The sequence below is a fragment of the Shewanella sp. WE21 genome (assembly GCF_002966515.1).
In the GTDB taxonomy this organism is placed as follows: domain Bacteria; phylum Pseudomonadota; class Gammaproteobacteria; order Enterobacterales; family Shewanellaceae; genus Shewanella; species Shewanella oncorhynchi.
In genome coordinates this window covers 2,018,499-2,076,169 of record NZ_CP023019.1, presented here as the reverse complement: position 1 = coordinate 2,076,169, position 57,671 = coordinate 2,018,499, and the positions used below count along the sequence as shown (strand labels likewise).

Sequence of the window (57,671 nt, the reverse complement as noted above, 5' to 3'; positions counted from 1 at the left end):
ATCACTCGTAACACTATCGATAGAATTTTCCGTTTTAGCAATAGTAATCCCCGCTAGAGTTGTACCTGATTCTGCCAGCTCATAAAAAATGACCATTTCCCTATCGAAAGGAGCAGGCGTGACAGAAAATCTTGCGGCAATGGAAGCATTCGCCACTACACCAGCCTCAGCGGAAAGATTTATAACGGTTCGTCGTTTGGGAGCGGGCTTCACTTTAATAGTTGTATATTGATCTTTTTTCGTTGTGCCAATATGGCGGTATGGGTGGGGGATAATATCAATATAAGATTGACTATACTCATCAACGTCACCTCTTTCAAATAGCAGACCAACCTCATCAGTATGGTCTTTGAAAAGTAAACACTCACTCCATGTTGAATCAGCGGGAATAGAGAACTTCTTATATTGCAGATTTTGAAATTGAGGTGAAATATCAAGACATCCTTTTGTTCGATCGTGCTCCACAGGAGGTTGAATTGGTCTGCCACCACGGATATAAGCATTTATCGCGGCCTGCTTTACGCTATCACTGGCATCAGCTGACACTTCACCGCGCTTGATCAACCAATATAGAATTTGTTCTTTATTCGCCACAGAGGTGTGATTCGGAGTTGCAGGGGTATGATTCGGTGCCGCAATACTCGCACCGCTGATCAATGCCAACATCAGTCCAAAAGCTATGACGCCATTTGTTCTTCGCATTTTTAGTTTCCTTCCGTAACAGCTAACGCCGTTTACGCTATTCTATTTATTGAGACTAGTGTCTCTTTGCATTAAGACAAATTACCTTTAATTAGTAATCTACTCAGGGTTTATCCGTCTTCAAGTGATAGAGACAGAGTTTTCGACATTAGCAGCACTGCACCTCAGTAACAACTTGATACACCTGTTCGCAGGTAAGATTTGCACTTTTGTCAGCAAATATTCAGCAAACCTCTGTGCTGACTCAATTCCAAGCCAAATCTCAGCCATAAAAAAACCGCATTAACAACGTTAATACGGTTTCGTTTTGATCAAACTAGATAAAGTTAGCCAGCGGTTTTCAGATAGTTTGAAATACCGTCGAGGAACATTTGCACTGAGATCATGACCAGCACCATACCCATCAAACGCTCGACCGCTGTGAGCCCCTTTTCCCCCAGCACACGGGTGAAAAGTTTATAAAACATTAAGATCACCGCACTCGCCCCCCAAGCTGACACTAACGCTATGGTCCAATCGCCCATACGTGAGCTATCGGTATGCGCCAGTAAAATCAAGGCTGCAAGAATCGATGGGCCAGCCATCAAGGGAATAGCCATAGGCACGATAAAAGGCTCTTCTCCCGCGGCTAATCCAACGACACCACCGGGTTGGGGGAAGATCATCTTAATCGCGATCAAAAACAGAATAATACCGCCTGCAATACTCACAGATTCGGAACGAAGATTTAAGAAACTTAAGATAGCCTCACCCGCATAAAGGAAAGACAGCATGATTACTAAGGCGAAAAGTAACTCTCGGATCAGTACCTTACGACGTTTCTTGGGATCGATATGCCGCAGAATCGACGCGAAAATCGGCAAATTCCCCAAAGGGTCCATGATCAGAAACAACATTACCGCAGCAGAAAATATATCCATTTAACGTATCAACACCCAAGCCAAATAAGCCCATATTATATACCCAAACAACCTGAAGATGCAGGATTCAGCAGGAATGTAACGCACTTTAGGCAAGGCCCTTTATTGCTCCTGCATAAATGGCATTCACGCCATCCATGGCGATTGCGGTTATTTGCGGACCTAGTGGGCTAAGTTAAAAATAACCAACACGGCATAAAGTACGTTACAACCCGCCGGAACGGAGCGCCTAGGGAGCTCCACTTCCGTGTTGCAACAATTCAAAAGGTGGCCGACATTCTGTCATTGATGCGCCTTGAATTGAAGCACCCTAGGCGCTCTGAAACTCGTATCTTCAGGTAGCTTGGGTATAGTACCTTTTCTCGAGTTAGATCTGAAAATTTCCCCGCAAAATGGCCAAAGTGAATAAAATTCTCACCTTCAAAACACAGTATAAAATGTCAGTTGAGTAAATTGCCTGCAAGTCACTGCTCACTTTGCTTTACAGCTGGTATACTATGGCGTTTTTTCAGCAAATTTTCCGTGGAATCCATGCTCTATCTTCTTGCTAGCTGTATCGCACTCTTAATTGGCCCTCTGTTTTATCGCTACTTCTCATCGAGTAGTGGCTTACAAAAGGGGCTCGATGGTTTTATATTCGTCTCATTAGGCGGATTAGTGCTGATCCACATCTTGCCAGAATTACTCGAGCATGGTGGCATGCTTGCGATCATCTTTGTACTCCTCGGCATCTGGGGGCCTACCGCCAGCGAACGCCTATTTCACCGTTATTCAGAAGTCACCCATAATTTTACGCTTTTCTTGGGTATTGGTGGCTTATTACTGCATACCATCACCGATGGCACCGCTATGGTTTTGGCGCAGCAAGACGATAACTCCATTCTGCTAGCTCTTGGTGTCATACTCCACCAATTACCCGTCGGTTTTGCAGTATGGTGGATACTTAAACCCCATCTCGGAACACGTTGGACACTCATGATCTTTGCAGCCCAGATGCTATTTACAGGCATAGGCTATTTCGCCGGTGAGCAACTACTTCCTTATTTAAATATCGATGACACTGTCTACTTACAAGCCTTTATTACAGGCACAATTCTGCATGTGGTACTACATCAACCCCATGGTCAGCATGAAAGTGATACGCAAGGCAAATATGAATACCAAGCTGGCATAGGTAGTTTGCTCGGCATCGGTTTACTCGTGATGCTGCTATTAATGGATTCAGGCGGCCACGAACATGCCCACCATGATCACAGCACAGAGCAATTAATAACTTGGCTATTAAAGCTCGCACCCGTGTTGCTGCTGAGCTATGGTGCGGCTGCGTTGCGCTTTAAATTAGGTTTGACGCCGCAGGATAGCAGTTTAGCCCGTCGCTGGTTCCAACGCTTAGCTGGGCCTGAAGCCTTAGTGATCACAGCTCTACTTCTTGGTCCTTGGTTAGCATTATTCCAATTGCTTGTAGTGTTTATTCTGAGTGCGTATTTAAGCCATGCTAACGTCACCATTACCGATCCACACACTAAATTACCCAGCAATTCACTGCGTTTCGGCTTTGCTCATTTAGTCGATCGCAGCGCACCTTGGATTTTACTCAGCCTAGTATTAGTGAATTTAATTGGCCACCCTTCAATGCCCTTAAGCAATCCATTGCTACAGGTTGTTGTGCTATTGCTTGTATTTTTACCAATGCGTTTCTGCAACTTAGGCGCCGCCGTACTCGCTCTTGCACTGGCTTATAGTGGCTGGAATCCTATCGCGATTATGATGCCGCTGATTGCAGCACCTGTGCTCAACATAGCTCAGCTTAAGTTAATGACATGGACGCAAAGGGCGATATTACTGAGTATTATTGCGCTGAGCTTAGCCGCAGCATTACGCTTGCCACTATGGTTCTCCTTATTTACCTTGCCTGAAGTCGTGAACTTAATTGCTCTACTGATCCTCTCCGGGGTGTTTGCCGCCAGCTTACTGCGCTTAGGTCCACGTAAATTTTTACGCCGCTTAATGCTTAGCAAACCGGCAGCTCATGCGCATAGCCATTCCCACGAGAATACACATACTCACGAATCTAGCGCTTCGCACACTGACGAGCAGAAACCTGTTGTGACGCCTAGTGCCGATAAACATGCACATGAACACGCAAAAACGGATAAGCACTCGCACCACTAACGCTGTTCATTTGTGAGCAGACAGGCTAAGTTAATCTACCTTTGGATTAATTTAGCCTGCTATGTGCATACTCTTTGTCGCCATTAATGCCCATCCTAAGTATCCCTTAATCATCTGTGCCAACCGCGATGAGTTTCATCATAGACCAACTGCGCCAGCGCATTTTTGGCCGCCGGAAGAAAACATACTCGCGGGTAAAGATCTGCAGGCCGGTGGCACTTGGTTTGGTATCAATAAACAAGGACAAATCGCTGGCGTAACCAATCTGCGCGTTCCGCAAAAGAACCCTGAAGCCATGCGTAGTCGTGGCGAGCTAATTACTATGACGCTCAACTCAGGGTCGCTCGTGTGCCCTAATTGGCTCATTGAACATAGCGACAATTATCAGCCGTTCAATCTCATCTTCGGCCAAGGTACTGACTTATATTGTTTTAACAGTATCAATAAAGACACAGTAAAACTTGCCGATGGATTTCATGCCATTAGCAATGGTGCACTCGATGATATTTGGCCGAAAATGGCGAAGGGACAGCAGGCGTTAGAAGCGGCAATCAGCCAGTCCAGCAGTATAGAAGTGCAAGTACTGTTACAACTAATGAAAGACGATTCCCAGCCGCAAGATAATGAGCTGCCTAATACGGGAGTCGGGATCGAGTGGGAACGGCGTTTAGCTGCGATTTATATTCGTCACCCCGACTATGGCACCCGCTCCACCAGCATTCTGCTTGAAGATGCTGAGGGCGGTATGCATTTCACCGAAGTGAGATACGATGGCAAAGGTAGACAGCTTGGACAGCAAGATTTCCATTTAACCCTGCCAGCCGAGCCGCCAGCCAAACCAGACTGTTTATTATCGCAAATCTAATTTGAACTGCAGTGCAGCACTGAGTGTAAAGGACACAGTTTAGTCTGAACTGTGGTCCATAGTGATCACCCAACGATCGTCGATTTTTTCAATCAACAGAGTAAACACGCCCGTTGGGGCATCTTTTATCCGCCGTAAATCCCAGCGCCCAACAACCATAGCGGCGTAATTACTGAGCATTTTGATTTCTTTGATAGTGAACTTCAGTTCACCAAGCGCTTCTTTATTTGGATAATTTTTCTTATAGGCAGCGAGAGTTTCTTCCCAGCCAAAACGAAACTTACCATTAGAGACAAAACGCAGTTGATCACTCTTCCAATAGCCTTGCATATAAGCATCGAGATCGCCGCGATTCCAGGCGTCTTCTTGGCCTTTGAGCATCTGCGTAATTTCATCCGTCGGCACCGCATTAACATGACAAGTCAGCAAGAGTAACAGTGCCGCAAAAACACGCTGCCAGATAACCTTGTTTAATAGTCCATTTTTCAACATAGTATCGTTCCCCCACAATCAATCAGGTTAAACTGTACTATACCGAATTCAGTACAGACTATCTTGTTTAAGCCAGTTTAAAATCTAAAAAAGCTGATGATATTATTAATTTTTCGACTCTGGGCACCGAACTATGTTTACACCACTTTGCCGTTGGCTACTTAACACTTCAGGCTGGCAGATAGAAGGCCAACTGCCCGACTGTGCTAAATACATCATCATAGTTGCACCGCACACTAGTAACTGGGACTTCATTGTCGGCATTTTAGCCCGTGGCGCCCTAGGTATCCGCATTCACTTTCTCGGCAAACACCAACTCTTTATCCCGCCTTGGGGCTGGTTTTTCCGCGCCATTGGCGGCAGTCCGGTGGATCGGCGCAAGAACAACAACTTAGTCGATGCCGCCGTGCAGCTGTTTGAGTCAAAATCCGATTACAAGTTAGCGCTAGCGCCAGAAGGCACCCGCGGCCCAGTGACGCGCTGGAAGTGCGGCTTTTATCATATAGCCAGCAAGGCCCAAGTACCCATTACACCCGTTGGCTTAGATTTTAGCCGCCGCGCTGTCGTTATCCGCACACCACTGCAACCCAGTGACGATATCGTGACCGACATGCAAGAGATTTTGAGCTTCTATCGCACCATTAAAGGCCGTCATCCCAAGGTGATCCCTGATTTTATAGCGAGTGCCAAATATTAACATTTATTCCATTTAGAGCAGCAAATATGCAACCCGAAACCTGGTTACTCTATTTATTTGCCATTGTATTGATTGGGATTTCACCCGGTCCTATCGCTATGTTGTCTATGTCCCATGGGATCCACTTCGGCAAGATGCGCAGCATAGCCACAGGCCTTGGCAGTGTTAGCGCCGCTTTAATCTTAATGATGGCGTCAGCGGCAGGACTGGGGGCGATTATTAGCGCCTCAGAATACGGTTTTACCCTGCTCAAATGGTGCGGCGCGGCCTATTTAGTATTTTTAGGTATTAAGCTGTTATTGACGAAAAACCAAGCTCAAGCCCTTGAAGTTAGCCCGTCAGAGGGCAAAGGTACGCCTGCGCAGCTTTATAAGCAGGCGTTTCTAGTGGGGATCAGTAATCCGAAGGATTTACTGTTTTTTGCCGCGTTATTTCCGCAATTTATCAATCTTGCCGCGCCGCAATTACCGCAACTGACCATTCTTGCAGTCACTTGGGCCGTGGTGGATTTTAGCTTTGTGATGATTTATGCCTGCATGGCCAATGTACTTGCGCCCAGCCTAAAGGCGAGCAACAAGCTGCATTGGTTTGACAGAACCAGCGGCGGTGTATTTATCACCTTAGCCGCGATTCTTGTCTCTCGAAACTAAATCGATAATCATCGACAGTCATCAAACTAGTCGACCTTAACCGACTTTAAACTGCGAATATCATTGCCGGTAGGCGCTTGGAACGCCTGCAGACCAAACTCAGGCAATATTGCAAAAACATGGTCGAAGATATCCGCTTGTATCGCTTCATAAAATGCCCAGCGAGTGTCGTTAGTGAAGATATAAATCTCGATCGGTAGACCCTCTGTGGTCGGCGCTAATTGGCGAACCATTAAGGTCATATCCTTGTGGACTTTATCGTGACGCTGTAGGTATTCCTGCAGATAAGCGCGGAAAGTGCCGACGTTAGTCAAATGGCGGCCGTTCACTTTCATATCGAGATCCGACACTCTGGCATTCGACTCACGAATTTCGTTTATTTTTGCGGGGAAATATTCTTTTAAGCAATTGATCTTACTGAGACGTTCGCGCTCTTCCTCGGTCAAAAACTTTATGCTGTTGATATCGATATTGATCGCGCGTTTGATCCTGCGACCGCCCGACTCAGACATACCCCGCCAGTTGCGAAACGCATCCGACACTAAGGCATAAGCAGGGATCATAGTGATGGTTTTGTCCCAGTTGCGCACTTTCACCGTGGTCAGCGAGACTTCTTCTACCGCACCGTCGGCGCCGTATTTATCCATCTGGATCCAGTCGCCTTTACTCACCATACGGTTAGCCGCTAACTGAATGCCCGCCACAAAACCTAAGATAGTGTCGCGGAACACTAACATCACAAAACCCGTTGCCACACCTAAGCCGCTGAGGAAGTACACAGGTGATTGATCGGCCAAGATTGAGATAGAAACGATAATCCCAACAAAGAATAAAAATAGCTTAGTTAACTGTACGAAACTCTTAACAGGCAAGCGCCGACTCACCAGATTCACATCTGAAATTTCATCAACCGCATCCATACCTGCATACATAGCGCGGATAATCAGCACCACTAACCAAATACTCAGTAATCGGTCGACTAGCCCGCTTAGCAGTGGATGCTCAGTCAGCGCGATTGGCACTAATAGATTAAGTACGATAGCGGGCACAAGCATGGCCAGCTTTTCAAGCACCTTATAACGCATGAATACATCGTCCCACGTCGCCTTAGAGCGCAGGATTACCATATTCACCGCACGAATCACCACGCGTCGGACAATAAAATAAGCGATGCTCGCTAACAGTAAGCAAGCAATGACCATAACTGTGGTCGATATTCCATCAGAGGGTTGGCTATCAATCCCAAAGCCCGCTAACCATGCCGAAATTTCGAGCCTTATTTCCTGATCCACAATTTCACTCCAACGTAGGCGCTAGCGCAACAAACCCATACAAAGGTAACTGCCGAGTTGACCTCGGTTAAATGCCACCCTAGAAAACACTCAAATCAAAACACAAAATATTTACAAACACTTATTTTAAAAGAGATTTTAGCATTTTGAATTGACCCCGCACACAGGAAAATGAACAATATTTCCCCTATCCCTAAGGAAACCATCCCATGTGTCGTCATTCATATACGCTAGCCTGTCTTAGCATTGGACTCCTGAGCCTATGCCAACCGCTTCAAGCGGCCGAATATAGCACTTCTAAGCAATTAGTTAGGCCAGATAAATCAGACGAAACTGCCAATGCACCTTATATCGCCCTTATGCTCGATTATATTCCCGCCACAGATAATCTCTATGGCATTACAATCGCCCCCTATCATTTCGATAATAATTACCAACAATGGGGTTATTACCTAGGCTATGCCCGCAGTCGTGAAACCGATATTATCGTGCCAGAACCCGCGGAATCCTATCGCCAAGAAAGCCTCTTCCGCTTAGGCTTAAGCTACAGCTTAACGGCAGATTTAAGCTTTTATGCCGGCGGCAGTGGCTATATCAGCACAGTATCTTACACGAATAACATTTCACCCAAAATTGTCGATGGCAAACCCACATGGGAAGAAGATAAAACGACCCGTTGGGGCGCAGAAGCTGGGTTAAGATATCGAATCACTGAGCACTTCATACTGAGTGCCGGTTATAACTCCAGCACAGAATCCACTATTTTAAGCATAGGTTACGCGGGCTAAGCTCCTAGCGATTGGGCTTGAGCTATTTATTGCGTTAGCTCGGCTCGCGCCTTAGCAAGATCAGCCTCGACTTCGGCGACTTTATTGCGTTTCTTGTTGATTTTATCCATAGAACGACCTTCTTCTATGGCTTTGGCCAATTCGTTTTGGCGCTCGGTGAGTTTTTCCTCTAAAGCCTCAACTTTAGCGACTCGCTCGGCGTATAAGCTATCATCGTCGCAATGGGTTGAAACTTCGTCATAGGCCTTTTCAAGTCCCGCGACTTTATGCTTATTACCTGCCGCTTTTGCTTGGGCAAGTTCGGCACTAATGGCATCTAATTTCGCCGCGCAACCCACTTTCGGTGCTTCAGCAGCCAAAGTGACAGTGCTAAATGCCAATCCAATCACTAAGCCATAAATTCCATGTTTCATCTGCATCTTAATCTCCTGTTACTTTATTCATTGAGCATACCGCTCATGTACACCTATCTAATAGTGCCACAGTCAGCTAGCTCAATCTGTACTAGCGTTAAAATCTCGCCATTAATCCACTTTATTCATCAAAACACGACTTAGACAGTGACTAACATGCGGCAAATTGTTTATGTTAGGGCAGAATATTGACTCAGACGGATATCGGAGCCAGAAAATTAATGCACACTTCATTACGCCTTAGCGCACTTAGCTCATTGTTATTGCTAACATCATCGGTTATGGCGGCCGACGTAGCCAATATCACCCTAGAAAATGGCGCCCAAGTCAGACTCAAAGACGACTTTACCTGGGAATACGTGATCACTGAAACCAAAGCAGCGCCCAATGCCTTAGCCACTGCAGCCGTAGCAAGTGCATCGAGCAATATTGCCAGTGTCCCAAGTGCCGCAGTTACCACTCAAACTGTTGCTGCGCCAGTCACCACCTTGACCGCCACTGCGATTACCCAACCTGAGCTATTAGGCTCAACGGCAAAAGATGGGATCAAAGTCAGCTTTGCTGAAGGTCAATGGAAAGGCGACAAACTCGGACTCAGCTTCGATCTCGCCAGCACCAGCAATGAACACGTTACCTTAGTTGAAGTTGAAGCTAGCTTCTTCGCCGATAATGGTACTTTGCTCAAAACCGAAAAACTCGAAGTGTGGGAAGCCATTTTCCGCATGCCTGAGACCTATCTACGCAAAGGCGAACAGCGTAAAAGCAGCGTCATTTGGGTCGAAGGCATAGATAAATCCCAATGGCAGAAGCAGCTCATTAACCTCAAAATAACCGAAATTAACTCACGCTAACAGGCAAAGAAGTAAGGGATTGCGAACCCGTTTTCAATCCCTTATCAACACTTTTATCAAATGTTATTGCTTTGTAGAGCCTGTGTTCGAGTAGAATGACAACACTTACTCTCCCTTTATTTTGAGCCCACGAGCAAGATGCATAATCTGATATCCAATCCAGCATTGTACCTTGTTGCTACGCTCTGTAGTGTCAGCCCCTTGTGTTATGCCGACACAGTTTTTTTGCTCAATGGCGATAAAATTAGCGGTGAAATTAAAGAGTTTAACGATCAAAATCTCATCATCAACACCAGTTATACCCCCAAAATTACCATTCAACGCAGTGCCATTCTCAGCCTCGAAGTCACAGATACTAGACCTTGGAGTGTCAGTCGTTCCATACAGGACATAAGTATTCAAGCCTCTAATGAACATGGCATGGTATTAATTAATAACCAGCACACTCCCGTGAGTGAGTTGAGATTCTCGCAGCACTATGCAAACTCAGATTGGAATTTTAACGGTAGTGTAGAAACCACACTTGATGTCACCAAAAACAAGAAAAATAGTCAGAAGCTACATATCAAAGGCGATATCACAGCGGAAACCTTGCAATGGCGACATAATATCAAGACCGAAGTGCGCTACGAAACCGAAGATGACGTGACTAAGCGCAACACCCTCGAAGGACATTATTCATTAGACTATCTGCTCAATGAGCATTGGCTGTTACGTCAGGAAGATTTTTATGAAGAAGATAAACTCGGCATCGATAGCCATAGTTATTATGCGGGGCTCGGTCCTGGTTATCGCTTTTGGGGTGCTGGGCGCGATAAATTAGACTTCGTCGTAACCTACAACCATTTTTGGCTTGAACAACAGTCCTTTAAACTAGAACTAAATGCTTGGGCGGCCTCACTTAACTATAAACAATATTGGTTTGGTGGCATTTTAGAGTCCTATGCCGATCTGCAAATTGCCTTCCCAGATATGCCTTCGATTGATTACATCTCAAACTCGACAGTAGGACTTAAATATCTGCTAACTCAGCGGATTTATTTGTCATTTAAATATGACTTCAATGACACTAAAACAGTGATAGGCAATACGAGAGATACCAGCTACACCTTAGGATTAGGGGTTAACTTCTAATCCTGATTCCCGATACGCTAACCTGTGAGCCATAGGATGTTCATCATTCAATTGCAGTAAATCCCATAAGTTACCGTAGAGATCTTTAAACACAGCGACTGTGCCATAGTCTTGTTCTTGCGGCTCGCGCGCAAACTCCACGCCATCGGCGACCATACGTTGACAATCCCGCCAAAAACCACCGGTATTCAAGAATTTAAACAGGGATATCCAAACAATTTGAGGATTCAGCTAGCTTAGCGAGCAACGGTTTTCCTCGCATTATATCAGCCCCTCGATTGAGGGGCTTTCTATCATTGATTAGAGACTTCCAGCATTATACAGCGGCGCCCAAGCGCACATTGTACGATTGTTACTTACATCAAACAGATTGAAACGACTGCAGTTATTGTCATAGTTGTAACTACCAATGTTGATTCTATATTGTCCCAAATGTACATCTTGCAACGACACATGGCGCCCATCCTTTAATAAAGAAAAATGCAAATGTGGCCCAGTTGAACTCCCACCTTCACACAAGGCTGCATTTTTATTATTTGCATAAATGCCCATCACGGTATTCTGGTTTACATATTGACCATTACGCACTGTAATTTGATCCATATGATAATAGTTAGTCGCCCAACCGTTAGCATTTGTCACCCGTACTTGGCAGCGAGACAACACATTGACAGTCCCAGCATGTGCGGAAGCAACCGAATAAGTCGGACTCCCCCATTGTGGCCAATCGTAGGATACATCGATTGATGATAGCGGATAGCCAGACCCAGTATGCGAATGAGCACCATTGGATTGCCATGAATATCCCTGTCGCCAAGGCATTTGCAGCATGTTACTGGGTGGCAGACTACTCGCGGTAATATTCGCCAATGGGACGACTTGTTGCATCGACTGAGTTGAATCAGCTACAAGCGGATTTTTAGCAACTGAACTCATTAACAACTCACGTTCAGTATTGCCAAATAATAATCTAAACTGCTCAATAAATGGGGCCAATCCCAAAGCGTGCTCACCCGTCATAACGGCATGTTGCTGTTGCTCTATCCTACGACCGTTTAACAAAGCCAATAATGCAAAACTCGATGCATTAACTGCGTCGGTGCTTGGCGGGTATAGGCCTTTTAATTGAGACTCTTCATAGGCATAAAAACGTTGTGATAGCTGAGCCAATACATCTTGGAGTTGTTCCTCAAAACCCTGTTTATCCGATAATGTTCCCAAAGGTCGGTTAAGCGCTTCAGCTGTCGGAGACGAAATTAACTGAGATTGCATTTCCATCAAAGTCAGTATGACTTTGGGGTTAATACTATAATATCCAGCCCAATGCGTAATCGCCTCTTCTTTATCGATTAAATCAGGAACATTGACGTAAATAAAGTCAGCTAAATCAAACTGCGATGCATCTACGCCATATAAAAACATCAGATTATTAAATGGCAGTAACACACTAGGCATATCTACCATTTTCATTTCTTCTGCATCAATATGATACTGACTGGTTGGCATATCAGATGCGAACGATGGTAACGCTATTATCGCGGAGACACTTAACGCGCGGCCTATCCATAATGCCGTGCAACATATTTTAAAAAAATTCATACTTATCAGATTCCTTTAGTAAGTCACTCAGATTAAATATTATTTTCAAATGCCAGTTTGCTTTAGACGTAATGATATTCACAACTAAATTTTTATAGCTAGAGAACATTAAAGAAGCTAAGTGACAATAATCGCCTATGCAAATAAGTGACGTATAAAACTGTCAACAAAAACTGACGCTCATTAATTTAAATGTGAGTTAAATACTAAAGTACGAAAAAAGTGAATGGGTAATTATAAAAACCAAAGAATAATTTATTCGATAGATATTTAATTTTGAATAAAAACATAATGGCATTGGCCGATCCATTATAAAATCTATCCGTTCCACAAGAATAAATTGAAATTTACAGTGAATTCCCAATAAAAATGATCAATAACTGAGAATTTTAAACGAACTTAACAGAGGTAAAACACAAAGAGTATTCCCAGTGTTTGACCCCATTAAATAGCTTGCGCGGTAATTCATACGAAATACTGAATCTTAACTCATTCGCTTAGCCATGACATGATTCGGGTTCAATTGCAGTAAATCCCATAAGTTACCGTAGAGATCTTTAAACACAGCGACTGTGCCATAGTCTTGTTCTTGCGGCTCACGCGCAAACTCCACGCCATCGGCGACCATACGGCGATAATCACGCCAAAAGTCATCGGTATTTAAAAATAAAAACACCCGACCACCCGCCTGATTACCGATAAAATTGAACTGCTCAGGTTTAGACGCCCGCGCTAACAAGATAGACGCGCCCTTAGAACCCGGTGGGGCAACAACGACCCAGCGCTTATCTTGCTCGGCTTGATAAGTGTCTTCGACTAATTCGAATTTTAATTTATTCACATAAAAATCAATCGCCTCGTCGTAATCTCTTACGACTAAGGCGATATGCACGAGAGCTTGTTTCATGGCGACCTTAAATCAATCCTATTTAGTCACCAGTTTACAGGTCATTTCTGGTGCTTCGTAGCCCCAAACCACTTTAGCTTCGCCTTGATGTTCCCATAGGCTTTCATTGCGGCCTTGATACTTAGCGCCGCTGCCGCTGGGTTGCACAAACATTAATGAAGTACTATCACCATGTTCAGCAATCAGGGTGGCAGGTTCGGTTTTAAAATAAGTCACCACTACTTCGTTAGCTGGATTGCCGTCACAGGCATAAAACACTGGGCCGGTCATGTCGACTAAACGATATTGTGCCTGCAGTTCGGCAATGCGGGTTTGATAGCTAGATTCAATACACGCGTGCTTATCGTCGCTCTTCCAGCATTCATTACGGCCTTTCACCCAACCACGTTGCATCGCCTTTAAAGTAGGAGGTTGTTCATTCTTCGCTTTTTCAAGCGCTTGGCTATAAACCTTAGCTAACTGATTATCAAGTTGGTTCAGCCCTGCATCCTTACAGACCATGTCTTCAATACTGCCAGCATTCACTTTCGTGCAGTCAAAAGAAGGTGCATTAGCCGCCATTACTCCCGCACTTAACGCGCTAACCATCACGCCTGCGGCACAGTGCCATTTGAAACCCAATCGATTACTTATCATCTTATTTGTTAACTTAGCCATCTCAATTCCTTTGTATTTCTGTGGTTTGTTTCAACGCTTGCCATAGCTAACCCTATATAGGCTTAACCGAGCCTGACTCAAAGCACTATGCCTTGAAGAACCATGCCTTAAAGTGCACTCATAGTAATGTAATTTACTTTTATCTCGGTTCTAACTTAAGACTTAACCCTCAGCCAATATGCTGCGAAAACACCTAATTCTAGTGCGCTGCGAGGAAAATGCCCAGAGACTAAGAGCCACTTACCAACCTGTGTCCGCCTGCATAATCGGACTCTTTAACGCTAAAAAGCCACAAAATCTTGACGAAATCGACCTACTACAATTTGTGCATAGCTGATTAAACTAATGACAAAACGGTTAATTTTTTGCTTTGCACGCGATAGTGGTTGAATTTTCGAGTAAAATTGACTACTTTCACGCCGTTTGTCTCTTCACAAGGAAAAGGATCAACATGGAACAAGTTATTACCGCAGGGAACGAGAATCCCATTCAAATGACAGATATTGTCTATTCGAAGGAAAAATCGCTGTTCACTCTGTTAGCTATTATTTCTGGGATCGTCTGGGCGGCATTGATCATAGGCACTTTTGGCATGGCGCTGCTCTATGTGTTGATGTTTTTTATTATTTATCTCTTTAGCCACTCCGCCTTTATCAGCTACTTAAAAGGCACGGCTGTCGAAATCAATGCAGAGCAGTTTCCTGAATTACATAAACAATATTTAGCGTGTTGCGAACGTTTAGAAATACGCGAGCCACCACGCGCTTACTTATTGGCAGCCGATGGCATGTTAAACGCACTGGCGACACGCTTCCTCGGTCGCAACTATATAGTGCTGTTTTCATCGATTGTGGATGCGCTTGAGTCAGATAAAGATGCGCTCAACTTCTATATCGGCCACGAGTTAGGCCATATTCGCCGCAATCATATAGGTAAAGCGCCCTTCTTAGTCTTCGCCACTTGGTTACCTTTAGTAGGTGCGGCTTATTCTCGCGCCTGTGAATATACCTGCGATCTCCACGGATTACGTTGCTGCAACAGCTTACGTTCAGCCACAAATGCCGTTGCTGTGTTAGCCGCAGGTGTCGAGCAATGGAAACGTATGAATGTGGATCAATATATCCGCCAAGCCAGTGAGTCGAGTGGTTTTTGGATGTCGCTGCACGAGCTTAATGGCAGCTATCCTTGGTTGACTAAGCGCATGGCAAGAGTCCAAGCCAAAGCACAAGGAGTGGAATATGCACCGCCATCACGCAGTGCATGGGCCTATGTACTCAGCTTCTTTATGCCACGTTTAGGCACAGCAGGCGGTGGATTGATAATCTTCGCTGCGATTATTGGTATTGCTGCAGCAGTCGCGTTGCCAGCGTATAAGGACTATCAAGAGAAAATGGGGGCCGCCACGAGTTATGAGGCACCAACCACGACCGAAGCCACACCAGCAGCATTGAATGTACCCGATGCGGCACTGGCCATTGCCAGTATCGACCAGCAACATCAAGCACTGGCACCGATCACTGACATCTTAGTAGGTTACTATCAAACCAACAAAGCTTGGCCAACCGAATTGGATGTGCTTGGACTCACGGACGAGCAGATTGCGACATTTAATCTGTACACAGATGGCATAGTCGGTTTTATAGGAAGCGAAGCACTCGGGGATTATCAAGGCTATGAAGTCTATCTATCGCCTCAAGTTGATGAGCAAAATAATATCACTTGGGTTTGCAGCAGCAACGGTATTCCGGATGAATATCTGCCAGTAGATTGCCAAGGCTAAGATCAAAAAGCGCTGCAAATGCAGCGCTTTTTAGTTGAGGACGAGTTAGCCCTTTTGAATCGTCATAGTCCAAGCAGCATCGCCCTTCTGGGCAAAGTGGGTCACCTCATGCCCGGCTTCAGCCGCCCAGCGGGGAATATTCTCAGTTGCTTGGCCACAATCGTAATCCAGTACCACTTTATCGCCAGACTCAAGACTCGCAATTAAGCGTTGTAACTCAATTAAAGGAAAAGGGCATAGCTTACCCGTTGTGTCGAGATACTGTTCCATATACAGCTCCTTTATAAACGTTAAATCTGCGCAAGACGCATTGGCCTCAGTAGCGCAAAATAGTTAAAGCACCAACTGCCAAATAAAATAGCAGGGATAAATAGCCAGCCTTGCCACGACAAGTAAGCCGTGCCAACGAGCGCATTACCAAGCATGCAACCTCCGGCAAGCCCGCTCCCCACGCCCATCAACAGGCCACCAACAAACCCAAATAACACTACTTTATGACCTGGGTAGCGCCAGCGCTGCTCAGCACTGCCCCGGGCAGCGATAAAGGCGCCTAAAAATAATCCCAAGAGAAAATATCCAGGCCAACTAAAGAACTTAGTGTTACCTGTGGTGACAAGATCCCATAACTGCGCACTCGGGCCACTTATCCCAACACTGCCTACACGGCCACTTTCAAGACTTGCAGGCCATGCAAGTAGCGCCAGTAAACCAATCAGCAAAGCACTTACAAAGGGATGCCAGCGCGCTTCAAACAACCAATGAGCTAAACCCGTTTTACGGGGTGCCATCAGTGCAACCGGACGTTTGCGGCGTTTGAGATAACCCAATGCCAACCACAATGTGAGTAATACGAGGACAAGCACGATCACCCAAGGGGAAACGCCCAGAGTTTGATAGAGCGTTTGGTCCTCAAGTTGATGCTGTTTAAAAGGTTTAAGTAGACCTTTCAACTCATCGAGACGCACTAATTTACTGGCAGCAATAAAACCGAGAACGGCCATCACACTGGCAGCCAACCCTTCGGCAGCGCGGTAATAGGCGCCAGTGGAGCAGCTTCCCGCTGCTGCCATACCCACACCAAACAATACACCACCGACTAAGGTTGCCAACCAAGGGAAATGCCCTTCTGGCAATTTAACCCAACCCCATTCGTAAAACAGGAACAGCCCTAGACTTTGGATGCTGATGGCAATCAAAATAGCGATCACCATGGTAAAGTCCCGTTGCAGATAGGTATCGCGGATCCCGCCCGCCATACAAAATCTCCCCCTTTGCATCACAAACCCCATGGCTAAGCCAATACCTAAGCCACTGAGAATAGTCAACATAGTCCTATCCTCAACGCTGGATCAGATAACGAATAGTCGGACCATTCTGCTCAATTTCCAGCACTTTATAACCATGATTTTTAGCGTCAAGGGGAATGTTGTTAATAGACTGCGGGCAGTCACTAATCACCTCGAGAATTTCACCGTGCTTTAACTTTGGCATAGCCTCAAGGGTAGCCACTGCGGGATAAGGGCAAGGTTCACCCACCATATCGAGTTGATAATCTGGAATATATTGAGCCATTACGCCGCCTCCGCTAGCAATTGTTCATCACGCTTCGCCTTACGGGCAAAGAAACGTTTTTCCCACAGCAACATAGCGCCAAAGGAGAGCCCCAGCAGCACATAGGTCAGCAATAATCCGCCTTTATCGCCAAAGCTGGTCAGTAAATTAACTTTGTCCCAGTTCGTTGCTAATGGCTGAGCGATATCATCCCAGTAATACGCCAGTAAGGTTGAACCCAACACGTTACCTAAGCCCACCCACCAGAAATGCACTTGGCCTTCGACTGCACGATACATCCAACCCGTTTCACAACCACCAGCCAGTACAATACCAAAACCAAACAGTAAGCCGCCGATCACCGCATTAGGGCCAGCCCACATGATCTTAGGCGGCACACCCAGTTGCACATAGCTGTAAATACCTATCGCACTGACCGCCATGCCTAAGATAATCGCCTTCGCCATGTGAGTACGACCAGTGATCCACATATCGCGAAACGCTGAGGTAAAGCAGATTTGGGCCCGTTCGATTAATAAACCAAAACCAACACCACAGAGCATAGCAATGCCGAGTTTTGGCGCATTGAACATAGTCAATAACCCCCAACCGATGATGCCTACAAACACCAGCATACCGATACGGAAACGACGTCTAGCTTGGTTTTCGTCCTGCTTGATTGAAGTCGCTTTATCGACTTTTTTCAGTTTTATCGGAATACGGAACATCGGCAGTAAGGTAAATCTTGCACCAAAGTAAGAGCCTGCCGCAGTCGCCAAAGCAAAGAACCAAGCATGTAAAGAGAACTGCGGAATACCCGTGAAGAAGGCGGCAAGGTTACAACCCATAGCTAAACGGGCACCAAAGCCAGCAATAATGCCGCCGATCAGTGCCTGAGCAATACGGATACGGCTCTGTGGCATACGCAGTTTGACGTTATTGGCCCAAAGCGCAGCAGCAATACAACCACCAAACATACCGATAATCATCATGCCGTCGATACGTTCTAGAGGAGAGCCCTGCAGACCTATCACTTTGAAATAACCCCAAGTTTCTGGTTCTGCACCTAAAAACTGCAGTAAATGACCACCCCAACGAGTGAATTCCCCAGTAACAGCCCAGAAGGTTCCGGTCAAACCAAAATAGTAAGTAGAAAGGATACCCGCAGCGATAACCGCTGGCATAGGCGCCCAAAAACGGACTAAATATTCTTGTTTAAATTGTTGCCATGTCATGTCATTACCCTAATGAACGAGACTATAAAAAATAAGCGCAATGCGCTTATAACCTGTGTGCCAGAGTGATTGAAGTCGTTCGACAACTTCAATCACAAGTGGCCTCACGCTTAAATGGCTTTAGCTAAGCTGACACACTGCTGCCCCAACAGGCGATAACCGTGGGTGTAAAGCGTTGCCCTGCCATTACGGCAAAAACCGATAAGCGTGATATTGCTTTTCTCTGCTAATTCCAACGCCAGTGAAGTCACGGCGGACATAGCAAACAGAATTTGGATATTGGCACTAGCGGCCTTTTGCACCATCTCAAAACTCGCGCGACTGGTGAGCAATACGGCCACTGGACGTTCCACATTATGAGCGGAAAAGGCGCCAATTAGCTTGTCTAGTGCGATATGCCTGCCTATATCCTCATAGGCGGCGATGATCTGTCCTTGATGGTTAAGCCCCATGGCCGCATGAGTGGCGCCCGTCAGCTTAAAATGTTGTTGATTATCTTGAAGTTGCCCAAGTGCGACCTGTAAGTGTTCGATATCAAATCTGGCATCTGAGTCCACCCGCATCACAGGCTTGACGGCCTCTTCGAGCTGGGCGACGCCGCACAATCCACAACCTGTGCGCCCCGCCATATTGCGCCTTTGTTGCTTGAGTTCCATAAAGCATCGTTGGTTGATTTCCACTTGGATCAACACGCCTTCACTGGTGAACTCGAGCTCAACCCCTTTGATATCATTGATATGGGAAACGATACGTTCAGATAACGTAAAACCAATAGCGAAGGCTTCTAAATCTTGAGGGCTCGCCAACATCACGGTATGCGCTATGCCGTTATAGACCAGTGCAACCCGCACTTCATTAGCTAAGTAGTCAGTCAGCTCAGATGCGTGCCCATGTTCTAACAAGATCACGTTTCTTTCTGTCACCACTTCATGTGAATGATATTCCATAGCGCCCCTTTAAAACTATAAAACCAAATAAAAACAATTAGTTTGATGACAATTTAAGACTTGTATCACAAACCCATAAACTAAATAAGAATCGCCTTGAATCATCCTTACGCATTTTCTACTATCCCTAGGTCTTCTATTGGAAGAACGTCGTCTCCGGTGAGGCGTCCGGATTTCAAATCCGGGTAGGGCTGCCAGCAGTCCTGGGTAGGTTCGACTCCTATGTTCTTCCGCCAATTCTCATGGGAAAAAAACAACTCCGCATCCCGAACTTCTCGACTATTACTGCGATACTTCCTACGGGTAAAACCACTTCTGTCAAAGAACTCAAGCAGTTGAATACTCACCTTACGCCCAAGCCCAACCATGTCTTTAAATTCTGCCGTTTCGAGCTTGCCGTGTTCTGCAATATGAGTACGTACTAAGCTGGCGTAGTAACAGATTTGCTCGCTGAGCAAATATCTGTCCTTCACCACAGCAGTAATAAACCCCTGCTGCACCAGCTGGAAACACAGCAGCCTTAATTTGGCAGGTTCAAGCTCAAGGTATTCGCCCATTTCGGTGACCCACACGGGGGCGGTTTGCTCGGCAAGCCAAGGCGCAAGTGCCTGCCAACAATGCTGCGCCTCAGCATCTAGCACTATTTTGTGCTCGGCCAATTGCAACAGGGCGCCACGCAATACCATGCGTCCCTCTTGGCAAAGCGTGTCGAGCACTTTATTGGCTAATTCGGGCGGCAAAGCGCTATGGCTCATTCGCTGCAAGCGATTACGCCCAAGCCCAAGTTGGTCAGGATGCTGTTGATGGAACTCGTTAAGTAAAGTAATAAACTGTTGTTTTTCTTGCTCAAGTAAACTTGTCGCTATAGCAAATGCCCCAAAACGAACTAAACCCGCTTGGGCTAACAGCATTGCCAGCCCTTCGTCGGTTAATTGCCAACGCCACGCGATTTCATCAAGCTCTAGCGCCTGAGTTTGGCCGAGTAAAGCCACCACATGGGCAGGATTATCCAAGCGTGCTAATTGCAGTAATCTCGCGACTCGTTCAGGTGTACGTTTCTTACGATTAGGGACTTTCAGCGCCAACACTCGCCCCGCACCTAAAGTCTGTTTACCTCCAATGTGTCGCAGGACAATTCGATCGTCCTGACATAGGAGTAGTGGCTTTTCGAGTACTAACTCCGCCAGACAGAAGCCTTCTTCATCAGCTTCATTTAACAGGGAAACTCGACCTAAAGTATGATCGGCACCATGGTGACAGTGGACATTTTGCCAATGCACTAATGGCTCACAGCCTAAAAAATCGAAGGCTCGAATGTGCACAACGGGGCGGCTACAGAGCTCTGCTTGAGGCAAACTGCTCAGCCAATCGCCACGCTCTGGCTCCCTATGGTTATCGACACCCGTTAAATTGAGTGCTACGCGTGTACCCGTGACAGCCCTTTGGGCTTCTTGTCCCTGACAATGTATGCCTCGCACTCTGAGTTTGGCCTTTTGCCCTGAGCTAAAAAGACTATCCCCCACACATACGCTGCCGCTGATCACTGTGCCCGTCACGACACAACCCGCACCTTTCACACTAAAGGCGCGATCGAGCGTCATCCTAAAGCTGCTGGCATCCTCCGCTCGCTTTGACTCTTGCTCACCTAAATCAAGAATATGCGCCTTCAGCGCCGCCACGCCATTGGATGCTAAGTCGGCGGTTCCATTCGCCGACACTTCAAAAACACCACTGGCCTCAATGCCATACTCGGCCAGCAAAGTGAGTCCATCGGCGACAAGCTGTGCCGCCTTGTCACTATCAACTAAATCCCGCTTAGTTAGCACTAAGGTCAAACTGTGCAAAGGTAAGAGCGCAAGAATTTGCAGATGCTCACGGGTTTGCGGCATTACGCCATCGTCACAGGCCATCACTAACAGGGCATGCCGAGCATGACTCACGCCCACCAGCATGTTGTTGATAAATTTTTCGTGGCCGGGCACATCAATAAAAGCAAGGCGCGAACCATCTCGAAGTGACATAAACGCATAGCCAAGATCGATCGTCATACCGCGGCGTTTTTCCTCCGGCAGACGATCGGTATTCATCCCAGTCAAAGCACGAATAAGCGTGCTCTTGCCATGATCGACATGACCCGCAGTCACAATGATCACAACTGCACACCTAAAGTGCTCAACTCGGCGAGGAGTTCGGCTTCACTATCAAGACCGCGCAGGTCTAACCTGAGTTGGTCCTGACTCATGCGGCCTATGATAGGCCGTGCCGCCTGCTTAAATTGTTGTTCTAACAAACTTAAACTGCCGCCATTCTGTGCGGTAAAACACAGCGCCACTGAGGGTAAAAAAGTATCTGGCTGCGAGCCACTGCCGACCTGTGTTTGGCACTCGACTAACTCAATGCGATAACAAGGTTCAAAGTGTGGAACCAAAGCTTGCTGTAAGCGACGACCAATCTGCCATAACGTCTCTTGGCTACGGGCAAATTTCGCCATAATAGGCAGCTCAATGTCTAAGGTTTCAGGGTTAAGATAGTGGATCAATGTCGCTTCTAACGCCGCCAAAATCAGCTTATCGCAACGCAGGGCACGCTTTAGTGGATGACTCTGTAACTTCTTAATCAGCGACTGTTTGCCAACGATCAAACCAGACTGAGGGCCACCCAATAGTTTGTCGCCGGAAAAACTGACTAAATCGACACCATCGGCTAGCATGGCTTGGGGCGTAGGTTCTTGTTTTAGGCCAAAGCGGCGCAGATCCGTCAGTGAACCGCTGCCAAGATCTGAAATGAGTGATATGCCACGCTCACGGCATAACTGACCCAGCCTTGCCTCCTCCACTGCGGCAGTAAAACCACTAATATGATAATTACTGGTGTGGACCTTCATTATCGCAGCGGTATTTTCAGTAATGGCCTGCTCATAATCCTTAAGGTGAGTCCGATTGGTGCTGCCGACCTCGACTAAGGTGCAGCCCGCTTGGCGCATAATGTCAGGGATGCGAAACGCGCCGCCAATTTCCACCAACTCACCACGGGAGACGATGACTTCTTTCCCAGCAGCCACCGCTGACAGCATCAACAACACAGCTGCGGCATTGTTATTCACGACACAACAAGCCTCGGCATCTGTTAAGCGCTGGATTAAAGCACTGATCGCATTATCCCTGTGACCACGTTCACCTGCCGCAAGCTCAAACTCCAGCGGTGTGGGGTAGCGCATAACAGAAGTCACGGCTCGAATTGCCGCTTCTGACTGTTGCGCTCGGCCAAGGTTGGTATGCAATATGGTGCCAGTGAGATTCCACACGGGTTTTAAGCTGTGGCTGTAATCATTAGACAGTTGATCAACCAAACATCTGTGCAATTGCGCAAGCTCGCCACACCATGTCGGCAAACGGTGCTCGCGGCCGATTAAGCTGCGCGCCGCCTTTAACTGGGTATCCAGTGCGGCCTTTACCGCCGCTTTGCCGTAGGACTGCTGCAATACCACAAAACTAGGCTCTGCAAGTAGGCTATCCATTGAAGGCAAAGCTCGGTACAGAACTTGTAGTGTTTCAGGTGCTTGGGTCATCATCTGTGTCATTTTGTTTATATTATTGCCATTGGTTTATAAAAAGCAGGAAGGGATCAGCAACCCGACTCCCTCCCGCATTTGTTTAAGCTATGTGGCTTACGTGGTTTCGTGGGCCAGTAGCAGTGGGTTCAGTGTTGTTGCCCCAAAGCCCTTAGCATTTAGCTCACTGTCTAACATCAAGGTCGCGAGATCGTCTGCCGCCACATCCATAGACGGCGAGTTTTCGACGAACATCATCTTGGTATAGCCATGACATTCATCGCAGCTTTCGATCCGCACTTGAGCCTTGGCATCATCTAGCGACCAAATCGTCATCTCTTTGTCCTGACCGCAACTGGTGCAATGGGCACGAATGTAATGCCATTCGCTCTCGCACAGACTGCAATGCAAGTAGCGCAAACCAGCTCGGGGCTGATCGACAATCACACTCGCCACTGGATGACATCCACACACGGGACACATACTCTGCTGCGCCACCTTGCACGGATCCATCCGCTTGATGACCATAGGTGCCCAATGCGACCAATAAACGCCCATCGCCGCCCAGATGAATAAGCTAAAACGGGCAGGCACTTCACTGACATGCCCTTGGCGTAGTGAACGCCCCCAAGAACTCAGTTGCTCGGGCGATTGCTGCATCAGCAAACGCACTACCCGAGCTATGGATTCATCCACCTGCGGCAACAAATCACTTAACAGTTGCTGTAGCAGTCCTTGCCAATAGCTATCTGCCTCTGAGCCCAACAGAGAAAGCGGAGTCGCCTCATCTTCCCCCCAAGCGAGAAGCTTACCGAAGTCAGCCTCCTGCGCTAACCTGGCCTGTATAGAGACCAAACGGCGACATAGCTCAAAGTAATCAGCCAGCGGCGAGTCCTTGGCCAATGACAGCAAACGCTGCGCCCTTCTGTGATACACAGCTTGGGGATCTGCCGCTTTTAACGGTTTAAGTTCCAGCGGCGATTCGCTGCCTTGGGCCAGAGGTATCTCGGCTGTATGACTCATTAATGTTTCTCCACGTCCGAATGTTCATCCAACATCACAGGGTGATGTTTGCGGCACCAAGCCTTAGAGACTTTGCCGTAAAGCATGCCCTTAACCGACCCTTCCACCCATGTCGCCATCCAAAAATGTACCATCACAAAAATCAACATGATGAGCGCACAAATGGCGTGCAACAGAATGGCCCAACCCACCACAGTGGCTGAGAAATAGGGCGCAAAGTAAGGCTGCCACATGATGATTCCCGTCACCGTTAAAGTGATAGATGTCAGCACGAAGGCGCGAAACAATACCTTTTGCCCAGGGTTGTAATGGCCGATAGGCGGGATTTTCTCCTCGTTCTCGAACATCACATCCTTAATGGCGAGCATCCAAGCGAGGTCGTGCTTTTCCCATTTGTTGTGTTTGTAGTAACGCACCAACATCAACATCAGAGGTAAGCACATCATCAAGCCCGCAATGGGATGAATAAACTTCGCCAATTGCGGTGTGCCCGCTATCGCCCCAAGCCATTGAAACGACGGATAGAAGAAGGAAAAGCCAGTGAGAAATGTCACTAGGCCAACCGCCACAATGAACCAATGACAGATGCGATCGAACAGCTTGTGACGCACTATCATTTCTTGCTTATCATGCTTGCTCATTTGTCGGCCCCCTCTTCCTGCTTAGCCTCTTCCTCTGGCGGTTGATAACCCGGTTGGTCTTCTTCGACTATGTTGCGACCGACGGTGATCTTATGCAGACAAGCGACGGCGGCAGTGGCAAGAATGCCCATAGTGCCTAAAGGTTTGACCCAGTCCTGCCACAGAGTAAGTGACAGTGGGATCTGCGGGTTATCAGGCATGTTGTAGCTTTCGGGCTGATCGATATCGTGCAATATCATCATCATACCCGTGCCACCTACACCCTCAGGGTTATAAAGTCCTGCCTTAGCAAAGCCCTTTTCCTTCAGTTCTTCGACCCGTTTTTGCGAGTAGAACAACATGTCCTCACGGGTGCCAAAACGCAGCGCCCCTGTGGTACAGGACTTAACGCAGGAAGGTTCCAATCCCACCGCCAAACGGTCAGAGCACATAGTGCACTTGTAGGCCTTGTTATCCTTAGGATCGATTTTGGGCACATCGAAAGGACAAGCACTGGCGCAATAACCGCAGCCGATACATTTGTCCGAATCGAAGTCCACCACACCATTAGCGTGCTGGATAATCGCGCCCGAGGTCGAACAGGCCGTTAAACAGGCAGGGTCAGCACAGTGCATACAGGCCGAGTGGGTAAATTGCCAACGCAGCTTGTTGCTTTCCATCACCTCATGGAACTCCATCAGGGTCCAACATTGGCCCGATAGCGACATAGGGTTTTGGTAACTGCCTTGGAAGGTGCCCACCTCTTCCCGTAAATCATTCCACTCAGAACACGCCACTTGGCAGGCTTTACAGCCATTACACTTAGTGGCGTCGAACAGCTTGGCGACCTTTTCTGACGAATTACGCCCCTTTGCCGCAGGCGTCACCACTGAAGTACCGGAGCGGCGGATAATGTCTTGTGATGCCATAATCAGATCCCCTCCGCTTTAGTGATGTTAACCAAAAATGCTTTGAACTCAGGCACCTGTGTATTTGCATCCCCCACTTCCGTGGTGAGTACGTTACAGGAGTAACTCTTACGAGTGAGTGCATTATGGCTGCCGTGACGGGGTAACCCGACGGTATGGACTAACTGACCATTTACCTTTAACGGCTGTAGCCGTTTAGTCACTAAGGCTTTGGTTTCAATGCTGCCGCGTTTAGAGCTGACAGTGACCCAATCCCCATTGGCGATACCTTTTTCTGCCGCTAACATTTCATCGATTTCGACGAAGGTTTCAGGCATAGAAATCGCAGCTAAACGAGCATGCGTAGACCAGAAGTTAAAGTGTTCAGTTACACAGTAAGTAGTTGCCACATAAGGGAAGTCCTTATGGGAACCTAAGGTTTCCTTCACACCCGGTAACATACGTACCGCAGGGTTACTGGTGACCTTGTGTAACGGGTTCAACCCAATAGGCGACTCCATCGGCTCGTAGTGCTCAGGGAACGGACCTTCGGCCAATAATTTAAGGGCGAAGAAACGACCCACACCTTCGGGTTGCATGATGAAGGGGCCAGCGGATTCCTGTGGTGTTAACTTCATATTGAAGTCGCCCACATCGATACCGTGCCACTTACCGTCAACCCACTCGACGATAGTGCGTTTTGGATCCCAAGGTTTGCCGTTGATATCGCAAGAAGCGCGGTTATACAGCACACGACGGTTTGCTGGCCAAGCAAATGCCCAACCCGGAGTAATACCTTTACCCGAAGGATCATGGTTGTCACGGCGAGCCATCAAGTTGCCTTCTTCGGTCCAAGAACCCGCATAAATCCAACAGGCGCTGGCGGTACTACCATCGGCTTTCAGTTCAGCAAAACTACTGAGCTGACGTTGAGTCACGAGATCCTTACCGTTAAGCTCACGAGCGATTTCTTCTGCGTGCGGTGAGTGAGGATTGTGGTAATTCCAGCTCATCGCGTGCACTGGCTCAGGCAACTTACCGCCCTCTTGTTTGTACAGTTCACGCATTGCCATTAAGACGCCAGAGAGAATCTCAGCATCTGGCTTGGCCTCACCCGGCGGGTTAGCACCCTTCCAATGCCACTGTATCCAACGGCCAGAGTTGACGATGGAACCTTCTTCCTCGGCAAAACATGTCGTAGGTAAACGGAACACTTCCGTCATAATTTCAGCGGGATTGACTTCATTGAAGCCATCGGCATTTTGCCAGAAGGTTGCGGTTTCCGTTGCCAAGGCATCTAACACCACCATGTACTTAAGATTACTCAAGGCTTTGAGTACCTTATTACGGTTTGGCATAGAGTTAATGGCGTTAACACCTTGGATAATGTAGCCATTCACTTCGCCGTGGAAAGCCATATCTAAGTGTTTAGTAAAGTCGTACTGCTTGTCCCATTTCGGCAACCAGTCATAACCAAAGTCATTTTCAACCGTAGCGTTATCGCCCCAAAAGCTCTTCATTTGTGAAACAAAGAATTTAGGGTAATTTTGCCAATAGTTGGTTTGACCCGGACGCAGAGCGACAGGGGTATAGTTGTGGAGATAGGTTTTAAGATTAATGTCTTTTTCGTTCGGTAACTTGAGGTAACCGGGCAAGCTTTGACACAATAAACCCATATCGGTCGCGCCTTGCACGTTCGAGTGTCCACGCAGAGCGTTAACACCACCGCCCAACACCCCAATGTTACCCAGCAGCAACTGCACCATGGCCATAGAGCGAATGTTCTGCGCCCCTTTACTGTGGTGAGTCCAACCTAAGGCATACATAAAGGTCGCGGCTCTATCGTGGGTATGAGTGCTACCAATTTGTTGGCAAACGATCTCATAGTCCGCAATCGGCGTACCGGTAATATTGCTTACTGTTTCAAAGTCATAGCGTTCTACATGTTGCTTCATTAAGTTCCACACGCAGCGTGGATGTTCGAAGCTAGGATCGATTTTCGCGTAACCCTGTTCGTCTAACTCGTAGTACCAAGACTCTTTATTGTAGCTATCTGTTTCTTCATCGAAACCGCTGAACAGACCTTCACTAAAAGAGAAGTCTTCGCGCACTATGTAACTGGCATTGGTATAAGCCTTCACATAGTCGTAGTTCACTTGTTTGGTTTCAATAAGATAGCGGATCACCCCGAGCAGGAAGGCGATATCTGTGCCCGAGCGGATCGGCGCATAGTAATCGGCCACAGCGGCGCTACGGGTGAAGCGAGGATCGACCACCAAAAGTTTAGCGTTGTTATGTTGCATAGCTTCTGTAACCCAGCCGAATCCGACAGGGTGAGCCTCTGCAGCATTACCGCCCATAATAATGATCAAATTAGAGTTTTTAATATCGATCCAGTGGTTGGTCATGGCACCACGTCCAAATGTCGGAGCAAGACTTGCTACCGTTGGAGAGTGTCAGTTACGCGCAATAGTATCGATTGCAACTAGGCCCAGTGCCCGTGCAAATTTCTGGGTGATATAGCCACCTTCATTCGGCATCGCCGACGAGGTCATCATCCCAGTGCTAAGCCAACGGTTAACCGTCATCCCAGCAGAATTCTTTTCAATCAAGTTAGCATCACGGTCATTCTTCATCAGACGGGCGATGCGTTGGTAAGCTTCAGTCCAGCTGATACGAGTCCATTCATTACTGCCTGGCGCACGGTACTCAGGATATTTAAGACGATTAGGGCTGTTCACATAATCCACTAGACCAGCACCCTTAGGACACAAGGCCCCGCGGTTGACTGGATGGTCTGCATCCCCTTCGATATGGAAAATACTTTGTTCGGCGTTTTTGCCGTTACTTCCTTTGCTGTACATCAGCAATCCGCAACCCACTGAGCAATAGCAGCAGTTATTGCGGGTTTCTTTCGCGCTAATGAGTTTGAATTCTCGAACGGCCGCATAGGCCTTTTCGGACATCAATCCCAACGCTGAAATTGCTGAGGTGGCAGCTCCGGCAGCACACAGTCTAAAAAACTGGCGTCTGTTCATTGCGTCCTCTCACACTCTTGTCGTTATGAGTCTAGTGGTTGCTGTGGTAAAAATGGCAACCGATTGAGTGAGTCCTACTAAAGACCACACTTAATTTAAGATTATCCCCAAAGAAGAAATAGATAACAAATAATGACATGAGATCAAGATCCCAAATAAACAACCACAGAACTTAACTCCAAAAAATACTACAAATAAAGAATTAAAACCCAATGAATAATAATCAAAGAACAATAAAAGGAATTAAAAACCAAAAAACCACAAAGGACAATTTGTCCAACACTGCAAACCCATATTGTCCCATATCATAGGGTTGTGGTTATTAAAAATGATTACATACATTCAAATATGCATAATGATGGCGGATAAAAACACAAAGGTAACGGTTTCTAGAGGGATAGACAGCCACAAAAATTGACAATGTAAAGATTAGGGTAAAAATTGCAGAGTCTGCGGTGTTAAACACACCAAAATGGCAAAGACAAAGATCGAGGAAAAGCAGGAAAAAACCAAATAAAAAGGCACAAGCAATCTGCCTGCACCTTAAATTTTGCCTTTTAACGCTTATTTTTAGTACATTGAGGTGCAAAATCTGGGCGCGATAACAAAAGCGCCCAGTGCAGCCTATTCCCGCGGAGTAAACACCTGTTCAGCCATTAAACTAAAACAAACGCCTAAAAGCTGGCTAGCGTTCCTGCAGGCAGATAAGTGTTAAAGCTCGCTGTATACAACAAATCGGTCGCGGCTTCGATATCTGGCGCGAAGTATCTGTCTTTATCGTAATAAGCGACGACTTCACGCAATTCGGCTTTAGCCTTAGCCACTGCAGCACTTGGGGCTAAAGGAGCGCGAAAATCTAAACCCTGAGCCGCCGCTAACAATTCAATTGCCAGTACACCACGGGTATTTTCGCTCATATCGCGCAAGCGGCGGGCAGCAAAGGTCGCCATAGAAACATGGTCTTCTTGGTTAGCCGATGTTGGCAAGCTGTCAACTGATGCCGGATGAGCGTAGGTTTTGTTCTCGGACGCCAATGCCGCCGCCGTCACTTGGGCGATCATAAAGCCCGAGTTCACCCCGCCGTTTTTCACGAGGAAAGGGGGCAATTTTGACAGGCTAGAATCGATTAACAGTGCAATACGACGCTCGGCAATGGAGCCCAGTTCAGCAATCGCAATCGCCAGATTATCCGCCACCATAGCCACAGGCTCAGCGTGGAAGTTACCGCCCGAAATGATATCGCCCGTGTCTTGGAACACCAGTGGGTTATCGGTTACGCCATTGGCCTCTGTGCCTAACACATCGGCAGCGTGACGAATTTGGGTCAAGCAAGCCCCCAGCACCTGTGGCTGACAGCGCAGTGAGTAAGGATCTTGCACCTTTTCACAGTTAGCATGACTTAAGCTTATCTCAGACTCTTCACCCAGTAGATGACGGAAGACCATGGCCGAATCGATTTGACCTTTCTGACCACGCGCCGCATGGATGCGAGGATCAAACGGGCTACGGCTGCCCATAGCGGCTTCGACGCTCATGGCACCGATCACTGAACTTGCTGCGAACAAGTCTTCGGCGTGGAACAACCCTTCCAGCGCCAGCGCAGTCGACGCTTGAGTGCCGTTCAACAGGGCCAGCCCTTCTTTGGCCGCTAAATCGATTGGCTTGAGACCAGCGATTTCTAAACCTTCGGCGGCAGAAATTAACTCGCCTCGATAGCTCATTTCGCCTTCACCCAGCATAGGCAAACACATGTGCGCCAGTGGCGCTAAGTCACCCGAGGCGCCGACTGAACCTTTTTCTGGCACGCAGGGATAAACTTCGGCGTTTACTAAACTGATTAAGAAGTTAATCACTTCTAAACGAATGCCCGAGAAGCCGCGGCTTAATGAGTTGATTTTTAAAACCATCATCAAACGCACTGTGGCATCTTGCATGTATTGACCTGTACCTGCGGCATGTGACAACACGATTGAGCGTTGCAGCAATTGCAGATCTTCGGGCGCTATCTTGGTATTGGCCAACAAGCCAAAGCCCGTGTTGATGCCATAAACGGTGCGGCCTTCATCCAACACTTTCTGCACGATTTGCGCACTGGTGTTGATATCAGTAATCGCCTCTGGTGCGAGTTCCAGTGTCAACTTATGACGGCTGATTTCGCGCAATTGCGCTAGGCTCAAGCTGCCCGGCGTTAACACTAAGTGATTCACAGATTTCATATTTTTAGCTCCAAGCTTTTAGTTATTATTGTTATTGAGTCGTTAGCATCGGCTAGTCTTGCATAGGTAAATCGAGGCCCTGCTCCTTGGCACAGTTTTTCGCAATCTCGTAGCCCGCATCGGCATGACGCATCACGCCTGTCGCAGGGTCATTCCACAACACGCGGCCAACCCGTTTTGCCGCCGCATCTGTGCCGTCACACACAATCACCACACCCGAATGTTGGCTAAAGCCCATACCGACGCCGCCGCCGTGGTGCAGCGACACCCAAGTTGCACCGCTAGCGGTGTTGAGTAGCGCGTTCAATAATGGCCAATCGGATACCGCATCTGAGCCGTCCAGCATAGATTCGGTTTCGCGGTTCGGGCTGGCAACAGAGCCAGAATCTAAGTGATCGCGACCGATTACCACGGGCGCCGACAACTCGCCATTTTTGACCATTTCGTTGAAAGCTAACGCCAAGCGAGCGCGATCTTTTAAGCCAACCCAGCAAATACGCGCTGGCAGACCTTGGAAGGCGATACGCTCGCGCGCCATGTCTAACCAATTGTGCAGGTGTGGATTATCTGGGATCAGTTCTTTGACTTTAGCGTCAGTTTTGTAGATATCTTCGGGATCGCCAGATAACGCCACCCAGCGGAACGGACCTATGCCTTCACAGAACAGTGGGCGAATATAAGCAGGTACAAAACCTGGGAAGTCAAAGGCGTTTTCAACGCCCATTTCAAACGCCATTTGGCGAATATTGTTACCGTAATCGAGCGTGGCTGCCCCCTCGGTTTGCAGGTCGAGCATGGCTTGTACTTGCACCGCCATTGAGGCTTTTGCCGCCTTAATCACAGCAGCTTCGTCGGTTTTACGCATGGCCGCAGCCTCAGCCATAGTCCACCCCTGCGGCAGATAACCGTTTAATGGGTCGTGTGCCGAGGTTTGGTCGGTCACCACATCTGGGGTAACGCCGCGTTTAACTAATTCAGCAAACACATCGGCGGCATTCGCTAATAAGCCCACTGATACTGGCTTGCCAGCTTGGTTCGCTTCTTCAATCATGGCTAATGCTTCATCGAGCGAAGTGGCTTTTTTGTCAACATAGCGAGTACGCAGGCGGAAATCGATGCGAGTCTCGTCGACTTCACAGGCTAACACTGAGAAGCCAGCCATAGTGCCCGCCAGCGTTTGTGCGCCGCCCATACCACCTAGCCCGCCAGTGAGGATCCATTTGCCTTTGGAGACACCCTCAAAGTGCTGTTTTGCGACCGACACAAAGGTCTCGTAGGTGCCTTGGACTATGCCTTGAGTGCCGATATAGATCCAAGAACCCGCCGTCATCTGGCCGTACATAGCCAAACCTAGCTTATCTAACTCGTTGAAATGTTCCCAGTTCGCCCAATGTGGCACTAGGTTTGAGTTAGCAATCAGTACGCGCGGTGCATCCGCATGGGTGCGAAATACGCCCACAGGTTTGCCCGATTGCACTAATAAGGTTTCGTCGTCTTCGAGGCGTTGTAAGACTTCGATGATTTTGTCGTAACAGTCCCAATCGCGGGCGGCGCGGCCGATACCACCATAGACGACTAAGTCTTCTGGGCGCTCGGCGACATCGGGATGTAAGTTATTCATTAACATGCGCATTGGCGCTTCTGTGAGCCAACTCTTACAGCTTAATTGTGTGCCATGCGGCGCAATAATACGGCGGCTTGGGTCGTGGCGCTTATCCATTGAATTTTCCTCTTTCAACCTGTGGTGCTAACTCGTATTCGCTAAGTCGCTAATACGGGTTAGCACTATTGTTTTTATTGTGTTTCTATCTTTTAACTTATAAGGGTACAGCTATTTAAATTACTGATTTACATCTGTTAATCACGCCACTGGCGTTACTTGCTAAAGGTTAAGTGGCCACCGAGTTTAAAGCGGCTACCTGGGTGAACTAATTTTGCGAAACTCACGACGCCTTGGCGTGACCAAGTGCGGCGTAAAATCTGTAGACAGGGCTCAGTGGCGGGGATTTCGAGCCTTTGCTGTAATTCTTCACTGGCGATAATCGCTTCAATCGTGTGATGCGCCTCGGTCAGCGGTGCCACTTGGGACAAATATTCGTGGGGTGTCTGCTGGGTAAAATCCTGCAATAAATAATCAGGCGCCAACTCGGGATTCACATAACGCTCTTCGACTTGCAACGGTAAGCCCTGCTCGCAATGCACTAAGATCGAATGGAATACTGTCGCACCGTGCTCAAGTCCAAGGGAAATTGCGATACTCGTACTCGCCGCGACTTGCTCTAACACCCATTGCTGCACGCTATAGCCGTGGCCGCGGTCTTTTATCTCATCGGCAATATTGCGGATCGCCAACATAGACGACTGGGATTTACACCCTGCGACAAAGGTACCTAACCCTTGAGAACGCTCAAGCACACCGCTATCCGTCAGCTCGGTTAGCGCACGTCGCGCCGTCATTCGGCTGCAGGTAAACAAATCGGCAAGCTGATTCTCAGAAGGCACGCGAGCATGCTCTTCCCACTCACCCGACTCGATAGAGGAGATAATGTATTGCTTAATTTCTGCAAACTTAGGTGTAGCCAAAACATTTCCTCAATATAAAGCGCTAGAATCTAGGTGCTATTCACTCTTTCAAACGTTCAAAATTGCGGCTACAATCCTAGCTTGTATATACAAGTAAATACAAGCCAGATCACATAAATTTAATAAACCGTTAATCACTTGGTTAACATCTGCCAGCACAGCGAGGGGAATACATGTCTTGGGATCAGGTTTGGATAGACGTTAACTTAGCCACAATGGACCCTTCCGTATCAGCACCTTATGGTGCGATCACCAACGCGGCCATCGCAGTAAAAGATGGCAAAATTGCTTGGCTTGGCCCCCGCAGCGAACTGCCCGCCTTCGATGTGTTGTCAATTCCCGTTTACAGGGGCAAAGGCGGCTGGATCACCCCAGGATTAATTGACGCCCACACCCACTTAATCTTTGCCGGTAATCGCGCCAATGAATTTGAGTTACGCCTACAGGGCGCGAGTTACGAAGAAATTGCTCGTGCAGGTGGCGGCATTATTTCAACCGTTAAAGCCTGCCGCGAAGCGGATGAAGCAGAATTATTTGAACTCGGCCGCCAGCGCTTAAACGCGCTCGCCAAAGAAGGGGTGACTACGGTTGAGATCAAATCGGGTTACGGCTTAGATACTGAAACTGAATTGAAAATCCTGCGTGTCGCCCGCGAGCTCGGCAAACATCACCACGTAGATGTGAAGACCACATTCCTTGGCGCCCATGCAATTCCGCCTGAGTATAAAGACAATAGCGACGGCTATGTCGACTTAATTATCAATAAGATGCTACCCGCAGTGATCGCCGAAAATCTTGCCGATGCAGTGGATGTGTTCTGCGAGAATATCGCCTTTAACCTTGAGCAAACTGAACGGGTGCTCAGCGCAGCCAAAGCGGCGGGCTTAGAGATTAAACTCCACGCCGAGCAGTTAACTAATATGGGTGGCAGCGCACTGGCCGCACGTCTTGGTGCTAAGTCTGTAGATCATATCGAATATTTAGATGAGGCAGGCGTAAAAGCCTTAAGTGAAAGCGGCACCTGCGCCGTACTACTGCCAGGCGCGTTTTACTTTTTGCGGGAAACCCAAAAACCACCTATCGATTTATTGCGCCAATACGGCGTACCTATGGTGCTCGCCAGCGATTTCAACCCAGGTTCATCCCCCATTTGCTCAACCCTGTTGATGCTGAATATGGGCTGCACCTTGTTCCGTTTAACGCCAGAAGAAGCCCTAACAGGACTCACCTTAAATGCCGCCAAAGCACTAGGAATTGAAGACACTGTTGGCAGTTTAGTCGTTGGCAAACAAGCCGATTTTTGTCTGTGGGATATCGCCACGCCTGCGCAGTTGGCCTACAGCTACGGCGTCAATCCCTGCAAAGATGTGGTAAAGAATGGCAAGTTAGTGCATCAATAGAATGCGCGTACTTGCCGCAAATGTGGCATAAGTAGCAAATAAAATAAGGTCGCTAAATCAAACTTGGCGACCTTATCTGAATTTAAACACTGGCCCCATTTTCTAACTGTTCATCTTCTTGTTTTACCAGCTTATGCTCACCTTCGTTACAACCGATTTTCCAATAGCTCGAGGTATAAAAATGGCTCTTAGGCAATGAATGCGCTTGCTTAAAATGCCTTCTCAACGCGCGCATGCTATTAAATTCACAGGCAATCCATACGGCTGGCTCGCCAGCAAGCCAAGGTAATTGGGCAATTCGCTCAACCAAAGGGCGACCTTCGGGATCGGCTTCAGGATTGATCACCCAATGCAGCTCGACATGTTCAGGATGCACCAGAGGTTGAATATCAGCTTCACTCAGCACTTCTATCACAGCGTAACCCACTGCATTGTTTGGCAATTTTGCCAGATTCACGCTAATGGCGGGCAAGGCTGTCATATCACCTGCGAGTAAAAACCAATCCGCCTCAAAGTTGATCAGTTTTTTAAGCCCGGGTCCGCCGATTTGAATAATATCGCCCACCTGCACCGTTTTCGCCCAACTCGATGCGGGGCCGTCGGTATCGTGCAGTACAAAATCCACATCGATTTCATCATTGCGTTGCTGACGGATAGTGTAAGTTCGCATTAATGGACACTCACCCGCTTGTGGGAATAACAACTTGATATAGGCACTCTCTTGATCGGCAGGAAATCCAGCCAATCCCGCACCGCCTAAGGTGATACGTAGCATATGCGGGGTGATATAAGTCGAGCGGATCACTTCTAGCTCACGTGGTGCAGGTTTATTCATTATGATTTTCTCCTATTGCGTTTTCTGCCGTTAAGCGCAACTCAATGGCTCCTTTTACAGCCGTATCTTTTGGCTTACTAGATGGTCTTTTTTGAGTAAGGCAATCAGTTTCACTTTTGGCGGCAGCGGCATCATCCACACTTTTACTGATCCGATTAGCAAGTTTAATAAAAGTATCAACTTCGTCTGAACTGAGCGCCTGCGTCATGCGCGCCACGGTTTTACGTTCTGAGGCATTGATCTGAGTCATGATCTTTTCCCCCTCAGCCGTGGGTCGCAGTAACTGGCTGCGGCCATCCTTAGGGTTATCGATTTTAGTGATCAACCCGCTCTGCTGTAGCTCATTAAGAACACGGGTAATTTGTGCTTTATCCCGCTGCATACGCAGGGCGATAGACTGGGCTGTCGATTCAGGATTGCGACACACGCCCTTCAAGGCTCGGATATGAGTGACAGGTAAATCAATCTCTTGTGCAGCAATATCGCTACGCAATTGCTTTTTGTAGGCATGCACTAATCTGTGTAAAGTTTCACTGAGTGACAATGACGACATAGAAGGCTCTCGATATAGTTGACTGTATCAACAATATCGAGATTAGTTGATTGTGTCAACTAAGCAACCCTGTACTGAATGTGCGGCAATGTGCAAATAATCAGAAAATGATTAAGCACTGGCTTTCCGTGACGCGCCATAAACTGATCCTTGAGGGCTCGACCGTGATCCCTGTCCACGAACGGTGACTTACATGCCAGTGCTTAATCTCATCAACTCCCGCGCATATTGACGATCTAATTTAACCATTAGCCTTATGCAATTTGCGTTTCAAGAAACTGCGCCGCCATCACAAACTCGTTATGTTGATAATGTGGCGTCATCAAGCTGGCTTGAATCAGTTCTTAAGTATGTAATTCATTTTAGGGTAAAAAAAATGCCCTCCAATACCCGATAACAGGGCTTAAGGGCATTTTTTGGCGATGTGATGAATCAGTCTGGGGTAGAGTGATTCACTGACATGAACCAGAAAACTTAGTGAATCAATCCGCCAGCTCTTGCGATCCCTACAATACCAATCAAAATCCAAAAACCATTGAGTAACGTGTAAGCGGCATCTTTGCGTAAAGCGGCACACCATGTTAGCAAAACAGCATCTATCGTGTTGAAAATCCATACAAACATAAAAGGACTTTCAGGGCCAAGCCAACTGACAAGTGAGAAACTAAATATGCGCATTAGAACACCAACCATTTCAAAGGTCCGCATGTTTGCGTTCAAAAATGCATTAAATTTTTTATAAGACAATTTATTACTACTCTTTTATTTATAAGCAAATTCTTATCATGTAGAACTACATAAAAGAACGACTGTTACCAACGCAATCCCTTTGACACGGGTAAATTGCGTGAAATTTTAGTATGTAAACCAGACGAGGTAAATGTGATTCACGGATTTTAACGAGGCAAACATGTATACGCAGGTCTTACCTATATAAACCAGTAATTTGATGCCACATGACTTTGATTTTTATCCGCAAAAAATAAAAACATTGAATAAGCAACAAAACATAGACAGGCTTAATCTGCGAATCGTGCACTTCTGGGATAAGTAATTTATTTATAAAGTCGACTCACTAAAACATGTTAAATATCAAAATAAGAATAGGATAGAAGGTATCACTATTAGCACACTCACAGCCGAATATACCCAACCCAATGTTTAAAATAGAGAAAGATTGCGATACCAATAAAATTGGCGACGATACTAAATCGAGTGAACCAACTTAACGAGCTATCTATTATTACACTTTGAGGAAAGCTCAATGACAAACGACCCGACATAGGCGCAGCTCGGAAACTTGAAATAATCAGTGTATTTATTGTTTTATAGATAATAACAACCAACTCACCAGCTCAAAACATTGCACGAATGACTAACCGTCAACCTGAAACGCTGCTAAATTACAGTCCTCAACTCGCACGAATAAGGAAGCGGCATGCTCAATCCTGAACACAGTTACTGGCATGACACGCTTAAAGCCATTCGTCGCTGCGGTAGAAAACTCATTGAATTTGAACTGTTATTCGCTTTAGTGTCGGCGGGTATTATCGTCCCGTCTTTTGGCTGGCTACTGCGCCATCTGATAGCCAAAACGGGCAATGTCACCATCACCAATTACGACTTAATCGCCTTTGCCATGTCTCCCTATGGCTTGCTATTTATGGTCATTACTCTATTCAGTAGCTTTACCGTGTTTTTTACCCAACGTGCTGGAGTCACGATTCTCGCAGCATCTGGCTTATACGATATTCCCATTGGCCCAGTGCGGGCGCTGATTTTCGCGACTGCGCGCTTACCCGTATTTATTCGCCTTGGTAGCATTTATGCGGCTTGCTTATTGCTGCTCAGCGTACCTTTTATCGGGTTAGGATATCTGATTTTCAGCGTGTTTCTACAGGGGCACGACATCAATTACTACTTGTATTTCAAGCCTATAGACTGGTATCTCGCCTTAACGAGTATGGCGTTCTTAGCGATAATCTATGTCCTTGTTGCCTTATATCTGTGGGCCAAAGCGGCCTTTTCACTGACGATTATTGTGAGTGAAACGACCGATGCTTTGACGGCACTCAAACGCAGTTGGCAATTAAGCGCAGGCAATGAACGCCCGATTATGTGGCACGCTGCGGGTTGGTGGTTGAGGATAGGTGCTTTGGTGTATCCCTTAATGCTGCTGATCTCCTGGGGTGCCGATAGCTTACTCGATAGGGTTACGCTGACACTTTCGACAGAATTAGCCATATTGGCCCTCGTCTCTGCACTGATTTTTATGCTCAGCGCGGCATGGTCCTTACTCGGAATGTTTGGCGAAGCCTTTATCATCTTGCTGTTATACCGTCAGCTGGGAGAAAAACCCGCAGGGTTAGAACGCCTTGGGCGACAAACGGTAAAAAGAACGTCTGAACTGTCGCTTTATACAATAAGCGGGGTGTTGATCGGCACTTTTTTAATCATGTTGGGATTAGGGGTATATGCCCTCAATAGTGAACCACAAAGGGATGACATCCTGATTACTGCCCACCGTGCTGGCGCAGCTAGGGCACCAGAAAATACCCTTGCGGCTTTGCGTTTAGCGATTGCAGAAAAGGCGGATTATGCCGAAATCGATGTGCAAACGGCATCCGATGGCACCTTAATGGTATTGCACGATGCTGATTTGATGCGCATAGCGGGCGATCCAAGACGAGTTGCCAACCTCAGTGCGAGTGAAATGCAACAACTTGATGCGGGGAGTTGGCACAGTGCCACCTTTGCAGGGGAATCCGTACCGACACTACTAGAGATGCTTAATGAGGCACGCAACAAAATCGGTTTGAACATTGAGCTTAAATATAATCAAGCCGATCCCAGCTTGGCGCAGGCCGTTGTCGCCTTATTGCAACAAGAGAAAATGACACAACAAGTGGTGATTACGTCGCTCGAAGCAAGAGCCATTGAAGAAGTTCAACGACTCGACCCTTCCATTCACACTGGCCTTATCGTCACTCAATCCATTGGCGATCCCATTAAGGCGAATACACAATTCTTAGCGGTCAATCAATCGATTACTAACGAAAAATTTATCGCCCGGGCACACAAAGGAGGTAAGCAAGTGCATGTATGGACTGTAAATAATCCACGGCAAATGCTGCGCATGTTGGCGCTGGGAGCCGATGTACTCATTACCGACTATCCGCAGGAAGCCGTGGAAATCCGAGAACAGTGGCTCGCGTTATCCCCTGTTGAACAAACGGCACTGCGCCTACGCTATGTTCTGTAAATTCTGCTTTATTTACTCAACCTCGCCTCGAAGCGCTTAGCTCTGCGTTGGAGCAACCAAAAAAGGCTTAACACCCCAAATGAAGCGGCTAAAGTGGTCAACGTTAGAGCAAAACCTTTGAATGAAAACAGGTTTAAAGTAAAACCATCTAACACCAGTACCGCCAAGCCAAGCGGCATTTGGATAAGCACAGCGGTAAACCAATCGAAGGGAAGTTTAGGAAAGATCCTGTGGTAAGCATAAAGCACTAAACCTGCAAGCAATATCAGCAAACTCGCATCATGAGCCGCCAACAAAAGATACTCCACACTGTTATGCGAGATGTGAGGCACCACACTCAACATGTCCAACATATAACCCGCGCTGGCAACCAATGAGAAGCTGATAAAACTCAATAAGGCTAATAGGATACCAAAGCCAAGTGCGGGTAGATATTTCATGTAAGGTCTCTCTATTCGCAGGTGAAATATGCTGTCTCATCTCCCGAAAACCACAGCATGCAAGGTATAAAGGAGTAAAGAGACTTTAACTACAATAGCAGCCTAAATTTCCCTTAGCTATTAAGACCATAGTCTTATGTCTACCACAAACTTGTGCGCAATAAACGAGATGAAATCCAGTATCAAGTTAGTGTTTTCTCGGATAATCAGTGGATAAGCTTTTAAAATTACTAGATTAATCAAATTTCAATCTTATCGCTTAGTGATATCACCCACAATTTGCCCATGTGTTTGGGTGAAATAGACTAGCCAATTTCACCAATAACGCTTAGGATCGGAGTTGCATTTTTTAGCCAACATATTGTGGAGTATCAAAACATTATGGGTATCAGAGCCATAGTCGTAGACACAGCAGGCACCACGACAGACCTAAACTTTATCCAAGATGTACTATTCCCCTATTCTGTCAAAGCCTTGCCAGACTTTTTAGAACAGAACCAACACAATGTATTGGTTGAAAACTGTATTTGTGACACTAAAGATATCGCCCTAGAGCCTGAGGCTGACTTAGCGCGTGTAACTGAGATCCTGCAACAGTGGGTCAACGAAGACCGTAAAGCCACGCCACTTAAAACCTTACAAGGGTTAATTTGGAAACAAGGCTATGCCCATGGCGAATTTAAGGGCCATATCTTCCCGGACTTTATTGAAGCGGTGAAACGTTTTAGCGCACAAAACCTACGTATTTACAGCTTTTCATCCGGCTCAGTCGACGCGCAAAAACTGTTGTTCGGCCACAGTGACGGCGGCGATTTAACTGAAATGTTTAACGGCCATTTCGACACCCGTACGGGCAACAAATTAGATAAGCAGGCTTACTGCAATATCCTCAACACCATCAGCTTAAGCCCCAAACAAGTGCTGTTTGTGTCTGATGTTATTGAAGAATTAAAGGCTGCTGACGCTGCGGGTATGATGACCTGCCAAATGGTTCGCGACAGCAAGCAACGCACTGGCGAGTTCCGCAAAATCAGCAGCTTCGATGAGCTGCTGATTGAATAATGCGATTATTGAATAACGTGATGGTTGTTGAATAACACGATAGCCGACTCAGTCAGCTCAAGCTGATTTAGCCTATAAAACGAAAGCGACCTTGTGGTCGCTTTTTTATTAATTGACTCAATTACCCTTCACCGCCAGCGGAAACGCAGCCGAGATACATTTTTCCACCTCAAAACGATAACCATAATCCGCATTCTTATCGGGTGTGATCAACAAAATCTCGTAATCATTTAATTCAATCACATTCGACTCGGCAGGCTTTTTACAACGCGAGCGGCCATTGGCTTCAAGTGAAAATGCGAACGTAGCTAGCCATTGCCGCACTAAGTACTGATATTGAGTTCGCACCGAGGCGTAGGCCTTTTTGCGATCTTCCTCTTCCAGCTCGTCGTCATCATTACTATTCTCAGCCTTGCTCGATTTATCGCTTTCAGAGTCAAGAGCAGTCTGAGTTAGCTCTACAATCGGTACCGTCAGCACATCGGTCGCATCCGGCAACCGTCCCGATTTAGGCTCGCGAGGCGCATGCTTAGCGGCTTCTTGGGGAGAGGTAATAAAGTTGCCAAACGAGGTTTCAATGCGCGTCTCTAAATCAATTAACAGGCTCAAGTGATACAAAACCACAGTCGCTAGCACGATACGGATCAAAAAAGTCGTTTTACGGAATGAAGTATGCGAGGTAAGCCGTAACGATTTGACACCTAAAGGTTTAAGCAAAAAGATCAATATTAAATAGATAGGAATAATCAACTGTAATGCCAGCAGCACGATCGCGCTTACCATCAAAAACCAAGCGGGCATATAGAGTAAAATCGCTAAGTTATGGGTGTAATTGAGATCGCTTGCTGAGACCCCAACCACTTCGTTGACTATCGCGCCAGACCAGCCCAAAGCAAAGTTGGCAATCATCGCATAAAACAGCAACAACACAGCTTTGCCCGCCAAACTGTGCCAAACCCGCTCGAACACAGGCCAAAACTCGATGGCCATAGCGATTACGGCAATCACAGCGACCAACCCCATTAACTCGCTACTAAAAGCCAATATCAAAGCAATAAGATACAGCTTTTGCGCAAAGGATAACTTAGCAACCCCTAGGATAAGACAGCGCCAGAACTTGCCCACACCTAAACGGATGTCACTCAGTGATGGTAAGCTGAGTTTTCGCAAGTATTGGCGAGCCGAACCAATGTAACCGATTAAATTCATTATTCTTTTACATTCCATTGAAATAGTAAGACGGGCAACATTTGCCACTGTAATGTGCAAAGCACAGTGATGGCAACTGTGCCACTCAATCTCGGTACATTGGTAACTTTGGCTATCTCTAGCCAAAGTCGAACGTTCTGTTTAGAGTCGAATGAAAGCTCTGCAACACCCCATCGCCCGTTTAAATCCAACTAAAATGAACTTGAGAGAGGAAATCAAAGCGGCCTTATGGTCACTTTTGCAAATCGATAAACCTGACTCAGGACTAACTAAACGACGCTTAACTCCCGCTCAGAAAATACGGTTTTAGCGACAAACATGCCATTAAGTGCAGCAGGAAAGCCAGCATAAACAGACATTTGCAATATCACCTCAACAATTTCCTGCGGCGTACAACCCACATTCAATGCGCCATTAATATGTACGTTTAACTGTGGCTGGCAATGCCCTAGCGCCGTGAGTGCGGCAACTGTCGCTAGCTCCCGCGTCTTAAGGTCGAGCCCTTCACGCTGATAAATATCCCCAAAAGGATATTCAATAATGTACTTGCCTAAGTCAGGGCAAATATCGGCAAGACTGCGGATGACTTTCTCCCCCGCCTCACCGTCGATTTCAGTCAGTTTAGCGAGGCCCTGCACATATCTTTGATTACTCATTTTTAGCTCCTGTTGGATTAAATCACAGCAAGCAGCCTAAACCTTAGAGTTAACTCTAAGTCAATGGTTCATTGATGGATGACACAGGCAATGCGGATCAGTAAAACTAACCCTCTGTTTAACTCGCCGACTAGAGGCACAAGCAAGCAAATAGAAAAGTAAATAATATTAGCTTTTTAGCATTTAACCACAAATGTTAGCGACTGAGCTTAGCCACTAAAAATGAGTTTGGTAATAGTGAATTTTTTGCTTAAGAGCAGCCAAATGCTCCTGCTCTTGGCGAATACGCTCAGCCAATTGTGTTGCATGTTGCTCGAGCAACTGCTGTCGCTGGCCAGCGGTTGCATCGCCTTGGACACGCAGCTCGGCATAGGTCAATATCTGCTTTAACGGCATGCCCGTTTCTTTTAAGCGATTGATAAACCCAATCCATTCCGCTTCTTTCGCAGCATAATCACGATGCCCGCTGCCATTTCGCACGACTGACTGCAGTAGGCCAATTTTCTCGTAATATCTGAGCGTATGCGCCGACAGTCCTGTGAGTACAGCAAACTGACCTATATTCATAATCTAACGATCCGCAGGATGGTTAACGCCATCATTCGTGGGCACATTTTCGAGATCGAATGGGTTAACCCCTTCGAGGCAACCAATGTTGTAACCATACTCATGGGGATTGGAACGTCGCTGGTGATGGGTGTAAATACCGCAGATAGAGCAGAAGTAGTGTTTGGCAGTTTTGGTATTGAATTCATAGAGTTTCAGCGCATCCTCACCCTTGAGGATCTTAATCCCCGCCAGCGGCACAGAGCCAACCATTGCGCCCTTACGGCGACAGATAGAGCAATCGCAACGGCGTGGATTTTCGATGCCATTAGGCAATGACAACTCCAATACCACGGCACCACAATGGCAGGACGCTCTGTGTTTTGGCTGAATAAGAGTATTGCCCACTTGTTTAATCACACCCCACTCCTTGTTTCGCTAGATTCTATAAACCTAAATTCCCCAGCCGCTGCACCAACGCTCGCCATTGTTGCAATTGCGGCTCCTTAGCACTCATCACTGGCCCCAACATATTGGACTTAGCCCGCTTAAAACCACTAAAAACTAAGGTGGCGGTATCAAGCTGTTTCAGCGCGGGAGCGCCTTGAAACCACTTGTAATACCAAGGCGGCGTGTCCATAGTCATGATAATTCGCGAGGTTTTATGGCGCAGCAACTTAGCGGGTATCAATTTACCTTTCTCATATTGAAATGCAAATCCAGATAAAAATGTCCTATCGATTAAGCCTTTAAACTTAGCAGGAATACCGCCCCACCAAATCGGTGTGATAATCACCACATGCTCCGCCCACTGGATATTCGCTTGAAACGCTAGCAAATCGGCTTCGAGTGGCTGAGGTTGACGATAACCATAGGTCAGATTCGGGTCAAAATTCAGCTCAGCTAGTTTGACGATTCTCACTGAGTGTTTATCTGCCGCCGCTTGGACATAGGTTTGAGCCAGATGCTCACAAAAACTCTGCGCCTTAGGATTACCACAGATCACTAAAATCTTTTTTGCCACGATGAAACGCCATAACAGTCAATGTGGCAAATAGCATAAACTCTGCCCCTAAGGGGAGAGTCAAGACCTAAGGTAACAGCTGCGACTCACAGGAGGTGAGCCCATCAATACAGGCATCTAACTGAGTGACTTTATGTTCTAACTCACTTATCTGGCGTAAAAAATCCGCTTTAATACCCAACAAAAAAGCCTGCACTGTGGCTAACTGAGCATGCTTATCGCCTTGTTCGAGTAAATCTTTTAGTTGGACAAGCTTAATACCGAGGGCTTTGGCCTCTTTGATCAGCAACAACAGCCTAATATCCGCCGCACTATAAATACGATAACGCCCCTGACGTGCGGGAGTGTCGATGAGCCCCCACTCCTCATACAAGCGAATCGCTTTTATCGACAGCCCTGTTTGCTTTGCCGCTTGTCCAATATACATAGCTCAACCTAACCCTTTAAAGACATTACTCATATCTGCATTGCTTGCCATTATCAGCCACAGTATCAGCTTAGACCAAGACTTGTCGCAGCAATCTTATGCTGCTAGTCTGGCCGCTTAAACGAGCGTTTTAACTTGGGATTTTTATCATGGGATTTAAACAACAGTTGCAAGAAGGTGTACAAGAACAGGCAATGGAAAAGTTTCTCGCACAGCACCCTATCGTTACCCAAATCCCCGTTGCATGGGGTGAAATGGATGCCCTACAACATGTTAATAATGTGGTGTATTTCCGCTATTTTGAAACGGCACGTATCGACTTTTTCAATCGCCTCTTCCCGCTAGATACTCTGTATAAATCCGGCATTGGCCCCGTAATCAGCGAAAATCAGGCTCGCTATAAACGCCCAGTGACTTTCCCCGATACTTTATTGGTAAGTGTCAGCATTAGCGATATTCACAGCGATAGATTTACCATGCATTATCAGGCTTTTAGTAAACAGCAGCAGGCAGTAACCACCTTAGGCACTTCAGTCGCGGTGATGTTTAACTTTAAAACGGGTAAAAAAGCCGAGTTACCGGCAGAACTGCTAGCGATTCTCAAACAGCACGAAGTCGCTTAAGCTATTCAAATCGATAACGAATTGCCAGCACACTTTAGGCCATACCTTGAGGGAAGCATGTATGTCAGATAACGAAAATATCGAGATAGCCATTGAACATCGACAGGATAAACAGCGTTTTATTATCCCTGTCGACGGCTATGAAGCCGTATTGGAATACCGATTATCAGGCAAGGATATCGATTTCAGCCGCACCTTTGTCCCCAACGAACTGCGCGGTAAAGGCCTTGCCGAACGCTTAGTGCGCCACGGCTTAAAGTGGGCTAAAGGCCAAGACTTTACTATCCAAGCCAGCTGCTGGTATGTACAGAAATTTTTGAAAAGCTAGCAAAACTGATATAGAAACATCTTTGAATGGATACTTCATTAATATTAAAATAGTCATCACATATAAGCAGAGTTATAGGATATTTATAAAAAATGGATAGTAAGGCGCTAAAGGAAAATACTGAAAAAAATAATTTCAGAGAATACATGTCAGACTCAAATACACTGCTTAGTTTTATACTTACCTTACTGGCTGTTTTAGTGCCGACATTTAGAGGCTCAGACTTCTTAAGACAGCTATTTCAACTTAACGTTGATGGATTATTACTCTATCAAGCTATCTTTGCATTTTTAGCTCTCATATCAGCATTTTCAATTCTTTTTATCGTCAACAGACTTGTTTCCAAAGTAAAAGATCGAAAAACATGGAGAAAATATGGATATTACACATTTGTTTTTTTGATGTTGGGAGCTTTGTCCTTAAGCCTAAGAGAATTTTATGCTCCATCATCGTCGCTAAGCAGTTACTTTCTTGAAAAAGAAGAACGTATTAGCTATAGCATGGTACAAGTAGAAGCTGGATTAGAAATAGAGCTAGATTATTGTTCAAGATCTGGCTCTCAAGTGATATGTAGTCTGTTTGTAAGAAATGTTTCAGACGAAGATCTAGAAATTGGCGGAGTTAATAACACTAGAATTTATGATCAAGAAAACACTAGAGCTGAGCTAGAAAGAGTACATATAGCAAATGAGTTTATTAGATCATCAAGAAGTATTCCTTTGACAAAAAAATCAGCTACATCACTAAAGCTATTTTTCAAATATCCTACAGAATCAAATCCAGTCATGATAAAAAAGTTAAATTTCAAGTTAGATTATTCTGATGGTACAAGAATTATAGCATTTAGAAATATAGCTATAACTAGCGGTATTTAATCTGAAATATAAACATAAATAGATGAGCGCAATAACAGTTGCGCTCATCTACTTGGGATAATGTTAACTTTCGCTAAATCCAATAAACAGGGTAATGGCGCTTGGGATCGGTGGAGAGGTTATTGACCACCAGCGCGACCAGTAAGAGTAATACTGAGCCGAGGAACACTGGCATTAACGCGTAAAGAAAGCCGAGTTGATGCACGTTTTCACCGCCAATCACGGCAATCAATGCCGTTGCGCCACCCGGAGGATGAAGAGTCCGAGTCAGGTACATGAATGCGATAGACAGGGATACCGCTAAGGCGCTGGCCAGCACCACATAATCGCCACACACTTGGTACACTGCGACCCCAATTAAGGCCGATAACACACTGCCACCAATCAAGTTACGCGGCTGAGAAAACTCCGCCAGCGGTGCACCGTACACTAGCACAGCCGACGCGCCGAACGAGCCAATGACAAACATAGTGTCGACGAGGTTTTCACTCATATAATTTGCGAGACTCGCGACCAAGTAAATGCCACAGAAAGCCCCAATCCATGACCACACAATCTTTTTAAGTGGCTGTCTTGGTGGACAAATGTCCTTCGATCGCATACGGGTAAAATAGAATCTCATGGTTAATCCGAACCGATAAAAATTAAGCGATACAGACAAGTGATCTGCATCACGGTTAGCGGGCCGACAAATTAACCCTTCAGCAGCGCAATTGCAATTACGCTGACCGAAAGAGTAAGCAGACTAAGCACTTTCACCATTCAGATTAGCGAGCATTTCGCGGATATCTTCAGGAATCGGGCGGCTTTTTTCACTGCTGTAATCGTAATGTACGAGTGTAGTTTTTACTTCGGCGGTCTTGTTGCCCGCTTGCCAACAGGTTTGGGTCAGCTCGAAGCTACTATTACCGATACGGCTGACATAGGTTTTTACTGTGACACTCTTGCCATAGTAAGTCGGCGCGATAAATGCCACGGTAAACCCCGCCACGATAAGATTCCACTGATGTAAATCCAACTCAGGATTAAAAATCTCAAAGATTGGTGTGCGCGCCGCTTCGCACCATACGGGGATTACAGTGTTGTTGATATGCCCTAAGCCATCGGTTTCTGTAAATCTTGGCTGGATTTCGAGACTGTATTCTGTGGCTGACATGCAAACTTCCTTTTTATTATTTTATGAATGGAAGAGCATGGTGATTATCGCAATTGAGCCAAACCACCAAACTCATCCATTATCCTAAGCCAAACAGGTTCTAGCCACTAGCCCAAACCTAGCATTTTAAAACTGACAACTCGCCGTTTCTGGGGTTTGCTTGCCGTTAGCATCGTACTTTTTAAGGCATCCAGCCTTACCCATATCATACATTTTCTCGTATTCTAACTTGCCATTTTTATAAGACTTATACACCCCATGAGTTTTTGGGTTCTCTAAGTGATAAATCTTACGGCCCTTAGTGATATGTGAGTAATCGGCAAAACCCGGCTCTTCGGAATAGATGACACCGTTAATGTAGCGCTTGTGTACCACATGCTGTTCATCGATACGCAGCATTTCATTCGCTATCTTGCCATTCATGTCGTAACACACTTTATCCACGGCATAATTGCTATCGAGGTCTTCAATACAACTCACGGCACCATTATCAAAGTACTCGCGCTGTATACCGCAGCGCGCAATGGCGTTATCCCAGAAATAAGGTTCACCGTTCCAGGTTTCGCCTTCTTGCTGGCAGTAGTTCCACAGGCTTCTTAATTGGCCATTAGGATAGAAACTGTAATGGGGGCCAGAGACACGGTTATTCACTTGGTGACCATATCGGGAGAGTGAGTAACCACCATCAGTGGAATAACTGATACTTGGGCCGTATTCCTTACCCGCTTTGTACGTTTTTAAATTTAATAAACGGCCATTGGAATCAAACTGATATTCTTTATCTACAGCGCCATTGGTGTAATAAGCCAATTTATACAAGGAGCCGCTGCTATGATATTCGCGCTGCTCACCGTGTTTTATCGATGAAATTTCTTCATTTTTACCATTAATCACCCCTTCACAATCATCTGAGTAGGGATTCTCACGCATAATACATTCATCGTGCGAAGGCTTAAGCGTCACCGCTTCATTGAATTTATAACTCGTTAGTTCAGTCAGCTCACCGTTCTGGGGATTAAAGCGCATTTGCTGACCATCCAACTCTCCTTGGCGGTAGTTAGCGATATCCACCACGACATTCGGACTTGAATACCAAATACTCTGACCATTAAGGCGACCCTGCTCATAATGACGGGTATTAAACATCAGATTATTTTTGTCGAATGATTTAGACTCTCCTTGACGTAAGCCATTGACATAGTTCACTTCGGTACGAGTCCCATCTTCGGCTTTAAATGCCCAAAGGCCAGTGCGTTTTCCTGCAAGATAGGCGCCTTCACCTACTTGATCACGGAAATGTCCGCTCGTCACTTTATCGACCCAAGCGCCTTGCTTCACACCCTTTTGATATTGGCCTTTGCTGCCATCAGCCTCAAGCCACTCGCCATCTTTTACGCCATTAAGATAAATACCTTTTGCCACTAATCGCTTATCGCCTTCTGCACTGGAGTCATAATCGGGCTCATAGACTTCGTAGGGGCCGTCGAGCACATCCTGATTGTAATGGGCAAAACCAAAGTTATCGGCCTCATCGAACATCGACTGTGCAATCCATTTACCTTGCTTTTTACCGTCAAGATATTCGCCTTCCCAATAAATGGCTTGGTTCTCTGTCTCCATCCACTTACCAACTTTTTTGCCCTGTTTGTAGTTACCAGAGTAAACCACGCTACCATTGCGACCATCGTAGGCCGCATACGGGCCATCAAGCACGCCTTGGGCATAATGACTTTCACTGGCAAGCCCTGCCCAAGTACTCGCCATGCTCATACTCATAAAATCGTAGGATGGGCCAGTTTTAGGGATCACGGCACCACCACTTTTAAGCCAATCAAAGTCATCGGCCTCAAAGGCCACGCTCACCAATACAAAACTGCCGTCTTCTTCGCTGTAACCACTGCGATCAAAGGTGGTCACAAGGCTATATTGATGCTCAATCCCTTGGGCATCTTTATCTTTGCGAGTGAGTGGATAACGTAATTTATACTCGACGGCGGTCTTCACATCGACGGGTGAACCTTCGGAATTACGATAACCCACTAAGGTCGGCTTGAGCTTAGTAGAACCATCGACAATCGCTTTAATGGCGGGATCTTCAATCGCGTCAACATCATAGGTCATACGGTATTGTTGCGGCGGAATTTGGCTTAGTACTTTACGAACGCTACCCACGGTAAACGAGGTTAAGGTTGGTGCCACTTCATCGAGCACAACCTGTAGACGGGGGAGTTTTGTGAGATCATCCCCTTCAAAACCATAGCCCCGTAAATGCTGACCATCGGCATCTTTAAGCATGACAACCACTTCTTTGGTGCCACCTTTATCAAAATCGAGGTAAAAAACCGCAACCACTTCAGCAGAACCATAATCATCAAGACGCACGCCGGGCGCATCGCCATAGAGCATTTCGCCCCACACTTTATGATCTTTTTGATAAAAATTGAGCCATTGCCCGTTAGGCAAGTCCACTGGGCCATGGACGATTTTGTCGTAATCCTCAGCGTCAGCTGCAGGAATGACAGTTAAAGAAGATAACAACACCGCACTCACTGCAGCGAATAAACTACGAATCGAAAGTTCCATTTAACTACACCTTTTATCCCGACGCCTCGCGCCTCATGCGCACCAGTAAACGGGGCGAATTTTAAGCGAAGAAAAGCACTTCAGGAAGTAGTAGATAAAAAAAAGGCCGCTTCTGCGGCCTTTAGCAACAACAACTTAACAATTAATTGTTGTACATAGCATTTATTTCATGGGCGTATTTATGGTAAATCATCTTGCGGCGCAGCTTGAGCGTTGGGGTGATTAAACCCGCTTCCATCGAAAATGCTTCAGGCAACAGAGTGAACTTTTTAATCTGTTCAAAACCGGCCAACTCATGCTGTAACTGCTTTAAGCGTTGCTCAAAATGCTCAACCACATGACTATGGCGCAGCAATTCTAAAGGTGACTCATACTTCAGCCCTTTGTCCTTCGCCCACGCTTCCAGTGACTCAAACGCAGGCACAATCAAAGCGGTCACATAGTTACGCGCATCGGCAATAATCGCCACTTGCTCGATAAAAGGACAACAGCCCACGGCGCCCTCAACCCTTTGCGGCGCGATATATTTACCGTTGGAGGTCTTCATCAATTCTTTAATACGATCGGTAATAAATAAATTGCCGTTCGCATCGAAACGCCCTGCATCACCGGTTTTTAACCAACCATCTTCAAACGCAGCGGCGGTATCTTCAGGACGATTGTAATAGCCGCGCATCACAGTGGCGCCGCGGACTAAAATCTCATCGTCCTTACCTAGCTTAATTTCGGTTTCCAGCAAAGGTTGTCCATTGGAACCCGGCACTCGATTACCTAAGGTATTGCAGGTCACAGTCGCGTTAGTTTCTGTCATACCGTACCCACAAAGTACTGGAATATTAATCGCATGGAAGAAACTACCGACATTCACATCTAAGGCTGCGCCACCGCAAGGCATAAACTTCAAACGGCCACCAAGCACGGCTTGCAGCTTGCTATACACCAGCTTGTGCGCCAAACGCCATTGCAGCGACAACCACAATCCGCCCTTAGCACGACCTTGGCCGACTTCGAACTGACGTTGGCCAACGCGCATCGCCCAAGCAAACAACTTCTTACGACCGTCGGCAGATTTGGCGACTTTATCTTGTACGGCGCTATACACTTTTTCGAGGAAACGCGGCACCACACACAAGGTATGTGGACGCACGGCGCTAATCGCCTCTTTCACTCTTTGGGTATTTTGCAGATAGACGTTATGGCCGCCACGGCACAAGACGTAGAAACTCCAACTGCGCTCAAATACATGGCTCAATGGCAAAAATGCCAAAGACACATCGCCAGAATGGAAGGCCAGTTTTTGATCGTGCTGGCGTATGGTAGACGCCATATTACGGTAATCCAGCATCACGCCCTTAGGATCGCCCGTCGTGCCGGAGGTATAAATTAAGGTCAGTAAATCATCGAGATTTGCAGCGTGTAAACGCTGATTAAGCTCGGCTTCTTGCTCAATGTTTAACTGAGTGTCACCCGCCAGTAGGGTATCTAGATGCCAATGCTGATTGGCCTTATCGGCAGCAAGTGTCACGCTGGCATCGAATACAATCACATGCTCTAGGCTTGGGCATAAGGCTTGCAACTCACACGCCATGGCGTATTGCTTAGCATCGTCAACAAAAATCACTTTAGCGGTGGCGTCGTTTACGATAAAGCTCGCCTGTTCGACGGTACTGGTGGGATAAATTGGCACCACAACGGCGCGAGTTTTGAGAGTGCCGACATCGGCACAAGTCCACTGCGGGCAGTTTTGCGCCAGAATAACGCAACGGTCTTGCACTTGTACGCCAAGTTCGATCAACACTTGTGCAATTTTACTGCTGATTTGGTCGAAGGCTTGCCAACTCACCTGATACCAAGGAGCGGCCATTTCAAAACCTTCCAGCGCTACTGCGTCTTTTAAAGACTCGCTCTGCCGCTGTAGTAGTCGAATAACATGATATTGATCGAGAGACATAAGAGACTCACCTTTTTAGCTTACAAGTGTACCGCTTTTGCAGCATTCTACCTGAAGGCCAAATAAAAACTAAGAGTTTTTGCTCTAATGTTGTGCAAATGTCGCCCAAATCACGCTGTAAATAGGCTTTTATCTGCTAATGACATCGCCTTGCCAGAGTTTTTCTTATCCCCAAAAAACACAACTTGTTCGTTTCAGTGCTTGTAAATAGGTTCACAACAACTTAGGTTGACATGAAAAACGCCCAGCACTGCCCGCTCACACCTTGTTAACACATTAATATACCGATATTTTGTATCTAAATTTACAACTCGTCCTGAAATGCAAAAAGGAAAGCGCGCATGATACATAGCATGACACACAGGAAGTTAAGCAACACAGTTCAACGCCTTGTGCCAACTCAGCCACGGCATGGTGCGACTAGTGCCACATGGCGCACGCATACTTTGAGAATGAGCGCACTCATACTGGCAATGGCAAGTACGGCGACGTGGGCGAGTGATGTGAAAAGCCAAGAGACACAAGCGACGGCTGATATAGCTAGGAACATGGCGAATGACACCGAAACTTGTTATGTGGAAGGCGTATCCGATCGCCTAAACTGCGGTTTTGTGACTGTGCCAGAAAACCCTAACAAACCCGATGGCAAACAGATCCAAGTGCATTACGTTGTTTTGCCTGCGGTGAAAAATGCCAACCATGAAGAAGCCTTGCTGGCGATTGCAGGCGGCCCAGGACAATCGGCCATAGAGAACGCGGCAGGTTTCGATGCCATGCTGAGCAAAGTTCGCCAACAGCGGGATATTTTACTGATCGATCAAAGGGGCACAGGCCGTTCGAATGTGCTGGCCTGCGATGAAGGAGCTCAATCTCCACTGTCCTTCGATGACGATAATGTCGATACCTTAGCCGAAACGCAAAAATGCTTATCCAAAATTGATGCCGACGTGACTCAATACGGCAGCCTCAATGCGATTAAAGACTTCGAAGCCGTGCGAGCGCACTTAGGCTATAAAAAACTGCATATTTACGGCATCTCCTACGGCACTCGCATGGCGCAACTTTACATGCGTTTATATCCAGAGCACTTAGCCACAGTGACCTTAGACGGCATAGTGCCCATGCAGCAAAGCGTATTAGAAATTGGCTCGGCGATTGATCGTGGCTTCGACTTATTATTTAAGGATTGCCAAGCAACCGCCGCCTGTAACAGCCAATTTCCCCAGTTAAAGGCAGACTTTGAGCGAGTCGACGCTAAGCTCGCCACTGGCCCTGTGATGGAAAACGTTTACGATCCCGTCACGGGCGAAAAAACCATGTTGACCATGACGCGCGGTAAATTCTCTGGTTCGATCCGCATGGCACTGTATCAAGCCAATGTGCGCGCCCTCTTGCCCCATGCGATTCATCAAGCATCGAAAAACAACTTCCAACCTATACTCGGCCTCTATGCCCTCACCCTAGACAATGCCGGCATGGCGATGGGCATGCACGCATCTGTGGTCTGTGGCGAAGATATGCACCGCATTACCCCAACCATGCGCGAGCAGGCCAAAAAATCCTTTATGGGCAGAACCATGCTCGAAGGCTTAGAGGCGACTTGTTCAATATGGAAAGTCCCTGCAGTCGATAACAGCTTTAGCGAGCCCATTAACAGTAACATTCCGACCTTGTTGTTATCCGGCGAAATCGACCCCGCGACACCACCGAGTTGGGGCGAGTTAGCGATGGAAAAACTCACCAATGCCAAGCACTTTGTCGCTCCTTATGCGACCCACGGTGTTGCCTATCAATCCTGCGCCAATAACCTGATTGCCGATCTCGTCCGCTCGGGCTCAGTCAACAATCTCGACGGCGAGTGTTTAAACAAAGATGTGCGCCGCAGTTTTTATTTAAATGCCAGCTCGGTGGAACCGCTTAATGCGACCAGCACAAAAGCCACGACAACAGATGATCACGCCAGCACTGGAGCTAAGGAATAAGCCATGATTAAAGTATCCCATCTTTCCAAGCGCATCGGTGACGTGCAGGCGCTGAATGACTTAAGTTTTGTCGCACAAAATGGCCAAATCACAGGACTACTCGGCCCGAACGGGGCAGGTAAAACGACCTGTTTACGCACGATTTTTGGCTTGCTGAAACCCGATAACGGCAAGGCTGAAATCGAAGGCATAGATGTCGCCATCGACCCTATTGGCGCTAAGCAGCAACTCGGGCTATTCCCCGACCCTTTTGGTCTGTATGAACGCTTAACACCACGGGAATACATTCGCTATTTTGCCGAGCTGAGCGGCTTATCATCCAAGGAGGCCAAGGAAGCCACCAGCCAAGTGATTGCGAAATTGCGCCTCGAAGACATTAGCGATCGCCGCTGCAAAGGCTTCTCCCAAGGACAAAGAATGAAAACCGCCCTCGCACAGGCAATCGTCCACAGCCCGAGCAATATTATCCTCGACGAGCCGACCCGTGGGCTGGATGTGATGAGCACTCGCCTATTGCGTGACATTCTTATCGACCTTAAAAATCAAGGACATTGCGTGCTGTTCTCGAGCCATGTGATGCAGGAAGTCGCCGCACTGTGTGACCAAGTGATCGTGATGGCCCAAGGCAGAGTCGTCGCCATTGGCAGCCCCACCGAACTGTGCACCCAAACGGGTAAAGACTCGCTCGAAGAAGCCTTTATTCAACTTATCGGCACGGATGAAGGGATAGCGGCATGATGACTCAGCAAAGATTACGCCCGCAGGTTTTAACCTTTAAGACCTTGATATATAAAAGCGTGGCATTTAAGAACATGGTTAAGGGAATGACAGCATGAATAAAATAATCGCTATGGTTCGTAAAGAACTCATCGATGCCGCCCGCGATAAGCGCTCTGTGATGGCGGGTCTGTACTACGCCATAGGCACACCGTTGATCATGTGCGGCCTATTTATGGTGTTAATTGGCCAATTAACCAGCCCCGATGATTTGAAAATCACCATTAAAAATCCCGATAACGCACCGGATTTAGTAAGATTTTTATCAAATAAGGGCATCACTCAAGGCGCAGCCGATGGCTCTGACGCCAAAGACCTTAAAGCAATAGAACTGATCATCAGCACCGACTATGCCGCGCAGATGAACCAAGGCAAAAGCGCCGAAATCACCATCGTGGCCGATAACTCTGAGGAGAAACTGCAGAACTCGATTCGTAGACTCGAAAAACAACTGCAGGCCTACAGTGCTGAAATGGGCAGTTTACGTTTAATCGCCCGCGGTATTGACCCGCGCGTGGTGCAACCACTTAAGGTGAATGTGCAAGACAAAGCCACCACGGACTCTAAGGGCGGGATGATCTTAGGTATCGCCATTTTTACTATGATTTACTCGGTATTTATCTCGGGGATGAACCTAGCTATCGATACCAGTGCCGGTGAGCGCGAACGCAACTCCTTGGCCCTGCTATTGAGCCACCCGCTGACCACTCGCCAATTAGTGCTGTCAAAAATAATTGCGGTAAGCCTGTTCGCTTTGCTCGGTTTAGTACTGATCTTGCTGGTGTCTAAAATCGCCTACGCCTTTGTGCCATGGCAGGAATTAGGCTTTAGCGTCAACATCACCACGGAATTTATGGCACTGATGTTAGTGGTCGGCATCCCCGTCGCGTTAATGGCCGCTTGTCTGCAACTGTTTGTGTCTTTTATGGCGAAAACCTTTAAGGAGGCTCAGTCCTATCTGACTATGGTGCTATTTGTGCCCTTAGCCCTGTCGATGGCCGCCAGTTACAACATAGCGCCAGATATGCTGCAGTGGTTGCCCGTCTCGGGTCAGCAACAGGCATTAATGGACTTTATCAAAGGTAAAGACTTGCCCATGCTGCAGTTACTGGTTTCGACCTTAGGCACACTCGCCATTGCGGTATTGCTCGCCTTTGGCATGGAAAGGTCACTCAAGAGTGAAAAAGTGATCTTCGGTTTATAGGTCGCTCCCAAGTTGAAAACCTCAATAGCTACGGGAGTTTGTTATGGAAAACGAATTTGTCTTAATGGTGATTATGGTCACCTTCATTATTGGCCTCAGCGCCACTGAAATGTTTAAACACTATCTAAAGGCGCGCCAACTTGGAGTGGGCACCGCAGACAATAGGCACCTTGAGGACAAAGTGACTCAACTCAGCCTACAAAACCAAACACTAATTGAGTGAGTACAAGTGCTTGAAAAATAGTGACAGAGCCAGAGTACGAGCTAAAGCAGCAGATTAATCAGTTATGAATCCTAAGCTCCTCAAACAATAAAGCCACTGGATTTTCAGTGGCTTTATTTTTTTACAGGCTAGATAGAAGCTTACTTAGCCTTAGGCCTGAATGCTTTGATAACCGACTCATTGCACTCTAAATACGGGCCTTCCATCAAGTCGATACAATAAGGAATGGCGGGGAACACGGCATCTAAACATTCGCGAATCGATTTTGGTTTGCCGGGCAAATTCACAATCAATGAATCGCCACGTAACCCTGCGGTTTGACGAGACAAAATGGCGGTAGGCACAAATTTTAATGACTCGGCGCGCATCAACTCACCGAAGCCTGGCATCATGCGATCGCAGACGGCTTCTGTCGCTTCTGGGGTGACATCGCGTTTCGCTGGGCCAGTGCCGCCAGTGGTCACAATCAAACAGCAATCCTGCTCGTCGGCCATTTTGATCAGCGTCGCTTCAATCACATCCTGCTCATCGGGGATCACTTGATAAATCGGCTCCCACTCGCTGGTGAGATAGTCGTTGAGCGTGTCGATAATCGCCTTGCCTGAGATATCTTCATAAATTCCCGCGCTGGCGCGATCGCTGACCGTCACAATACCGATTTTTGCTTTGCTCATAGGAAATCCCCAATGATGTTGAAATGAAACATGCCGAAGTGAAAATTGTCGACATCAAGCATGGAAGAAGCCGCGACAGCTTCGACCTTAAGCCGCAGCTAAAATAGCATAAATGCCCAACCAATGGAGCGACTAAAACGTGATGGGGTTCGCGCTATATGCGTAGCATTTGTATGTATAGAGGAGATGCAATGAGCACAAAGGGTAATATTGAAAAACGAACACTTTCAACTTAGCCAATTGCAGCAAGTTATTATCAAAGCGTTGGCCGAGTCAGAGTGCTTAATCTGG

53 protein-coding genes, 1 tRNA gene and 4 pseudogenes (1 of these 58 only partly in view) are annotated in these 57,671 nt (G+C 46.9%); 19 read left to right on the top strand and 39 right to left on the bottom strand.

Annotation, left to right across the window (positions count from 1 at the left end):
• Positions 1-492 precede the first annotated feature (492 nt).
• A pseudogene (locus tag CKQ84_RS08870) lies at positions 493-702 on the bottom strand (hypothetical protein); the annotation flags it as partial.
• A gap of 326 nt (positions 703-1,028) precedes the next feature.
• The gene (locus CKQ84_RS08865) at positions 1,029-1,622 is read right to left on the bottom strand and encodes a YhgN family NAAT transporter (protein WP_011848195.1); all 594 of its coding nucleotides are present in this window, start codon (positions 1,620-1,622) and stop codon (positions 1,029-1,031) included.
• Positions 1,623-2,153: 531 nt separating this feature from the next.
• On the opposite strand from CKQ84_RS08865, the gene CKQ84_RS08855 reads away from it, so the two are divergent.
• Both CKQ84_RS08855 and CKQ84_RS08850 read left to right on the top strand, forming a co-directional pair.
• Positions 2,154-3,794, top strand: a complete 1,641-nt coding sequence (locus tag CKQ84_RS08855; protein ID WP_105250967.1) for a metal transporter — start codon at positions 2,154-2,156, stop codon at positions 3,792-3,794.
• 61 nt (positions 3,795-3,855) lie between these two features.
• The gene (locus CKQ84_RS08850; RefSeq protein ID WP_105250966.1) at positions 3,856-4,659 is read left to right on the top strand and encodes an NRDE family protein; all 804 of its coding nucleotides are present in this window, start codon (positions 3,856-3,858) and stop codon (positions 4,657-4,659) included.
• A 39-nt stretch (positions 4,660-4,698) separates the two neighbouring features.
• On the opposite strand, the gene CKQ84_RS08845 is transcribed toward CKQ84_RS08850, so the two are convergent.
• Positions 4,699-5,151: a DUF4440 domain-containing protein gene (locus CKQ84_RS08845; RefSeq protein ID WP_105250965.1), complete on the bottom strand. Its 453-nt coding sequence runs from the start codon at positions 5,149-5,151 to the stop codon at positions 4,699-4,701.
• 133 nt (positions 5,152-5,284) lie between these two features.
• Between CKQ84_RS08845 and CKQ84_RS08840 the strand changes: the two genes are divergently transcribed.
• Both CKQ84_RS08840 and CKQ84_RS08835 read left to right on the top strand, forming a co-directional pair.
• Positions 5,285-5,848: a lysophospholipid acyltransferase family protein gene (locus CKQ84_RS08840; RefSeq protein WP_105250964.1), complete on the top strand. Its 564-nt coding sequence runs from the start codon at positions 5,285-5,287 to the stop codon at positions 5,846-5,848.
• A 26-nt stretch (positions 5,849-5,874) separates the two neighbouring features.
• Complete coding sequence (locus CKQ84_RS08835) at positions 5,875-6,498, top strand: LysE family translocator (RefSeq protein ID WP_105250963.1); 624 nt, start codon at positions 5,875-5,877, stop codon at positions 6,496-6,498.
• A gap of 26 nt (positions 6,499-6,524) precedes the next feature.
• Here the strand turns inward: CKQ84_RS08835 and CKQ84_RS08830 are convergent, their stop codons facing one another.
• Positions 6,525-7,790 carry a mechanosensitive ion channel family protein gene (locus tag CKQ84_RS08830; RefSeq protein ID WP_105250962.1) on the bottom strand — a complete coding sequence of 422 codons (1,266 nt, stop codon included), beginning with the start codon at positions 7,788-7,790 and terminating at the stop codon, positions 6,525-6,527.
• Between the two features lie 209 nt (positions 7,791-7,999).
• On the opposite strand from CKQ84_RS08830, the gene CKQ84_RS08825 reads away from it, so the two are divergent.
• Positions 8,000-8,578, top strand: coding sequence for a hypothetical protein (locus tag CKQ84_RS08825; RefSeq protein ID WP_105250961.1), 579 nt, complete (start codon positions 8,000-8,002; stop codon positions 8,576-8,578).
• Between the two features lie 26 nt (positions 8,579-8,604).
• Here the strand turns inward: CKQ84_RS08825 and CKQ84_RS08820 are convergent, their stop codons facing one another.
• Positions 8,605-8,997, bottom strand: a complete 393-nt coding sequence (locus CKQ84_RS08820; protein ID WP_105250960.1) for a DUF1090 domain-containing protein — start codon at positions 8,995-8,997, stop codon at positions 8,605-8,607.
• A gap of 215 nt (positions 8,998-9,212) precedes the next feature.
• Here CKQ84_RS08820 and CKQ84_RS08815 point away from each other — a divergent pair, with 215 nt between their 5' ends.
• Positions 9,213-9,842 carry a DUF3157 family protein gene (locus CKQ84_RS08815; protein ID WP_105250959.1) on the top strand — a complete coding sequence of 210 codons (630 nt, stop codon included), beginning with the start codon at positions 9,213-9,215 and terminating at the stop codon, positions 9,840-9,842.
• A 138-nt stretch (positions 9,843-9,980) separates the two neighbouring features.
• Positions 9,981-10,976, top strand: coding sequence for a DUF481 domain-containing protein (locus CKQ84_RS08810; protein WP_105250958.1), 996 nt, complete (start codon positions 9,981-9,983; stop codon positions 10,974-10,976).
• Here CKQ84_RS08810 and CKQ84_RS08805 read toward each other — a convergent pair.
• The 4 genes and pseudogenes from CKQ84_RS08805 to CKQ84_RS08790 form a co-directional block, all read right to left on the bottom strand.
• Positions 10,959-11,180 (bottom strand): annotated as a pseudogene (locus tag CKQ84_RS08805) (VOC family protein); the annotation flags it as partial. The gene CKQ84_RS08810 and the pseudogene CKQ84_RS08805 overlap by 18 nt on opposite strands.
• A 96-nt stretch (positions 11,181-11,276) precedes the next feature.
• Positions 11,277-12,575, bottom strand: a complete 1,299-nt coding sequence (locus CKQ84_RS08800) for a M23 family metallopeptidase (RefSeq protein ID WP_105250957.1) — start codon at positions 12,573-12,575, stop codon at positions 11,277-11,279.
• Positions 12,576-13,059: 484 nt separating this feature from the next.
• Complete coding sequence (locus tag CKQ84_RS08795; protein ID WP_105250956.1) at positions 13,060-13,482, bottom strand: VOC family protein; 423 nt, start codon at positions 13,480-13,482, stop codon at positions 13,060-13,062.
• 18 nt (positions 13,483-13,500) lie between these two features.
• Positions 13,501-14,139 (bottom strand): MliC family protein, encoded by a 639-nt coding sequence (locus CKQ84_RS08790; RefSeq protein ID WP_105250955.1) that lies wholly within the window; start codon positions 14,137-14,139, stop codon positions 13,501-13,503.
• Positions 14,140-14,590: 451 nt separating this feature from the next.
• On the opposite strand from CKQ84_RS08790, the gene CKQ84_RS08785 reads away from it, so the two are divergent.
• Entirely contained in the window at positions 14,591-15,919 is a 1,329-nt protein-coding gene (locus tag CKQ84_RS08785; protein ID WP_105250954.1) for a M48 family metallopeptidase, read from the top strand.
• 45 nt (positions 15,920-15,964) lie between these two features.
• On the opposite strand, the gene CKQ84_RS08780 is transcribed toward CKQ84_RS08785, so the two are convergent.
• From CKQ84_RS08780 to fdhD, 5 genes are all read right to left on the bottom strand, one after another.
• Positions 15,965-16,189: a sulfurtransferase TusA family protein gene (locus CKQ84_RS08780; protein ID WP_105250953.1), complete on the bottom strand. Its 225-nt coding sequence runs from the start codon at positions 16,187-16,189 to the stop codon at positions 15,965-15,967.
• Between the two features lie 20 nt (positions 16,190-16,209).
• Positions 16,210-17,247, bottom strand: coding sequence for a YeeE/YedE family protein (locus CKQ84_RS08775; protein ID WP_105250952.1), 1,038 nt, complete (start codon positions 17,245-17,247; stop codon positions 16,210-16,212).
• Positions 17,248-17,257: 10 nt separating this feature from the next.
• Positions 17,258-17,491, bottom strand: a complete 234-nt coding sequence (yedF, locus tag CKQ84_RS08770; protein WP_105250951.1) for a sulfurtransferase-like selenium metabolism protein YedF — start codon at positions 17,489-17,491, stop codon at positions 17,258-17,260.
• Entirely contained in the window at positions 17,491-18,705 is a 1,215-nt protein-coding gene (gene yedE / locus CKQ84_RS08765) for a selenium metabolism membrane protein YedE/FdhT (RefSeq protein WP_105250950.1), read from the bottom strand. Before yedE ends, yedF begins: the two co-directional genes overlap by 1 nt.
• Positions 18,706-18,815: 110 nt before the next feature.
• On the bottom strand, positions 18,816-19,652 hold the full coding sequence (fdhD, locus tag CKQ84_RS08760) for a formate dehydrogenase accessory sulfurtransferase FdhD (RefSeq protein WP_105250949.1): 837 nt from the start codon (positions 19,650-19,652) through the stop codon (positions 18,816-18,818).
• A gap of 141 nt (positions 19,653-19,793) precedes the next feature.
• Here fdhD and CKQ84_RS23760 point away from each other — a divergent pair.
• Positions 19,794-19,888, top strand: a tRNA-Sec gene (locus CKQ84_RS23760).
• A gap of 96 nt (positions 19,889-19,984) precedes the next feature.
• On the opposite strand, the pseudogene selB reads toward CKQ84_RS23760, so the two are convergent.
• The 9 genes and pseudogenes from selB to hutC all read right to left on the bottom strand — a co-directional run.
• Positions 19,985-21,796, bottom strand: a pseudogene (gene selB, locus CKQ84_RS24190) (selenocysteine-specific translation elongation factor); the annotation flags it as partial.
• Positions 21,797-21,801: 5 nt separating this feature from the next.
• Complete coding sequence (gene selA, locus CKQ84_RS08750; RefSeq protein WP_105253038.1) at positions 21,802-23,223, bottom strand: L-seryl-tRNA(Sec) selenium transferase; 1,422 nt, start codon at positions 23,221-23,223, stop codon at positions 21,802-21,804.
• Between the two features lie 96 nt (positions 23,224-23,319).
• Positions 23,320-24,225 (bottom strand): formate dehydrogenase accessory protein FdhE, encoded by a 906-nt coding sequence (gene fdhE / locus CKQ84_RS08745; protein WP_105250948.1) that lies wholly within the window; start codon positions 24,223-24,225, stop codon positions 23,320-23,322.
• Positions 24,225-24,866 (bottom strand): formate dehydrogenase subunit gamma, encoded by a 642-nt coding sequence (locus tag CKQ84_RS08740; protein WP_105250947.1) that lies wholly within the window; start codon positions 24,864-24,866, stop codon positions 24,225-24,227. Before CKQ84_RS08740 ends, fdhE begins: the two co-directional genes overlap by 1 nt.
• On the bottom strand, positions 24,863-25,774 hold the full coding sequence (gene fdxH, locus CKQ84_RS08735; protein ID WP_105250946.1) for a formate dehydrogenase subunit beta: 912 nt from the start codon (positions 25,772-25,774) through the stop codon (positions 24,863-24,865). Before fdxH ends, CKQ84_RS08740 begins: the two co-directional genes overlap by 4 nt.
• 2 nt (positions 25,775-25,776) lie before the next feature.
• Positions 25,777-28,791, bottom strand: coding sequence for a formate dehydrogenase-N subunit alpha (gene fdnG / locus CKQ84_RS08730; RefSeq protein WP_158683032.1), 3,015 nt, complete (start codon positions 28,789-28,791; stop codon positions 25,777-25,779).
• A gap of 674 nt (positions 28,792-29,465) precedes the next feature.
• Complete coding sequence (gene hutH, locus CKQ84_RS08720) at positions 29,466-31,007, bottom strand: histidine ammonia-lyase (protein ID WP_105250943.1); 1,542 nt, start codon at positions 31,005-31,007, stop codon at positions 29,466-29,468.
• A gap of 52 nt (positions 31,008-31,059) precedes the next feature.
• Positions 31,060-32,727: a urocanate hydratase gene (gene hutU, locus CKQ84_RS08715; RefSeq protein WP_105250942.1), complete on the bottom strand. Its 1,668-nt coding sequence runs from the start codon at positions 32,725-32,727 to the stop codon at positions 31,060-31,062.
• Between the two features lie 155 nt (positions 32,728-32,882).
• Positions 32,883-33,590 (bottom strand): histidine utilization repressor, encoded by a 708-nt coding sequence (gene hutC / locus CKQ84_RS08710; protein ID WP_105250941.1) that lies wholly within the window; start codon positions 33,588-33,590, stop codon positions 32,883-32,885.
• 173 nt (positions 33,591-33,763) lie between these two features.
• On the opposite strand from hutC, the gene hutI reads away from it, so the two are divergent.
• Positions 33,764-34,990 (top strand): imidazolonepropionase, encoded by a 1,227-nt coding sequence (hutI, locus tag CKQ84_RS08705; protein WP_105250940.1) that lies wholly within the window; start codon positions 33,764-33,766, stop codon positions 34,988-34,990.
• Positions 34,991-35,072: 82 nt separating this feature from the next.
• Here the strand turns inward: hutI and CKQ84_RS08700 are convergent, their stop codons facing one another.
• The 3 genes from CKQ84_RS08700 to CKQ84_RS08690 form a co-directional block, all read right to left on the bottom strand.
• Positions 35,073-35,825, bottom strand: a complete 753-nt coding sequence (locus CKQ84_RS08700) for a siderophore-interacting protein (protein ID WP_105250939.1) — start codon at positions 35,823-35,825, stop codon at positions 35,073-35,075.
• Positions 35,818-36,378 carry a MarR family winged helix-turn-helix transcriptional regulator gene (locus CKQ84_RS08695; RefSeq protein ID WP_105250938.1) on the bottom strand — a complete coding sequence of 187 codons (561 nt, stop codon included), beginning with the start codon at positions 36,376-36,378 and terminating at the stop codon, positions 35,818-35,820. Before CKQ84_RS08695 ends, CKQ84_RS08700 begins: the two co-directional genes overlap by 8 nt.
• Positions 36,379-36,852: 474 nt before the next feature.
• Positions 36,853-37,125: a hypothetical protein gene (locus CKQ84_RS08690; RefSeq protein ID WP_014610083.1), complete on the bottom strand. Its 273-nt coding sequence runs from the start codon at positions 37,123-37,125 to the stop codon at positions 36,853-36,855.
• Between the two features lie 691 nt (positions 37,126-37,816).
• Here CKQ84_RS08690 and CKQ84_RS08685 point away from each other — a divergent pair.
• Positions 37,817-39,640: a glycerophosphodiester phosphodiesterase gene (locus CKQ84_RS08685; protein WP_105250937.1), complete on the top strand. Its 1,824-nt coding sequence runs from the start codon at positions 37,817-37,819 to the stop codon at positions 39,638-39,640.
• Positions 39,641-39,648: 8 nt separating this feature from the next.
• Here the strand turns inward: CKQ84_RS08685 and CKQ84_RS08680 are convergent, their stop codons facing one another.
• A complete protein-coding gene (locus CKQ84_RS08680; RefSeq protein WP_105250936.1) occupies positions 39,649-40,080 on the bottom strand; it encodes a hypothetical protein in 432 nt (143 codons plus the stop codon).
• A gap of 381 nt (positions 40,081-40,461) precedes the next feature.
• Here CKQ84_RS08680 and mtnC point away from each other — a divergent pair, with 381 nt between their 5' ends.
• Positions 40,462-41,142: an acireductone synthase gene (mtnC, locus tag CKQ84_RS08675; RefSeq protein ID WP_105253037.1), complete on the top strand. Its 681-nt coding sequence runs from the start codon at positions 40,462-40,464 to the stop codon at positions 41,140-41,142.
• Between the two features lie 117 nt (positions 41,143-41,259).
• Here mtnC and CKQ84_RS08670 read toward each other — a convergent pair whose 3' ends face one another.
• The 6 genes from CKQ84_RS08670 to CKQ84_RS08645 form a co-directional block, all read right to left on the bottom strand.
• A complete protein-coding gene (locus tag CKQ84_RS08670; protein WP_105250935.1) occupies positions 41,260-42,351 on the bottom strand; it encodes a hypothetical protein in 1,092 nt (363 codons plus the stop codon).
• A 269-nt stretch (positions 42,352-42,620) separates the two neighbouring features.
• Positions 42,621-43,007: a carboxymuconolactone decarboxylase family protein gene (locus CKQ84_RS08665; RefSeq protein ID WP_105250934.1), complete on the bottom strand. Its 387-nt coding sequence runs from the start codon at positions 43,005-43,007 to the stop codon at positions 42,621-42,623.
• A gap of 216 nt (positions 43,008-43,223) precedes the next feature.
• Positions 43,224-43,574 carry a MerR family transcriptional regulator gene (locus CKQ84_RS08660; protein ID WP_105250933.1) on the bottom strand — a complete coding sequence of 117 codons (351 nt, stop codon included), beginning with the start codon at positions 43,572-43,574 and terminating at the stop codon, positions 43,224-43,226.
• A gap of 3 nt (positions 43,575-43,577) precedes the next feature.
• On the bottom strand, positions 43,578-43,973 hold the full coding sequence (locus tag CKQ84_RS08655; protein ID WP_105250932.1) for a GFA family protein: 396 nt from the start codon (positions 43,971-43,973) through the stop codon (positions 43,578-43,580).
• Positions 43,974-43,998: 25 nt separating this feature from the next.
• Positions 43,999-44,577 carry an NAD(P)H-dependent oxidoreductase gene (locus CKQ84_RS08650; protein WP_105250931.1) on the bottom strand — a complete coding sequence of 193 codons (579 nt, stop codon included), beginning with the start codon at positions 44,575-44,577 and terminating at the stop codon, positions 43,999-44,001.
• A gap of 67 nt (positions 44,578-44,644) precedes the next feature.
• Positions 44,645-45,004, bottom strand: a complete 360-nt coding sequence (locus CKQ84_RS08645; RefSeq protein ID WP_105250930.1) for a MerR family transcriptional regulator — start codon at positions 45,002-45,004, stop codon at positions 44,645-44,647.
• Positions 45,005-45,198: 194 nt separating this feature from the next.
• Here CKQ84_RS08645 and CKQ84_RS08640 point away from each other — a divergent pair, with 194 nt between their 5' ends.
• The 3 genes from CKQ84_RS08640 to CKQ84_RS08630 all read left to right on the top strand — a co-directional run bounded on the left by CKQ84_RS08640 (position 45,199) and on the right by CKQ84_RS08630 (position 46,830).
• On the top strand, positions 45,199-45,627 hold the full coding sequence (locus CKQ84_RS08640) for a thioesterase family protein (protein WP_105253036.1): 429 nt from the start codon (positions 45,199-45,201) through the stop codon (positions 45,625-45,627).
• Positions 45,628-45,688: 61 nt separating this feature from the next.
• Positions 45,689-45,955, top strand: a complete 267-nt coding sequence (locus CKQ84_RS08635) for a GNAT family N-acetyltransferase (RefSeq protein ID WP_105250929.1) — start codon at positions 45,689-45,691, stop codon at positions 45,953-45,955.
• Between the two features lie 92 nt (positions 45,956-46,047).
• Positions 46,048-46,830: a hypothetical protein gene (locus CKQ84_RS08630; RefSeq protein ID WP_105250928.1), complete on the top strand. Its 783-nt coding sequence runs from the start codon at positions 46,048-46,050 to the stop codon at positions 46,828-46,830.
• A gap of 73 nt (positions 46,831-46,903) precedes the next feature.
• Here the strand turns inward: CKQ84_RS08630 and CKQ84_RS08625 are convergent, their stop codons facing one another.
• The 4 genes from CKQ84_RS08625 to CKQ84_RS08610 form a co-directional block, all read right to left on the bottom strand.
• Positions 46,904-47,452 (bottom strand): HPP family protein, encoded by a 549-nt coding sequence (locus tag CKQ84_RS08625; protein WP_105250927.1) that lies wholly within the window; start codon positions 47,450-47,452, stop codon positions 46,904-46,906.
• 123 nt (positions 47,453-47,575) lie between these two features.
• A complete protein-coding gene (locus tag CKQ84_RS08620; RefSeq protein WP_105250926.1) occupies positions 47,576-47,986 on the bottom strand; it encodes a thioesterase family protein in 411 nt (136 codons plus the stop codon).
• 126 nt (positions 47,987-48,112) lie between these two features.
• Positions 48,113-50,569 (bottom strand): toxin-antitoxin system YwqK family antitoxin, encoded by a 2,457-nt coding sequence (locus CKQ84_RS08615; RefSeq protein WP_105250925.1) that lies wholly within the window; start codon positions 50,567-50,569, stop codon positions 48,113-48,115.
• A gap of 142 nt (positions 50,570-50,711) precedes the next feature.
• Complete coding sequence (locus CKQ84_RS08610; RefSeq protein ID WP_105250924.1) at positions 50,712-52,520, bottom strand: long-chain fatty acid--CoA ligase; 1,809 nt, start codon at positions 52,518-52,520, stop codon at positions 50,712-50,714.
• A 341-nt stretch (positions 52,521-52,861) separates the two neighbouring features.
• Between CKQ84_RS08610 and CKQ84_RS08605 the strand changes: the two genes are divergently transcribed.
• The 4 genes and pseudogenes from CKQ84_RS08605 to CKQ84_RS08590 all read left to right on the top strand — a co-directional run bounded on the left by CKQ84_RS08605 (position 52,862) and on the right by CKQ84_RS08590 (position 56,774).
• Positions 52,862-54,502 (top strand): alpha/beta hydrolase, encoded by a 1,641-nt coding sequence (locus CKQ84_RS08605; RefSeq protein WP_105250923.1) that lies wholly within the window; start codon positions 52,862-52,864, stop codon positions 54,500-54,502.
• A 3-nt stretch (positions 54,503-54,505) separates the two neighbouring features.
• On the top strand, positions 54,506-55,240 hold the full coding sequence (locus CKQ84_RS08600; protein ID WP_105250922.1) for an ATP-binding cassette domain-containing protein: 735 nt from the start codon (positions 54,506-54,508) through the stop codon (positions 55,238-55,240).
• Positions 55,241-55,334: 94 nt separating this feature from the next.
• On the top strand, positions 55,335-56,483 hold the full coding sequence (locus CKQ84_RS08595) for an ABC transporter permease (RefSeq protein ID WP_105250921.1): 1,149 nt from the start codon (positions 55,335-55,337) through the stop codon (positions 56,481-56,483).
• Positions 56,484-56,526: 43 nt separating this feature from the next.
• A pseudogene (locus CKQ84_RS08590) lies at positions 56,527-56,774 on the top strand (hypothetical protein).
• Between the two features lie 72 nt (positions 56,775-56,846).
• Here the strand turns inward: CKQ84_RS08590 and mog are convergent.
• The gene (gene mog / locus CKQ84_RS08585; RefSeq protein WP_105250920.1) at positions 56,847-57,380 is read right to left on the bottom strand and encodes a molybdopterin adenylyltransferase; all 534 of its coding nucleotides are present in this window, start codon (positions 57,378-57,380) and stop codon (positions 56,847-56,849) included.
• A 256-nt stretch (positions 57,381-57,636) separates the two neighbouring features.
• Positions 57,637-57,671: the final stretch of a type II toxin-antitoxin system HipA family toxin gene (locus tag CKQ84_RS08580; RefSeq protein ID WP_105250919.1), read on the bottom strand. The gene runs 1,270 nt beyond the window's last position; only the last 35 of its 1,305 coding nucleotides appear in the window; the start codon falls outside the window, past its right edge; it ends in the stop codon at positions 57,637-57,639.

Coding starts and splice junctions, on each gene's coding strand:
- fdhE (WP_105250948.1), bottom strand. CDS start 24,225: ATGAGTCATACAGCCGAGATACCTCTGGCCCAAGGCAGCGAATCGCCG.
- CKQ84_RS08685 (WP_105250937.1), top strand. CDS start 37,817: ATGCTCAATCCTGAACACAGTTACTGGCATGACACGCTTAAAGCCATT.
- CKQ84_RS08845 (WP_105250965.1), bottom strand. CDS start 5,151: ATGTTGAAAAATGGACTATTAAACAAGGTTATCTGGCAGCGTGTTTTT.
- CKQ84_RS08775 (WP_105250952.1), bottom strand. CDS start 17,247: ATGTTGACTATTCTCAGTGGCTTAGGTATTGGCTTAGCCATGGGGTTT.
- CKQ84_RS08595 (WP_105250921.1), top strand. CDS start 55,335: ATGAATAAAATAATCGCTATGGTTCGTAAAGAACTCATCGATGCCGCC.
- CKQ84_RS08800 (WP_105250957.1), bottom strand. CDS start 12,575: ATGAATTTTTTTAAAATATGTTGCACGGCATTATGGATAGGCCGCGCG.
- CKQ84_RS08820 (WP_105250960.1), bottom strand. CDS start 8,997: ATGCAGATGAAACATGGAATTTATGGCTTAGTGATTGGATTGGCATTT.
- CKQ84_RS08700 (WP_105250939.1), bottom strand. CDS start 35,825: ATGAATAAACCTGCACCACGTGAGCTAGAAGTGATCCGCTCGACTTAT.
- CKQ84_RS08785 (WP_105250954.1), top strand. CDS start 14,591: ATGGAACAAGTTATTACCGCAGGGAACGAGAATCCCATTCAAATGACA.
- CKQ84_RS08660 (WP_105250933.1), bottom strand. CDS start 43,574: ATGAATATAGGTCAGTTTGCTGTACTCACAGGACTGTCGGCGCATACG.
- CKQ84_RS08605 (WP_105250923.1), top strand. CDS start 52,862: ATGATACATAGCATGACACACAGGAAGTTAAGCAACACAGTTCAACGC.
- CKQ84_RS08795 (WP_105250956.1), bottom strand. CDS start 13,482: ATGAAACAAGCTCTCGTGCATATCGCCTTAGTCGTAAGAGATTACGAC.
- CKQ84_RS08865 (WP_011848195.1), bottom strand. CDS start 1,622: ATGGATATATTTTCTGCTGCGGTAATGTTGTTTCTGATCATGGACCCT.
- CKQ84_RS08815 (WP_105250959.1), top strand. CDS start 9,213: ATGCACACTTCATTACGCCTTAGCGCACTTAGCTCATTGTTATTGCTA.
- CKQ84_RS08790 (WP_105250955.1), bottom strand. CDS start 14,139: ATGGCTAAGTTAACAAATAAGATGATAAGTAATCGATTGGGTTTCAAA.
- CKQ84_RS08640 (WP_105253036.1), top strand. CDS start 45,199: ATGGAAAAGTTTCTCGCACAGCACCCTATCGTTACCCAAATCCCCGTT.
- hutH (WP_105250943.1), bottom strand. CDS start 31,007: ATGAAATCTGTGAATCACTTAGTGTTAACGCCGGGCAGCTTGAGCCTA.
- CKQ84_RS08635 (WP_105250929.1), top strand. CDS start 45,689: ATGTCAGATAACGAAAATATCGAGATAGCCATTGAACATCGACAGGAT.
- CKQ84_RS08855 (WP_105250967.1), top strand. CDS start 2,154: ATGCTCTATCTTCTTGCTAGCTGTATCGCACTCTTAATTGGCCCTCTG.
- CKQ84_RS08615 (WP_105250925.1), bottom strand. CDS start 50,569: ATGGAACTTTCGATTCGTAGTTTATTCGCTGCAGTGAGTGCGGTGTTG.
- CKQ84_RS08680 (WP_105250936.1), bottom strand. CDS start 40,080: ATGAAATATCTACCCGCACTTGGCTTTGGTATCCTATTAGCCTTATTG.
- hutU (WP_105250942.1), bottom strand. CDS start 32,727: ATGGATAAGCGCCACGACCCAAGCCGCCGTATTATTGCGCCGCATGGC.
- CKQ84_RS08825 (WP_105250961.1), top strand. CDS start 8,000: ATGTGTCGTCATTCATATACGCTAGCCTGTCTTAGCATTGGACTCCTG.
- CKQ84_RS08645 (WP_105250930.1), bottom strand. CDS start 45,004: ATGTATATTGGACAAGCGGCAAAGCAAACAGGGCTGTCGATAAAAGCG.
- fdhD (WP_105250949.1), bottom strand. CDS start 19,652: ATGGAATATCATTCACATGAAGTGGTGACAGAAAGAAACGTGATCTTG.
- yedF (WP_105250951.1), bottom strand. CDS start 17,491: ATGGCTCAATATATTCCAGATTATCAACTCGATATGGTGGGTGAACCT.
- CKQ84_RS08620 (WP_105250926.1), bottom strand. CDS start 47,986: ATGTCAGCCACAGAATACAGTCTCGAAATCCAGCCAAGATTTACAGAA.
- fdxH (WP_105250946.1), bottom strand. CDS start 25,774: ATGGCATCACAAGACATTATCCGCCGCTCCGGTACTTCAGTGGTGACG.
- CKQ84_RS08625 (WP_105250927.1), bottom strand. CDS start 47,452: ATGAGATTCTATTTTACCCGTATGCGATCGAAGGACATTTGTCCACCA.
- CKQ84_RS08740 (WP_105250947.1), bottom strand. CDS start 24,866: ATGAGCAAGCATGATAAGCAAGAAATGATAGTGCGTCACAAGCTGTTC.
- CKQ84_RS08630 (WP_105250928.1), top strand. CDS start 46,048: ATGGATAGTAAGGCGCTAAAGGAAAATACTGAAAAAAATAATTTCAGA.
- mtnC (WP_105253037.1), top strand. CDS start 40,462: ATGGGTATCAGAGCCATAGTCGTAGACACAGCAGGCACCACGACAGAC.
- CKQ84_RS08695 (WP_105250938.1), bottom strand. CDS start 36,378: ATGTCGTCATTGTCACTCAGTGAAACTTTACACAGATTAGTGCATGCC.
- CKQ84_RS08780 (WP_105250953.1), bottom strand. CDS start 16,189: ATGGAACAGTATCTCGACACAACGGGTAAGCTATGCCCTTTTCCTTTA.
- mog (WP_105250920.1), bottom strand. CDS start 57,380: ATGAGCAAAGCAAAAATCGGTATTGTGACGGTCAGCGATCGCGCCAGC.
- CKQ84_RS08670 (WP_105250935.1), bottom strand. CDS start 42,351: ATGAATTTAATCGGTTACATTGGTTCGGCTCGCCAATACTTGCGAAAA.
- CKQ84_RS08850 (WP_105250966.1), top strand. CDS start 3,856: ATGTGCATACTCTTTGTCGCCATTAATGCCCATCCTAAGTATCCCTTA.
- CKQ84_RS08810 (WP_105250958.1), top strand. CDS start 9,981: ATGCATAATCTGATATCCAATCCAGCATTGTACCTTGTTGCTACGCTC.
- yedE (WP_105250950.1), bottom strand. CDS start 18,705: ATGACATGGCAACAATTTAAACAAGAATATTTAGTCCGTTTTTGGGCG.
- selA (WP_105253038.1), bottom strand. CDS start 23,223: ATGATGACCCAAGCACCTGAAACACTACAAGTTCTGTACCGAGCTTTG.
- CKQ84_RS08840 (WP_105250964.1), top strand. CDS start 5,285: ATGTTTACACCACTTTGCCGTTGGCTACTTAACACTTCAGGCTGGCAG.
- CKQ84_RS08600 (WP_105250922.1), top strand. CDS start 54,506: ATGATTAAAGTATCCCATCTTTCCAAGCGCATCGGTGACGTGCAGGCG.
- hutI (WP_105250940.1), top strand. CDS start 33,764: ATGTCTTGGGATCAGGTTTGGATAGACGTTAACTTAGCCACAATGGAC.
- CKQ84_RS08835 (WP_105250963.1), top strand. CDS start 5,875: ATGCAACCCGAAACCTGGTTACTCTATTTATTTGCCATTGTATTGATT.
- CKQ84_RS08665 (WP_105250934.1), bottom strand. CDS start 43,007: ATGAGTAATCAAAGATATGTGCAGGGCCTCGCTAAACTGACTGAAATC.
- CKQ84_RS08610 (WP_105250924.1), bottom strand. CDS start 52,520: ATGTCTCTCGATCAATATCATGTTATTCGACTACTACAGCGGCAGAGC.